Raw genomic sequence first — 56,101 nt, forward strand, 5'->3', positions numbered from 1 at the left:
GGAAACCTCAAAGGCATCTACGCCGTTCATTGGGGAATTGGAATCTGGGGCTGCGTCGAGTACTTCCTGCTGTGCGGCGGCGCCTTCTATTTGGGTTCCGACGCCATCCAGGGCCTGCTCGACTTCATCCCGCCCTTCATCATCGACGGTTGCGGCGTTGCCGCCAACATCCTGCCTGCCATGGGCTTCGCCATGCTCGGCCGCCTGGTGCTCACCAAGCAGCTCGTGCCCTTCTACTTCCTGGGCTTTCTGCTGTGCTCCTACGCCAACGTGCCCGTCCTGGGCGTCGCCCTGATCGCCATCATCATCGGCATCGACAAGTTCGACCTGCTCGGCCTGGGCGGAGCCCAGCCCCAGCTCTCCGCGGAAGGGGATGAGGACGATGACTTCTAGTCCCGAGAACAAGATCACGCGCTCCGACCTCATCAAGAGCGCCGTCAACACCGGCGCCCTGGGCATGGAGTTCTCCTGGACCTACTACAAGCAGATGAACATCGCCTTCTGCCTGATGGTCGCCAACATGCTCAAGAAGATCTACGCCGGCCGCCCCGACGACTACGCCGAGGCCCTGCACCGCCACTGCGCGTTCTTCAACATCACCGTCCAGTTCGCCCCGTTCGTCGGCGGCATCGCGATGGCCATGGAGGAGAAGGTCGCCCGCGGCGAGATCGAGCCCGAGAGCGTCAACGACGTCAAGGCCGCCCTCATGGGCCCGCTGTCGGGCATCGGCGACTCCATCTTCCTGTCGACGCTGCGCGTGGTCGCCGCCGCGGTGGGCATCAGCCTGTGCCAGGCCGGCAACCCCTTCGGCCCCATCGCCTTCCTGCTCATCTACAACGTCCCCGGCTTCGCGCTGCGCATCTGGGGCGCCGTCAAGGGCTACGAGCTGGGCGTGGGCTTCCTGGACGAGGCCCAGAGGACCGGCCTCATGCAGAAGATCATGACCTGCGTGGGAATCGTGGGCGTCATGGTCGTGGGCGCCATGTGCAAGGACATGTTCTGGGCCAGCATCCCGGTGGCCATCGGCTCGGGCGAGGACGCCCAGACCCTCCAGGACATCCTGGACGGCATCATGCCCGGCATGCTCGGCATGCTCGCCTTCTGGCTGTACTACTGGCTGCTGTCCAAGAAGATCAACCCCATGGTGCTGATCGTGGCCACCATGGCCGTGGGCATCGTCGGCGCGTTCTTCGGCGTGCTGGCGTAAGGGCCCAGCTGCATAGATTTTCGTTGCAACCTGGAAAGGGGATGGAGCAGGCCTATGCCCTCCATCCCTTTTTTATGTAAAAGGAGTTCGTATGTTCGCGAAGGATCGCGAAGCAATGCGCCTGAAGCCGGCGGAGGTCAGGCTGATTCTTATTGAGTCCCTGCAGTGGTGCGCCAACAACGCGGTCTACTTTTTGGGGCTTATCGGTGCGGCCACGTATGATCTGGCTGGCACGGCCTTTTTGGTTGCCGCCATTACGCTCGCGCGCAATCTTATGACGTCGGTGGGCAATATGGTGTCGGGTTCGGTCATCGACCGCTTTGGACCGCGCCGGACGTCGTTTGTGACGTGCGTGATTACGGCAGTGCTATCGCTTGGCGTGGGGTTGGCGCCGTTGTCTGTCCCCGGGCTTGTGTTTGCCGCGTGCGTCTTGGGACTTGCGGGCGGCTTTATCAACACCTGCACGCATGCGTTTCCGGGATACCTGGAGTCGACCACCGAGGGCCGTACCCGCGTGAACGGCCTCATGGTGTTCTACAGCAATATCGCCTATACCGCTGGCCCGCTGCTCGGTGGTGCCATCGTGAGCTGTTTTGCCACGCAATCGGTCTATCTGCTTATGGCGGGCATGATGGGTGTGGCGGCCGTGCTTTCCTTGGGCTGTCACGAGTGTGTTGCTCCCGCAAAAGGGGAGAAGCCGAAGGGCGGTATTCTGGGCGGCATGGCCGAGGGCGCGCGACTTACGTTTCGCGACCACGATCTGCGTCTCATCTTTATCTCGGGCTTTTTGGGTTTCTTTGCGTTTGGCGCGTTCGATTCGCTGGAGTCGTTGTTCTACCGCGATGTGCTCAACGTGGATATCGTCTGGCTGGGCTGGCTGTCCTCGGTCGTGGGCCTCACTTCCTCGGTGGGCGCGTTCATCCTGACCAAGCTTTCTGCTCGCCATGTCAACCTGCGATTGTTGCTCGGCGCGCTCATGGCCGTGGGCATTGGGTCCATGGTGTACGTGGGCACCGATATGCTGGGGGTCGCGATTATCGGTCAAGCGATTAACGGTCTGGCCTGGGGATTCCTGGAACCGCTGCAGATGATCTTGATTCAGGAGCGCGCCGACATCAAATACCTGGGGCGCATTACCGGCTTTGTGCGTTTTGGCCTGATGAGCGCCGGCGTGCTGCCGCTGCTGGCGGCTCCGTTTTTGGCGGAGGCTTTGGGCGTCCAGACGGTACTGTTTGGAGCATCGACCATTATTGCGCTGGTAGGAACGCTGTTCTTTGTCACACAAGGGAGGCGCCAGAGGCGTTAGCTATACATTCAATTCTAATTTAATACCACTCACCAGAGAATTTCGACCGTTCACCGATGATTGGAACAGATTGATAAGTGGTATTAAAAACACGTTAGGTGTATGTCTATAATTGGTATCGAAAATAAACGCGATGTATAGAGTTGCGTGCAGGACAGAAAGGAAAAGCCATGAAGGAAACCGAGAAGATCGAGATCATGCATTTCGACCAGGAGGGCTACCTCGAGGACGGCAAGGCGCTCTACGAGACCGGCAAGAAGATGACCGCGCTCGCCGACAAGGTCGCCGACGAGGGCTACGACGCCGTGTTCCTGATGGGCGTCGGCGGCACCTGGGACGAGCTCATGCAGCTCGAGTACCTCATGAACAAGTTCGGCGACCGCGACCTCGAGGTCTACCTGATCCACGCCGCCGAGTGGAACGTCATGGGCCACAAGCGCATGACCGAGAAGTCCGTCGTGCTCACCGCCTCCGAGTCCGGAACCACCCCCGAGGTCCTCGAGGCCGTCAAGAAGATGAAGGGCATGGGCGTGCGCGTCTACGCCATGACCAAGCCCGAGGGCCCCATCGGCCAGGCTGTGGGTGCCGAGAACTGCGTCAAGATGGCTTCCGATCATGGTAACGGCGGCTGCGAGATGGGCTACTACCTCGCCGACTGCTTCGGCCTGCGCCTGCTCAACCGCCGCGGCTGCTTCCCCAAGTTCGACCTGTTCATCGAGCAGACCAAGGACATCTGGAAGGACATGCTCGATATCCGCAAGCGCTTCGAGCCGCGCGCCGAGGAGCTCGCCAAGAAGTACGCCCTGGCCCCCTACACCATGTTCATCGGCTCCGGCGCCCTGTGGGGCGAGACCATCCTCTTCTCGATGTGCATCCTCGAGGAGATGCAGTGGAAGCGCACCCGCTACATCACCTCGGCCGACTTCTTCCACGGCACCCTCGAGCTCGTGGAGCCCGGCGTCCCGGTCTTCCTGTTCATGGGCGAGGACGAGAACCGCAAGCTCGACGAGCGCGTCCGCGCCTTCCTGACCCGCGGCGTGACCGGCGACACCGACATCAACGTCATCGACACCGCCGAGTTCGCGATCCCCGGCCTTGACGACGAGTTCCGCGTCATCGTGTCTCCGTGGATCCTCTCCTCGCTGATCACCGATCGCCTTGCCGCTTACTACGAGACGGTCACCAAGCACAACCTCAACTACCGTCGCTACTATCACCAGTTCGACTACTAAGAGCAAATAACGTTTGTGTAATTGGGCCTCGCTCCTATATGGAACGGGGCCTCGCTTAGGTTGGAGAGTAATTATGAGCTATCCCCAGCTTGCCGCCATGAATATCAGCCATCGTTATTTTGACCTTGAGGAGTTCTTTTCTTCGGCAGCGGCCTCGGGCTACACGTGTTGCGAGCTTTGGACCGGGGCGATGCATCTGTATGTCGATTGCCATGGATACGATTCGCTCGAGCAGGTGCGGGAGCTATCACAGCGGTATGGGGTTCGGATTGTGGGGCTTTGTCCCGAACAGAACAACCCCAAGCCGTGGAATATCGCGGCGCGCGGGAATGAGGCGCGCGCCCGCACGCTCGCGTACTTTAAGAACGTTGTGGATATCGCGACGGAACTTGGAGCCGAGCAGGTCATGGTCTCGAGCGGCTGGGCATTTTTGAACGAGCCGATCGAGGACGCGTGGGGTCGCAGCGCCTCGATGCTGCGTGCGATTGGCGAGCATGCGGGAGAGCGCGGCGTGCGACTGGTGCTCGAGGCCCTACAGCCGGTTGAGTCGATGATCGTGAACTCGGCGGCCGACACGAAGCGCATGATCGAGGCAGTTGATCATCCGGCACTTAAGGCGTGTCTGGATTTGGGCGCTATGGCGGTGGCAGGGGATACCATCGACGATTATTTCGATCTGCTTGGCGATGATGTCGCCCACGTGCATTTTGTCGATGTTGCGGCAGACGGCACGACGCATCTTGCCTGGGGTGACGGCGACCGCGATATGCGCGCCGACCTGGATAGGCTGGTGGCGCGCGGCTATCGCGGAGTTGTTTCGGCCGAGACCTATGACTGGCGCTATTTTGCCGACCCCGCAGCTGCCGATGCGCAGGTAATGGCAGAGTATCGTCGTGCGATTGGCGCCTAAGTGGGACAGGGCGCCGAGCTGGCGTTTGGCGAATTTTAGTTTGGCGCTCTCTGAGAAATGGGACAGACTTTCCGCTTGAAGCCCAACCGGAAAGCCTGTCCCGGAATGAGCCTCCAGAATGGGATGTACTTTCCGTATGCGGTCCTATCCGGAAAGTACATCCCATTCCAAGCCCAAATTCCGGGACGCACTTTCCGCTGAAGACCTCAACCGGAAACCGCATCCCGTTCTGGACTGTAATTTCGGGGCGCAGTTTCCGCCAGAAGTCTCAACCGGAAACCGCATCCCAGTTTTTGGCCGGCGGGCGGGATGTGCCTCCTCCATTGTTTCCAAATGAATACGCTGTGAGCCGAGGGGGACGGTTCTCCCCGCAAGCACTCTAGTATGCTAAAGTACCCAGAAGACCGGCGGAGCTATGCCGGTCTTCTGTTCTATAAGAAACACAGCATGAGGAGGCTCACCAGATGACGGCCACACCGTGGGGATTCCGGGACATATTGCCCGAGGAGGCTCAGGCACGCGAGGAGATCGCGTATACGGTGAAGGGCTGCTTAAGGGAGCATCATTACCTTCCGGTCGAGACGCCGCTGCTCGAGGACAAGGGTTCGCTCGAGGAGGGCGGCCGCATTGCGGACACGCCGTTTAAGCTCTTTGATGACGACGGTCGCCTGCTGGTGGTCCGTCCCGACAACACGCTGCCGATCGTGCGCCTGGTTTCGACCCGCATGCGTGCGGCCGATCTGCCCCTGCGCCTTCGCTACGAGGCGCCGGTGGTTCGCGAGTGCCAGCGCAATGCCGGTGGCTCGCGTCAGTTTACGCAGCTGGGCTTTGAGCTTATCGGTGCGGGCGATACCGCGGGCGATGTAGAGATTGTTTCGCTGGTGGCCGAGGCCGTGCGTAAGCTGGCGCTTCCCGATGCTCGTATTATCGCAGGTAGCGTGCGTCCTTTTAAGGAGCTGCTCGCGGTGTGCGAGGATCGCGAGCTGGCAGCCGAGGCCCTGCGCTGCGTGCATGCCAACGACTTTGTGGGTCTCGATGCCCGCGTGGCTGCCAGCACCGAGTCTGATGCCGTCAAGGCCGCCATTAGCGAGCTGCCGCGCCTGCACGGTGGTGCCGAGGTGCTCGACCGCGTGGACGCGCTGCTGGAGGCCGCCGGTATCGCCGCGCCGCCGACGCGCGAGCTGCGTGCCCTGGTCGAGGGTTTGGCTCCCGAGGACGCCCAGGTGCTGTCGTTCGATTTCTCCATTATGAACTCTTTCGATTACTACACGGGCCTGGTCTTTAAGGCCTATGCCGGTGGCTTGCCCGATCCGGTCGGTTCGGGCGGACGCTACGACTCCATCTTTACCGGTGCATTTGGCGGCGGCATCGAGGTGCCGGCGGCGGGCTTCGCCTTTTCGCTCGAGCGTTTGGAGGCCGCGCGTACCTCGGCAGAGGACGCTGCTTCCGACGGCGATCACGCCGCGGGCCGTGGCGCCGAGGGTCCGCTGCGCATTGCCGTGCCCAAGGGCTCGCTTAAGGCTGACACGCTCGACGTGCTCGAGGCCGCGGGCCTGGACGTCTCTGAGTTGCGTGACCCCGGCCGTCACCTGATTGTGCGCGGTCGCGACACGCGTGCCGGTGAGGGCACGGTCGGCGATATCGAGTTTGTTATCGTGCGACCCAGCGATGCGCCCGCCTTTGTGGGCTGCGGTGGCGCCGATTGCGGCATCTGCGGCTGGGATTCGCTCATCGAGGCCGACCTCAACCTGCTGCAGCTGGTCGACTTGGGCTATGGCCTGTGCACCTTTATCGAGGCGGAGCCCGCGTGGCGCGCCGGTCAGGCCGAGCGCAACTATGCCCGCCGCGGGTCGCTTCGCGTGGCTACCAAATATCCGCGCATCGCGAGTGCCTGGTATGCCGAGCGCGGTGTGAACGCCGATATCGTCTCGCTGCACGGTAACATCGAGCTGGGCCCCATCGTCGGCATGACCGATCGCATCGTGGATATTACCGCTACGGGTGCCACGCTGCGCGACAACGATTTGGTCATCACCGGCCGCATTATGGACTGCACGGCGCGCTTTTTTGTCAACCCGGGTGCCGCTCGCTTGGATCCGCGCGTACGCAATCTGGCAGATCGCTTGGCGGCGGCCGTTAAGGATAAGCATTTTGAGCCTGTTGCGGGCTCGGCACAATAGCGCGAGCACGCACGGGCGCCCCAACGTCTGGGCTGCGGGCCGATGGGCGCCGCCGCCCGGCCTCTCGTTTTTCGAACACAACCTCGACCGATAGGGGATACCGATATGAAGACTATCAAGCTTGCTCCCGGTGAGCGTCTCGTTACCAACCAGCTCAACCGTAAGGGCGTGCTGCCGCAAAACATCGTCGACGCCGCCCGCGATATCGTGGCCAACGTGCGCGCCAACGGCGATGCCGCGGTGCGCGACTACTGCCAGCGTTTTGATGGTGTTGAGCTGCAGAGCTTCCGTCTGCCGCAAGAGCAGATCGATGCCGCGCTCGAGGGCCTCGATCCGGCCTTTGTCGCGGCGCTCGAGAAGGCTGCGCGCCAGATTCGCGAGTTCCACCAGCGCGAGGTCGAGCAGAGCTGGTTTACCACGCGTGCAGATGGCACCATGCTCGGCGTTAAGGTGACCCCGCTTGCGGCGGCCGGCATCTACGTGCCGGGCGGTCGCGCGCAGTATCCCTCCACGGTGCTCATGAATGCCATTCCCGCCAAGGTCGCCGGCGTCGAGCGCGTGGTCATGGTGACCCCGCCGCAAAAAGATGGCCTGATCAGTCCCTACACGCTCGCGGCGGCAAAGCTCGGCGGCGTGGACGAAATCTATATGGTGGGCGGCGCCCAGGCCGTGGCCGCGCTGGCATACGGTACCGAGACCATTCCTCGCGTCGACAAAATCACCGGTCCGGGCAACGCCTTTGTTGCCGCGGCCAAGCAGATTGTCTCGGGCGACGTGGGCATCGACATGGTCGCCGGTCCCTCCGAGGTCTGCGTGCTGGCAGATGCCACGGCCAAGCCCATGGTGGTCGCGGCCGACCTGATGGCCCAGGCCGAGCACGATCCGCTAGCAGCCTGCTATCTGGTGACCTGCGACGAGCAGTTTGCGCGCGAGGTCGAGGCGGGTATCGACATTTTGGTGGCACAGTCCCCGCGTGCCGAGATCACGCGCGCCTCGCTCGACAACGAGGGCACCATCGTGGTGGCCGCCGATATGGCTGCTGCCGTCGAGGCGGTGAACACCGTGGCGCCCGAACACCTGGAGCTGCACTGCAAGGATGCGATGGGCCTGCTCGGCGGCATTCGCAACGCCGGCGCCATCTTTGTGGGCGCTTGGAGCTCCGAGCCGCTTGGCGATTATGTTGCCGGCCCCAACCACACGCTGCCGACCGGCGGCACGGCCATGTTCTCCAACCCGCTTTCGGTCGAAGAATTCGTCAAGCGCTCGAGCGTCATTTGCTATACGCCCGAGGGCCTGCTCTCGGACGCTCCCGCGACGCAGCGCCTGGCCGAGGCCGAGGGCCTGTGGGCGCACGCGCTTTCCGCCGCGCTGCGTCGCCGTGTGCTGGAGCAGGGCGAGGGTGCCGTGAGTGCTGAGTCTCTGGCCGCGGCCGACCTGACCAAGGTCGCCTGGCCGGGCGACGCCGTGGCGACGGTCGCCGAGGGTGTGGACCTAGCGGCTGCAAGCGCGGATGGCGCTGGCGCGACCGGCGAGGAGGCCTAATATGGCCGAGCTGACGTCTCGCATGAAGGAGCTCGTCCAGCCCTACTTGGCTGGCATTGAGCCCTACAACCCCAACTTTACGCCCACGCGCATCAACCTTTCGGCCAACGAGAACACCTATCCCGTGCCGGCTGGCGTGCGCGAGGCGGTCGACGCCGCCCTGGCTGCCACGCCGCTCAACCGCTACCCCGATCCCATGTCGAACGACCTGCGCGACGAGCTTGCCGCTTGGCATGGCGTGGCGCGCGAGAATATCTGCGTGGGCAACGGCGGCGACGAGCTGCTCTATAACTACCTGCTGGCGTTTGGCGGCGCGGGGCGGACCCTGCTCAACTGCCCACCGTGTTTTAGCGAGTATGCGTTCTTTGCGTCGCTCTGCCAGACCGAGGTGCGCGACGTGTGGCGCGACCCGGCGACCTTTGAGCTCGACCAGGCTGCCGTGCTCGCGGCGGTGCCCGAGTGCAACTTGGCCATTGTGACCTCGCCCAATAACCCCACGGGTGATGTGGCGCCGCTCGACTTTGTCGCGGCCCTGTGCGATGCGTGCCCCGGCATGGTGATGGTCGACGAGGCCTACGTGGAGTTTGCCGATGATTCGTTTGGCGCGGCCACCACAGCGCAGGGACTTATCTCCGAGCATCCCAACCTGGTGATCCTGCATACGCTGTCCAAGGCGTTTGGCGCCGCCGGCACGCGTCTGGGCTATGTGATTGCGGCGCCCGAGGTCATCGACGTGTTCGCGGCGATTCGCCAGATCTATTCGGTCAACGTGCTGAGCCAGGCGGCGGCGCTTGCCTGCGTGCGCGCCCGCGATGCGTATGCGCCCGTGGTGGCACAGGTCGCATCCGAGCGCGAGCGCGAACTGTGTGCCCTGCGCGCAATGGCTGCCGGGGGTCTGCCCGTGGAGGCATGGCCGAGTGCAGCGAACTTTGTGCTCGTGCGCACGCCGCATGCTACGCGCGTGCGTGAGCGCCTGCGCGACGAGTATTCGATTTTGGTGCGCGACTTTAGCTACGCGCCGGGGCTTGCGGACTGTCTGCGCATTACCGTGGGCACCCCGCAGGAAAACGATGAGGTGCTGGCTGCGTTTGCCGCGCTGGTGAAGGAGGAGATGTAGATGAGCCGTTATGCCGAGGTGACCCGCAAGACGGGGGAGACCGATATTGTTGTCAAACTCGACCTGGACGGATGCGGCGTGTGCGATATCTCGACCGGAGTGCCGTTTTTCGACCACATGCTCAACGCCTTTGGCCGCCATGGCCTGTTTGATTTGACGGTGCATGCAGTAGGCGACGTGGAGGTCGACGCGCACCATACCGTCGAGGACACGGGCATTGTGCTGGGTGAGGCGTTTTGCCAAGCGCTGGGCGACAAGGCGGGTATTACGCGCTTTGCAGACGCGGCGATTGCCATGGACGAGACGCTCGTGATGGCCGCCGTGGACATTTCGGGTCGCGGCCAGGCCTACTGCGAGCTGCCCGTGCCGACCGAACGTGTGGGCAGCTTCGATACCGAGCTGGCCGTCGAGTTCTTCTATGCCTTTGCGCGCGATGCCAAGCTCACGCTGCACGTGCGCGAGTTCGCAGGCGGCAACTCGCATCACATTATCGAGGCCGCCTTTAAGGCCGTGGGCCGCACGATGCGCCACGCCTGCGAGCTCGATCCCCGCGTGCAGGGCATCCCCAGCACCAAGGGCTCGCTGTAGCCTGCCAAAAAGGGACAGGTTTATTTTGGCAGGTTTTATCTGCGGAAATGTTGTCTCATACGGTGGGTGAACGTTTAACCGACCAAAATAAACCTGTCCCTTTTTGGCAGGTTTTGAATGGGAAAAAGGAGGGTCGCGTGGGCGAACCGAAGATCGTGGTGGTCGACTACCACAAGGGCAACTTGTCGAGCGTCGTGCGCGGGCTTGTGCGCGCCGGTGCCGCCGCCTGCACGTCGGACGACCCGGAGCAGATCCGCCGCGCCGACGGCCTGGTCATCCCGGGCGTGGGTGCGTTCTATGACGCGATCGCCTTTATGCGCCAGAGCGGCGAGGCGGACGCGGTGCTCGACGCCGTTGCCGCCGGAACTCCGCTGCTCGGCATCTGCCTGGGCCTTCAGCTATTTTTTGAGCGCGGCAACGAGGGCGTGCCTGCGGACGAGGGCGCGGTCGCCGACGGCAGCGCCCCCGAGCAGGCTGGCGGTCCCTGGGTCGATGGCCTGGGCATTATGCGCGGTTCGTGCACGCGCTTGGAGTCGAGCCGACTGAAGGTGCCGCACGTGGGCTGGGACCAGGTGCACATGACGCCCGCCGGTGCGGCCGATCCGCTGCTTGCCGGTTTTGCCGAGGGTGCCAACATGTACTTCACCCACAGCTACGCGGTGGCTGACGACGCCGATGCCGCCGATGTGCTGGCGTGCACACACTATACGCGGAGCTTCCCGTGCATCGTGCGCCATGGCAACGTGTGGGGCTGCCAGTTCCATCCCGAGAAATCCTCCGCGCTGGGTCAGCGCATCCTTAAGAACTTTGTGAGCATCGTCGAGGAGGTTGGCCGATGATCCTGTTTCCCGCAATCGATCTGATTGGCGGCAAGGTCGTGCGCCTGGAGCGCGGTGACCGCAGCCGCTGCAAGGTATATTCCGACGATCCCGTGGCCGTTGCCCGCACGTTTGCCGAACAGGGCGCGAGCTGGGTGCACGTCGTCGACCTGTCCGCTGCCTTTGGCGAGGACGAGGGCGCACGCGCTGCCAACTCGGCGGCGATTAAGGCCATCTGCGGCGTCGACGGTCTGTCCGTGGACGTGGGCGGCGGCGTCCGCTCGCTTGCGCGCATCGACGAGTTGGCAGGCTACGGCGCATGCCGTATCGCGCTGGGCACCGTGCTGGTGACCGAGCCGGGTTTTGCCGAAGTGGCAGCCCAAGGCTTTGGCGAGTTGCTGGTGGCAGACATCGCCGCGCGCGACGGTCAGGTCAAGGTGAACGGCTGGCGCGACGGCGCAGGTGTGGCGCTCGACGATGCCGTGGCGCAGCTTTCCGAGCTGGGCTTTAAGCATCTGGTGTATACCGACATCGCGCGCGATGGCATGCAGACGGGTATCGATGTGGCGGCGTATCGCCATGTGGCCGAGGTCGCGGGCTTTCCCGTCGTGGCATCGGGCGGCATCTCGACGCTCGACGACATCCGCGCACTGGCCGCGGTGGGTGAGGGCGCGATTGAAGGCGCCATTACCGGCCGTGCACTCTACGAGGGCAACTTTACGCTGGCCCAGGCGTTGGCCGCCGCCCGAGGGGAGGAGTAGCCCATGCTTACCAAGCGCGTAATTCCCTGCCTGGACGTCAAGGACGGCCGCGTGGTCAAGGGAGTTAACTTTGTGAGCTTGCGCGATGCGGGCGATCCGGTGGAACTGGCGCGTGCCTACGACCGCGAGGGTGCGGACGAGGTCGTCTTCCTGGACATTACTGCCACGAGCGACAACCGCGCGACGACCATCGAGATGGCGGCGCATGCGGCCGAGGAGCTCGCCATTCCCTATACCGTGGGCGGCGGCTTTCGCGACCTGGCGGGCATGCGCACCATGGTTGCCGCCGGTGCCGACAAGGTGTCGCTCAACTCGGCGGCCGTGCGCGATCCGTCGCTGATTAGCCAAGCTGCCGCGGCGTTTGGCAGCCAGGCTGTGGTCGTGGCGATCGATGCCAAGCGCGTCGGCCTGCCCGGCGCATCCGGTGCCGACAAGTGGGAGGTCTTTACCGCAGGAGGTCGCAACGCCACGGGCATCGACGCGGTGGCGTGGGCCGAGGAGGCGGCTCGTCGCGGCGCCGGCGAGATCTTGCTCACCAGCATGGACCGCGACGGCACCAAGGCCGGCTTTGATTTGGCGCTCACCCGCGCCGTGGCCCGCGCGGCGCCAATCCCCGTCATCGCGAGCGGCGGCGTGGGCACGCTCGAGCATTTTGCCGAGGGCGTGATCGAGGGCGAGGCCGACGCCGTGCTGGCGGCGAGCGTCTTTCACTTTGGAACCTTCAGCATTCGCCAGGTGAAGGAGTATATGGCCTCTCAAGGCATCCCTGTCAGGTTGGACTTCTAGCGCTGCGGCTTGCCCAGGCACCCGACCTTCCGGCTCCAACCCTCCTCGCGTACTTAAGTACGCGTCGTCGGGCTTGTCGCTCGGAATCTCGGGCACCTGGACAACCCTCGCCGACCTGCGAAGTTTGAATTTGGGGAGAGAAATGGAAGAGATAACCGATCCTTCAAAGCTTGCGTACGACGCCCGTGGGCTGATTCCTTGTGTGGTTCAGCAGTATGACACCGGCGAGGTGCTCATGGTTGCCTGGATGAACGAGGAGTCGGTGGGGCTGACGCTCGAGACCGGCACCACGTGGTTTTGGAGCCGCAGTCGCCAGGAGCTCTGGAACAAGGGCGCGACGAGCGGCAACATGCAGGAGGTTCGCGAACTCTGGGCCGACTGCGATAGCGATACGCTGCTGGTCAAGGTCGACTCGCCGGGTCCGGCCTGCCATACCGGCAACCGTACCTGCTTCTTTAAGAAACTCGCGTAGGGCGGGCGCTCGACCAGGCGCTTGGCCGACCAGAAAGGATTGAACCATGGGTGTGCGTACCGCAAACGTTCAGGATGGAAATATCGGCGAGACGCTAACGGGGCTGGCCGAGGTGATTCACGGTCGTCGCGATGCGTCGCCGCAGGAAAGCTATACCGCTCGACTGCTGACCGATGTGGAGGATGAGCTGCTCAAGAAGCTTGCCGAGGAGGCGAGCGAGGTGATCATGGCCTGCAAGGATAACGACCATGATCACATTCGCTACGAGGCTGGCGACCTGGTCTACCACCTGCTCGTGACGCTTGAGCGCTACGGCATTACCCTCGACGAGCTGGCCGGCGAACTCAACGCCCGCCGCCACTAGTCGTTAAAGAACGTCCCCGATGACCATAGAAGTTGCGGTGGAACAGTTCTTGTTTGACGGTCTTAGGGCTATAAATAGGAGCTATTTCACCGCAACTTATGAAGGGATGGCTAGGCGAGGGGTGTGGACTCCCATTCGCCGGTGGGGTGGGGGATGTCGAAGGTTCGGTAGCCGCAGTCGTAGGCATGGGCTTGGGCCTCGCGGATATTCCAGCAAATATCACAGGCGCGGTGCGCATCCGAGCCAAAGGTAATGGGCGCCTCAGCATGGGCAAAGCAGCGCAAAAGGCCGGTCGCGGGATAGTAGTCGTCGAGCCCCTTGCGCGGTGCGGCGGTCGAGACCTCAACGCGGCGGCCCGTATCGTGCGCACACTCGGCCATCTGCCGCCAAAACGGTGCGGGGTCAAAATCGGGCGCAAAGCCTTCCTTCGAAAAGCGCATGACCAGGTCGGGGTGAGCCATCACATCAAAGTTGAGCGAGCTTTCGCAGGCGCGGCACCAATCATCGACGTAGCGCTCCCACACGCCGCGCACGCCTAAGTTTTCCCAAACGTGCAGGTTGGTGTCGTCGTCGATCCAGCCACAGCGTGAGTCGGGCGTATCGGGGCGTGCGACGCCCTCTGTCCCCGTCGTGCCCGCAGCGCCTGCCATGATATTGCCCGGGCTACCAATCCAATGCACGCTGCCCAGGCGTACGACGGCGCCCCGGGACCAGCGCTCAACCAAAGGCTCGCAGCCTTCGTACCAATCGCACTCAAAGCCATAGACAAGCTCGAGCTCCGGCGCAATCTGCGCGGCAAGCTTGCGGGCATCCTCAAAAGCCAGACGATGCGCCGGCAGGTCGCCCTCGACAACCTGCACCTCGCAGGTGGCATCCATGCTGGCAGGCAGGGTAAGGTGATCGGTCGAGACCATGGTGCGGCAACCGGCCGCAGCAGCGGCGCGGACGTTGTCTTCAAACGAGGCGTGTCCGTCCGAAAACGAGGTGTGAGTATGGCAATCGACCAGCGGGCAAGCAGGCATGGCGGCTCCTTTACGTCAAGCGAATCTGCTCCATTGTAACGGCGCGGCCCCCAGTGCGATGTGCGCGCCGTGGGCCGAAATCGACTGGAAAGGACGGGCAGCGCATAAGGGCGGGCTCGCGACATCGGCCTTGCTTCGAATCATGTACCTCAGCTTCCAAAACCGACAAAAAATGACATGTTTGGAGGCTGATGTACATGTTTGGCCGAGGCGGTGGAGTGTCGGTTCTTGCAGACAAGGAAAATCGCGCTCATCGCGCGCCGCCACACTTGCGCCGCTCGCGATGTGCTAGCGTTTGGGTGAATAAAACGAGCCCGTGCGGAAAGGAGCCGGACCGTATGCAACGTGGAAGTACATCTCCGCTGTCCCGCGAGACCGATGCGCCCGAAACCATCGTCAAGCTGGAGTGCGACATCGACGACGCGTCGCCCGAGGTGCTCGCCTACGCCGCCGACCGCCTGCGCGAGGCCGGCGCGCGCGAGGTGCACTGGCTGCCCCTCTATTGCAAGAAAGGCCGCCCTGGCTGGCAGTTGCAGGTAATCTGCACCCACGAGGATATCGAGCGCCTGCAGACGATCATCTTTTTGGAAACCACGACCAATGGCATCCGCCGCCAGGTTATGGAGCGCGTTTGCCTGCCGCGCTACTTTGAGCGCGTAACGACGCCGTGGGGCGAGGTGTCCGTCAAGGTGGCCACCTTGCCCGACGGCAGTGAGCGTGCGGCGCCCGAGTACGAAGACTGCGCCCGCCTTGCCCGTGAGCACAATGTGCCGCTCCAACGCGTGATGCAGGCGGCCCAGAGCGCGGCACTGCGATTTGAATAACGCGGCTGGTGGCGACATTCCGCGCCCGGCCACGTCAACCCCACCCCGAAAGGACCTCCATGAAATACCTCATCGCTTCTGACATCCACGGCTCGGCATATTGGACCGAGCGCCTCTGCGCCGCCATCGAAGCCGAGCAGCCCGACCGCATCGTCCTGCTGGGCGACCTGCTTTATCACGGTCCGCGCAACGACCTGCCGCGCGACTACGCTCCCAAGCGCGTGATCCCGCTGCTCAACGCCCTGGCCGACCGCATTATCGCGGTGCGCGGCAACTGCGACGCCGAGGTCGACCAGATGGTTCTCGACTTTCCCGTCATGGCCGACTACGCCACACTGTTCGACGAGGTCGGCCGCGAGCTGTTCCTGACGCACGGCCACGTCTTTGGCGCCGGCATGCACAACAGCGTCGACCACGCGCCCGCGCTGCCCGAGGGCTCCGCGCTCGTCTACGGTCACACGCACGTCAAGGTCAACGAGGAAAGCACCGCACACCCGGGTCTGTGGCTCTTCAATCCCGGCAGCGTGAGCATCCCCAAGGACGGCACGCACAGCTATGGTATCTACGAGGGCGGCGTGTTCCGCCATGTGATCATGGAGGAGGACTAACCATGGCCGAGCACATGGCTCAGCAAAATGCCGAAGGTTCGCGCGACCTGTCCACGCTGGTCGATGCATCGGCCGAGTTACAACATCTGGTACAGACTATCTGGCGCTTGCGTCAGCCCGACGGCTGCCCGTGGGACCGCGAGCAGACGCACCAGAGCATTGGCAAGAACATGATCGAGGAGGCCTACGAGGCGCTCGACTGCATCGAGGCGGATGACGCGGCCCATCTTCGCGAGGAGCTGGGCGATGTGCTCATGCAGGTCGTGTTGCATGCGCAGATCGCGGCGGACGCCGGCGAGTTTACGCTGGCCGACGTGGCGCGCGATATCGACGCCAAGCTCATTCGCCGCCATCCGCACGTGTTTGGCGATGTGGATGCCGACAACTCCGACGAGGTGCTCAAGATTTGGGACGAGGTCAAACTTGCCGAGAAGGCCGCCAAGGACCAGGCCGTGGCGGCGGGCGAGGCTGCGCCCGAGGGCCTGCTCGACGGCGTGCCCACGCATCTGCCGGCGCTGATGCAGGCTCAGAAGGTGTCGCGCAAGGCGGCTGCCGTGGGCTTTGAGTGGGATACGGTCCAGGACGTGTGGGACGAGGTCGCCGAGGAACGTGCCGAGTTTGAGGCCGAGGAACCCGGCTCGCCCGAGCGCGAGATGGAGTTTGGCGACCTGCTCTTTGCCCTGGTCAACGTTGCGCGCAAGGAGGGCATCGACGCCGAGAGCGCCCTTCGTGCCAGCACGGCAAAGTTCCGCCGCCGTTGGGCCGCAATGGAGCAGATGGCGGCCGATGCCCATGTTGATCTTGCCGAGCTTTCGACCCACGGGCTCAACGACCTGTGGGATGCCGCAAAGGCAGAGGAGTAGGACACGGTGTTGGTCGGCGGGGCGTAAGGGCGGCGCCCCGTCGACTTGCCCGTTGGCGACCACGCGCGCTCGAGTAATGGATTTGTCCTACGGCTCGTCCGGCTGGTCCGCCCGCGTGCTATAACTAAAGGACTTAGCGCAAACAAACCTCAACCGCACAAGGCGCACATGGATCAGTTTTACGACAACAGGCACTATTCCGCCGGTTCGCGCGAACCGTCACCTCGCCGTGCGCATTCGGTGCAGCTTGGCGGGTCTGGTTATGCTGGCGCTGATCGCTCCAGGTATAGCTCGCCGGCGACTTCGCATCCTAATGCTCAGCCAAATAGTTCCTCGGACAGTCCGGTGCGCCCATCGCGTTCCAAGCATGCGTCGCGCCCTTCGACCCAGGCGTCCGACAAGCCGCGCCGTCCCTCAAGCCGTCTTTCGGGCTCGGACTTTATGCACTACGCCAACGATAACGCGGTGGTCAAGGCAATCTATGATTTTACCCACGGTCCCCAGCGAGGGCTGTTTGTTGGCATTGTCGTCGCCCTGGCGCTCGTGAGCCTGTACTTCCCGGTGCGCGACCTGTATGTGGCAAAACGCTCGAGCGACATCTTGGCCAAGCAGGTCGAGATTCGCGAGCAATATAATGACGACCTGCAAAAAAGCGTCGACAAGCTGCTCTCGGAGGAGGGCATTAAGGACGCGGCGACCGAGGACCTGGGTCTGGTGATGCCCGGCGAGAAGAGGATTGAAGTGCAGGGCCTGGACGACGATTCCGATACCTCGTCGAGCCAGAAGTCGTCGAACGCCAAGAAGGCCAGCGAAGTTGCCAAGGAAATCGAAGAGGTCGGCAAGGACGCGCCGTGGTACATCCAGACGCTCGACATGCTGTTTGGATTTAACGGCGTCGAGGGCCAGGCAGTCGTGTCCAATGGCGAGTAGCGCCCGGAGGGGGGCCGCAATGACGAATTGCAAACGATATAAGGTGGCGGCGATTGACCTGGGAACGGTGTCGTCGCGACTGGTGCTGGCCCAGGTCGAGGACGGGGCGATCGTGGAATCGTCCAAGCATACCGAGATTACCGACTTGGGCGAGGGCGTGGACGCAACGGGGCGCTTTTGCGAGGCGGCCGTTGGGCGCGTGCTCGCTGCGTGCCGAATGTTTGTGGACGAGGCCCGTGCCTTTGGGGCCGCGTGCATCTGCACCACGTGCACGAGCGCCGCGCGCGATGCGTCCAATGCCGCGCTGCTGCTGGACGGCCTGCGCGAGCTGGGGCTCGAGCCGCAGGTGATTCCGGGCGAGGTCGAGGCGCGCCTGACGTTTTTTGGCGTGGCGCACGACTTTGCCGGCGAGCGCATCATTGTTGCCGATTCGGGTGGCGGATCCACGGAGCTCGCGACGGGCGTCTATGCGCCGGAGCGTGGGATCTTTGCGCTGGAGGGAACGCGCTCGCTGGACATCGGTTGTCGCCGCGTGACGGAGCGGTTTTTCTCGGCGCTGCCGCCAACGGGCAGCGAGCTTGCCGCCGCTGGCGCGTGGGCAAACGAGCAGTTTGCGGGCTACTTTAAGAGCTTGCCGGTCGACTTTGAGCGAGCCGAGCGCCTGGTCGCGGTGGGTGGCACCGTCACCACGCTCGTTGCGCTCGTTCACGAGCTGGAGCCGTATGATTCGAGTTTTGTGCACCTGCGCGAGCTTTCGCTGGACCAGGTTTCGGCCGCTATCGAGCGCATGTCCTCGCTGGATGTCGCGGGCATCGCCGCGTTGCCAGGCGTGCAACCCAAGCGTGCGGGCGTGATCCTGGCTGGTGCTGTGGTGATTCGCGAGCTCATGCGAGCCGGCGGCTACGACGCGCTCACTGTAAGCGAGAACAGCCTGCTCGCCGGAATGGCCGCCACCATCAACGAGGTTCTCGACGGCGCGACCCCCACCATCGCCTGGACCCCCAGCCTCAGCGTCCTTTAACTATCCCCTCATAAGTTGCGGTGAAATAGTTCCTAAATGGGCTGATAAACTGCCAAAACAGGAACTATTCCACCGCAACTTAGAGGCTTGACGGTGTCCAAAAGAAACGAGCCCGCATTCCAAAGGGACACGGGCTCGTAAACAATACGTGGTAGGGGCGGTGGGACTCGAACCCACAATCCTTGCGGCGAGAGATTTTAAGTCTCCTGCGTATGCCAATTCCGCCACGCCCCCGTAAGACTAGAAGTCTAGCACAAGCCGTCCGTTACGCGTTGACGGCCATCGAGTGTTGGCCCGACTTTTCGAGGAACTCTTGGAACTTTGCCTCGTCGCCCTTGTTTTGGTACTGCAGGGCCAGCAGGTACTCCAGTCGGCAGCGCTTGACCGGGTCGTTGCCGACATCCTCGAGCATGCGCTCCAGCTCGGGAATGTCGTTGTGGCGCTTGAGGATCATCGTGTCGTACATCAGCTGGCATTCGTGCGCGACTGCCTCGGCTTGGCCACCCTCAAAGCCCTTGATCTCGTGCAGCAGCTCCTTGGACTTTTTGCGGTCCTCCTGGCCAACGTAGTAGTTAAAGGCCTTGATCACCAGATCGACGCGCTGCATCTTGGGCAGGTTGAGCCCCAGCAGCAGGTCAAACATCTCGTCGGCGCGCTCGTGGTCCTCGCGCAGCAGATAGGAGTTCAGGCGCAGGTAGTCGCGGTTGTAGCGCGGGTACAGCATGCTGGTGAGTTTGCCGTCGAGCAAACGATCGAACTCGTCCCACTGTTTGGCGGCCATGAGCCGCTGCAGGCGTTTAAACGTGGTGCGTTTTTTGATGCTAAAGAGCAGCGACACGGCGATACAGATGACAACGACGACGGTCCAGAGTGTGCGGGAATCGGGCATATTGAGCTCCTCGGTCGCTCGTAAAACAAGCGGTATGACAAAACCTACTAGATGTATTATACGCAGCGTGCAAGCAAACTGGCACAAAAGTGCATCGAGGCCGAGCGCCATCGCTCGCTGCGGTACACTTACCTAAAGTAAACCATGAAGGGAGACATTACCTATGAAGAAGATCGTTTTGGCTTGCGGTGCTGGCGCTGCTACTTCCACGCTCGTTGCCCAGAAGGTCGCCACCATGCTCGACGCCAACGGTTACGCCGGCAAGTATGAGATCGTGCAGTGCGCCATTTCCGAGGCCAAAGACGCTTGCGACGAGGGCGCCGACCTGCTGATCGCCACCACCGTTGCCCCCGAGGGCCTCACCTGCCCGTACGTGAGCGGCGTGCCCTTTATGACCGGCATGAACCGCGTCGCTGCCGAGAAGGCCGTTCTCGACGTCATGGCTCAGTAGACGCTGCCTGTATGAACGAGCAGAACGCCAACCCGGTCGAGCTCTTTGGCATGCGCGTTGCCCATGTGGGCATTAACGCCACCGACCCGGCAGACGCTCTGGAGATCGCGGAGCTGTTCTCGACGATGATGGGCCTGCCCGTCAGCGAGACCCCGATTTCGTACTTTAATGACTCGCTGGTCGAGATCATGAAGCAGAACGGTCGTGGCGCCAAGGGCCACATAGGCTTTGCCGTCAACGACATCGATGCTGCCGAGAAGTGGTTTGCCGAGCACGGGCTCGAGGTCAACGAGGAGTCGCGCGTGCTGCTGCCCGACGGCGGCACCAAGCTTGTGTACTTTAAGCGCGAGTTCGCCGGCTTCGCCGTGCACCTGTGTCGCGAGTAGCGCGCAAGCTGCTATAACGAAAAAAGGGATAGGGCCGCATGGACCTATCCCTTTTTTATGCCGAGGGGGCGACCTTTTGAGGGGACATGAAATCGGGGTCTAATACTTTTCCCGAGAAGTGAACGAGCAGAATTGGACCCCCGAAGGATCGACACTTTGAGGGTACCGTTTCCTGCGGTTTTGATGCTGGAATCCTGCGACTTTCCCGTCGAAAAATGTGGATGCTTCAGGGGTCCAAATACGCTCGTTCACTTCTCTGGAAAAGTATTAGACCTCGATTCACGAGGGGGCTTCCTACCGTGGCAGGCGAATCGTAAAGCGGCTACCGACGCCCTCGACCGAGGTCACGCCAATGGCGCCGCCATGGCTATCGACAATCCACTTAGCAATGGCAAGCCCCAGGCCCGAGCCCTGCGCGCCGGCATCGCGTGCGTTGTCGGCGCGGTAGAACCGTTCAAACGCGTGAGCTGCGGACTCCTGGTTCATACCGATACCTTCGTCCTCAACACTTATGTCGATCGTGCCCGTGCCCGTATCGGGAGTTATGGCAAACGTGACGGTCGTTCCCGCGTTCGAATACTTGGCGGCGTTCTGCACGATCACGCGCAGAGCCTGCTTCACAAGCGCCACGTCGACAGGTGCGTCGCAGCGCGGATCGTTGGCAAATGCAGCGTCAAAAGCCAGCCGATACGTGTGCGCGGCGTCGATCATCTGCGATTCCTCGCACACCTCGCCGGCCAGTGCGGCCAGGTTGGTATGCGCACGCCGCAGGACCGTGCGCCCGGCATCGCCGCGTGCCAAAAACAGCAGCTGCTCCACGAGCTCCTGCATATGCTCGCTTTCGGCCTTGAGGGACGCGATGGATTCCGCCAGCACGTCCGGGTCGTCTTTGCCCCAGCGGTCGAGCATGTTTACGTAGCCCTGAATCACCGCGATGGGCGTGCGCAGCTCGTGGCTTGCATCGTTGACAAAGCGCATCTGCTGCAGCTTGGCCTCTTGCATCTGGCGCAGTAGCCGGTTGAGCGCGACCTCGATGCTTGCCAGGTCGGCGTCGCCGGTGGTGACGCTTGGCGAGTCGACGCTTGCACGCTCGATGGCCTGTTCCAGCGTTTCCATTTTGCCGCCGGAGAGTTGCATGCGGCCGAGTTCGTCCACGCGCAGGGCCAAGTCGTTGAGCGGTGCCATGGTGCGACGCACGTGCCTTGCGCCGCCGAGCATGTTGAGCACGCTGATGACCTGCCAACCCACAACGACAAGGTAGAGAGGCCATAGCGCGACGAGGTCCTGCGCGAGAGGGAAAGTCTTGGTGGTAGCAAGTTCGACGGTATAGGTGAGCGTTGTCAGGTCCCAGCCGCGCGCGGGCTTCAGCGACATGCCGTGAACGGCGGCGCTGGGGATCCATCCTGCGGTAAACGCACCGTCGGGCAGCGTCTGGTTGTATCCATAGACGAGGATCGCCGCCGCAATCACCATCAGCAGCAGATCGAGCCAGACGTAGCTCATCAGGCGGCGCCATATATAGCTCCAGTTGATGGCGCGGGCGATGGAGGTGACACGCTTGGCCTCGGCGTTACGCACGGCAGACATAGCCCACCCCGCGCACGGTCTGGATGATGCGGGCGCCGCCGGCGTCCTCGATCTTGGCACGCAGGTGCGCGATGTGCACGTCGACGTTGTTGGTGTCGCCCACGTATTCGTAGCCCAGCGCCTCGTGCGCGATGCGCTCGCGTGTGAGCACGGTTTCGGCATGTGCCATAAGCAGGGCGAGAACGTCGAACTCGCGGGCCGTGAGCGCGATGGGCGAGCCGCCGACCGTGACTTCGCGGCGGTCGGGGTCGAGCACGACCGAGCCCACGGTGAGCGCGGCGGGGGAGGGCGCGACGGAAGCCTTGGTCGACTCACTGACCGGGGACACCGCAGCGGCGTCGCCGCCCGCGCCGCCCGCCATGCCCGCCCCAGCGCCGGCGCCGCCAACACCCGAAGCCGCCCGCACGGCCTCCGCGCGCTTCAGCGCCACGCGAATCCGTGCGAACAGCTCCTCAATCGCAAACGGCTTGGTCAGGTAATCGTCGGCACCGGCATCGAGGCCGGCCACCTTGTCCATCACGGCATCGCGCGCGGTGACCATAATCACCGGCACATCCTTGTGCTTGCGGACACGCCGCAAGACCTCCATGCCGTTGAGCTGCGGCAACAGCACATCGAGCAGAATCAGATCGTAGTCGTGCTCCAGCGCCAGGTCCACGGCGGTGCGGCCGTCGGCGGCGTGCTCCACCTGGTAGCCCTCGTGCTCCAGCTCGAGCGTCACAAAGCGGGCGATTTTCTCCTCGTCCTCTACAATCAGGATCTGTGTCATGCGTGTCCCCGTCTGCGATTACTTGTCGTCGTTCAGGTTTTGCTTGATGTCGTCCGCGGCGTCAGCGGCGTGATTCATAAGGTTGTTGATGCTGCCGGGCACGTCGCCGTCGCTATCGATGCGGTAGCGCATGCCAAAGAACAGGCCAATCAGCATGAGCCATATCGTGGCGCCCCAGGCAAACAGGGCGACGATGGGGATCAGGATGGGGATGTTGAGGATGATGGCGTCGCGGCGCGTGGCGATAAACTTGGTGTCCAGGCTCAGGCGGAAGAGCTTTTTGAGGTACTCCCACACGCTGTCCATCTTCTTGGAAAAGTCAGTCTTTTCGCTCGACTTCTCGTAGGCTGCCTGCGCGGCGACCATCTCGGCCGAGGGTTCATCGGCCGGCTCGGATTCGGTGGCGGCGTGCGCCGATGTGGTCTGGGTCTTGCCTTGCGACTCGAGCCAAATGATGGCATCCAGAACGTTGCCGTCGGTGGCGTCGAGCGCGGCCTTGGCATCGGTGTAGCTCACGTTGCACTTGGTGCGGATGGTTTCAACTTTTTCGAGGTCGTCCATGACCTGTCCTTTCGTTCGATGGGCGCGACGTCGGGCGATCTGCCCGGGCGCGAGCGTTGCGCGGCGCCGCCCCGCCCTTGGTCGAACTTTATAGTGCAGGTTATAGATTAAGCGATTCTTGAGCCAAGATTAATGTTGGATGAGTTTTTGGGTGCTGTGGGGAAGGAAGAGGTGCCCTTCTGGGTAGCTAGCAGCGAGGTCTAATACTTTTCCCGAGAAGTGAACGAGCTAAAACGGACCCCCGAAGCATCGACACTTTAGAGGTGCCGTTTCCTGCGGTTTCGATGCTGAAATCCTGCGATTTTGCCGACGAAAAATGTGGATGCTTCAGGGGTCCAAAAACAGACGTTCACTTCGCGGAAAAGTATTAGACCTCGATAGCGGGGGATGGAGTGCCGGTGCAAAACGGCGTTAAGGGTTGGTCGAGCAGGCGGTTTCTCCATTGATGTCCGCACGGCATGTGACACTTACTCTGCCGCCCTGCTCTGCCGCGGCGGCATGTGCCCAAACAACGGCCCTCTAAGGAGTCCGATATTGATGAGTGATAACACCAAGCATCTCGCAAAGAAGTGCGTCAAGGACGCGGGGCCGTGCCTCGCGCTGTGCGTGGTCGGCGCAGCGGTCGCGCTGTTGGCTGTTCTGGGACCATTCGACGTGCTCCGAAGTGCCGGTTCTCTGCGCGTTTGCATGGCCCTTGCCGGCGCTATGATGACCGGCGGCGTGCTCGATCTGATTTTTTGGGTGCTTGATCCGTTTGGATGGAAGAACGAGGGGTAAGCCCTAAGGGATGGAAGGGCTGGAACGGTTGGCTTAGTGATCGTGCAGAATGCGGTCTAGCGACTTACAGAGAAGTGGTAATCCGATGACGGTCTATGTGACGGGCGATATTCACGGCGGCGTCGACATGCAAAAGCTGCGCGACTGGGATCTCGGGGATAGTCTGACGAGCGATGACTATCTGATTGTCGCGGGCGACTTTGGCTTTCCGTGGGATTTCTCTGCCGAGGAATGCATCGATATCGCCTGGCTGGAATCGCGTCCCTATACCGTGCTGTTCGTCGACGGCAATCACGAGCGTTTCGATCACTGGGCGGAGCGTCCCATGGAGCTGTGGCACGGTGGGCTAACGCAACGCCTGTCGGATACCTCTCCCATACGGCGCCTGACGCGCGGCGAGGTTTTTGAGCTCGACGGCTCAACGATCTTTACCATGGGCGGCGCCACGAGCGTGGATAAGGAATACCGCATTCCCTATTCCAGCTGGTGGCCACAGGAGCTGCCGGACGAGCGCAACTTTGAGGAGGCGCGGACAAAGCTCGACAGCGTGGGCTGGAAGGTTGACTACGTGGTCACCCATACCTGCTCTACGCGCATGCTTTCGCCCACGCTCTATCCTGCGCCCGGCTGGAATTACCCCGCCGTTGATCGGCTTACGGCATTTTTCGATGAGCTGGAAGACCGCTTGGATTACAAGCGTTGGTACTACGGGCATTTTCATCGGGATGCCAACCCTGCCGAGCGCCATACCGTGCTCTACGACTGCATCGTTCGCTTGGGCGACGAACTCCAGCCCTGGGACGTTGCGTAGGGGCGAGGTATTTGGCTACTCGGCCGTTACAGCGATGTTCTCGCGGTGCGCGCGGATGACATTCCAGCTAAAGTGCTCGACCAGCTGCTCGGCAGAGCGCGGCGTGGTGTCCGGCGCGATGCCCGTTTGCCCGGCGAGCCAGCCCAGCAGTGCCTCGGGCGTGCCAAAGCGGGCGCGTAGCTCGCCCAGGTCCAGGTCGCGGTCGCGCTTGGATAGACGGCGGCCGTCCGGCGACATGAGCAGCGGAATGTGCGCGTAGTGCGGCGTGGGAAGTCCCAGCAGATGTTGCAGGTAGATTTGGCGGGGCGTGGAGCCCAGCAGGTCGCATCCGCGCACGACCTCGGTGACGCCCATGGCAGCGTCGTCGACCACCACGGCTAGCTGGTAGGCAAAAACGCCGTCGCTGCGGCGCACCAAAAAGTCGCCGCACTCGGTGGCGAGTGCCTCGCATTGGGCGCCGTACGTACGGTCCACGAATTCGATCACGTCGCCGGCGAGGTCATCGACGGCGGGCACGCGCAGGCGCGTGGCGGGAGCGCGCAGGGCACTGCGGCGGGCAACCTCCTCGGCAGAAAGGCCTCGGCAGGCGCCGCGGTAGATGGGCGTGCCGTCGCTGGCATGCGGCGCGCTCGCGGCGTGGAGTTCGGCACGCGTGCAAAAGCAGGGATAGGTGAGGTCGGCGTCATTCAGCCGGCGCAAGGCGTCCTCGTACAAGTCCAGGCGATCGTGCTGGTAGTAGGGGCCTTCGTCCCACTCAAGCCCCAGCCAGGCCAGGTCGTCAATCAATTGGGCGGCAAGTTCCGGGCGCTTGCAGCGATCGTCCAGATCCTCAATGCGTAACACGATGCTGCCGCCTTGGCTGCGGGCCGAAAGCCACGAGCACAGGCAGCTGAACACGTTGCCCAGGTGCATGCGGCCCGAGGGCGACGGGGCAAAACGGCCTACGACAGGTACGGGAACGGAGGCGGGCGGCGTTGTTGGCGCGTTCGCGGCGGGCGTTGCTATGTTGCGTGCGTTGATATCCATGCGGACGAGTATAGCGCGGGGCGCGATGGGGAGGCGTCACTGTGGTCCGCAAGTTGTCGAGGCCCCGCATTGCGTATGGTGGGCCGCAGGCTCGGTGCTTTGATTCCTGTCGATCAACTCAGTACCTTAGACAACAGAAACCCCGGCAGCTCTTCGCAACTGCCGGGGTTTCCGCGGAAAAGGGGGACATGATCCTCGAGCGAACGGCAAAGGGGCAAACCAGTTTCGCTCAACTGCTTTATGCCCCTCGGCTGGCGGCTCAATCAGCGCGTGCCGCGCCCACACAAAGCTGCTACACCTGTGACGGAGCTGTGAAGTGGTATCTATTGCTGGCGCGGGCCATGCCAAGGGTGTCCCTCATGACTAGTCATTTAAGAACGTCCACAATGACTACCCAATGATTAGCTGCTGGCGGCAGGCATGACTTTCATCCCGTTTGGCGCTCCGGTCGCCTAGATGTTCGTCATGTGTACCCGCAAACGTGGGACAATGGCGCTGTTGGTTTTACAGACAAAGGATGTGCCTATGAACGCCCCCGTTGCCAATGCTTGTCGGCAGCGCTGCCTGCTTGCGCGATTTGCTTCCATTTGCGCACTCGTCGCGTGCGTGCTGCTGCTGTTGCCCGCCGTTGCACGTGCCGACGGGTATTCCATGACCCAAACCTATATCGGTGCCACGGTTGAGGCCGATGGATCGCTGACCGTTGTCGAGGGGCGCCAGTTTGATTTCGACGACGACATCAACGGCGTGTATTGGGATATCAATACGGGCACCAACCAGCAGGGTGGTACGGCGGGTGTCGACGTGCTGAGCGTCGAGGAAGATGATGCCGCGTTTAGCAGGGTTGACTATGCAAACAAAGGCGACAACGGCGTCTATACGGTTGAGCAGTCCGACGGCGGCGTAAAGATCAAGGTGTTCAGCCCCCACGAGAGTGGCGACAGCGCGATCTATTACGTGAGCTACACCATGACCGGTGCGGTTATGAACTGGTCCGATACCGCCGAGCTCTACTGGAAGTTTGTGGGCGACGGCTGGTCTGCGGACTCCGATGACGTCGAGATGGAAGTTTACTTCGCAAATGCCGCTGCCGGAACGGCGGCCGTCAAGGGCGATAACTTCCGTGCATGGGGCCACGGTCCGCTCACGGGCGACGTGTCGCTCGACGCGGACGAGCCCATGGTTACCTATACCATACCCTGCGTGCATCAGGGCGAATTCGCCGAGGCGCGCATCGCCTTCCCCAGCGATTGGGTGCCGCAGCTCGCCGCCTCGGGCAAGGAACGCATGTCGACAATTCTGAGCGAGGAGAAGGCGTGGGCCGAGGAGGCCAACGCCCGCCGCGCTCACGCCCGCATGATCGCCAATGCACTTGCCGTGGTTAGCGTTGTCGCGGCGGTGGCCTTTACCGGCACAATCGTCGTGCTCAAGTTGCGCAAGCGCAAGCCCAAACCGCTGTTCCAGGACGAATACTTCCGCGACGTGCCCTCGGCCGACCATCCCGCCGTGCTTTCGGCCCTCATGAGCTGGAACGAGGTGCCCGATCAGGCATATATCGCCACGCTCATGAAGCTCACCGACGATTGCGTGATCAAGTTAGAGGAGGCAATCGCGACCAAGGGCAAGAAGGGCCTGCTCCGTCGCGAAAAAGAGGAGCAGACGTATCGTGTGACGGTGAGCGATGCGGGCTGGAAGTCGGCCAAGGGCATTGACCGCATGGTGCTCAAGGTTTTCTTTGCCGGTGCTAAGCCCGACGAGAACGGCGATCGCTCGCGCACGTTTGACGAGCTGCAACACTATGTTAAGCAGCACGCTACGCCCGTGGGCGACAAGCTCAAGGACTATCAGAGCACCGTTAAGGGCAAACTGGCCGATAGCGAGTACGTTGCCTCGGACGGCATTGTCGCAATGGTGTTTTGCCTGGTTCTTGGTACTCTGATCGCCTTTGTTCCCGTGGGATCCATCTTCTTTACCGACGGCGCACAGGTGAACATTGTCGCCGCGGTTATCTCGGTGCCGATTGTGCTGGTGGGTATTGGCGTGGGCCTTACGTTCCGCCGCCTTACGCCGGAGGGCGCCGAGGTGGCGGCTCGCTGCAAGGCGCTCAAGCATTGGCTCGAGGACTTCACGCGTCTAAAGGAAGCCGTCCCCGGCGATCTGGTGCTGTGGAATAAACTTCTGGTGATGGGTGCGGCGCTGGGCGTTTCCAAGGAAGTTCTGCGTCAGCTTGCCGAGGCCGTGCCGCCCGAGGTGCGCGAGGCCGACGGCTTCTACGACAATTACCCCTGCTACTGGTGGTACTACCATCACTACGGAAACCAGTCTCCGCTCGATTCGTTCGATGGCGTGTATCACGAGAGCATCCGTGAGCTGGCTTCGAGTTCCGATAGCTCGAGCGGCGGCGGCGGTGGTGGCTTCTCGGGCGGCGGGGGCGGCGGCGTCGGCGGAGGCGGCGGCGGAACGTTCTAGCGGTCCTAAATTATGGGATGGGCTTTTCTCGGCAGCCGTCGGGGAAAGCCCATCCCCTTTTTATGCGCCAAAATGCGCCGATCTTTTACTTTTGCCCACCGCTATTTGCAGAATCCTCTATAGGGTGATGCCAGCGAGGGTTTCGGTGACTCTTTTGTTCAAGACTGTCCCCGGCGACTAGTCATTTAAGAACGTCCCCAACGACTAGGTGTGGTTGCTGCCAAGGAGTGTCCCGGGGTGCCGGCACAAAGGGGACGTCCCTAACTGCCGGTTTTAGGCTGTTAGGTCGAGTTCGTAGAGGAAGCTTTCGCGCGGCATGTCGTGGCGGCGCTCTTCGCGGCTGGCGTGGTGCGTGGCCGTGCGCTTAAAGCCGTGCAGCTCGTAGAACTTCCACGAGCAGTTGGAGTCGGTATACAGGTGCGCTCTCGACGCTCCGCGCGAGGACAGGTGCGAGACCGCGGCATCGAGCAGAACCGAGCCAACGCCCAGGCCGTGGACATCGCGATCCACGGCAAGCAACGTGACCTCGTTGTCATGCGGCAGCGGGCTGCTCTCGAGCAGGCGGTTGTTGGTCCGAATGGTGGCGCGCACAAACGAGAGATACTCGGCACAGGCATCGGGCTCCAGCTCACGCATCTGCGACAGCAATGCGCGTTCGGTATCCATCCAATGCTCCTTAACGGTGGCGCCGCTGCTTTGCCCCGCACGTGCGAGTGCAATGCCGCGCGCCTGGCCGTCGATTACGGCGACCTGCGAAAACGTCGAGGAAGAAAGGCAATAGGCGAGGTCGCACGCGGCCTCAAGGCGGTTGTACTCTTCGTTATCCGAATTGTTATGCCAAAGCTGCTGCAAGATCAGCGCGATGGCGTCGAAGTCTTCGGTATCAAACGGTCGGTAGAGAACCCGCGAGACCATAGTGCCTCTTTCTATTGCGGATGCATGTCGAGCACAGTTCTACCATGCCATTGGCATCTAATTATGGTGCCCCTGTGTTCCATCAACTCACCGTGCCCAGTGGCGCTCCTGCAACCCCCGCTCGCAAGCTTTTTCTGCACATGCGCCCGTTACGGGGTGCATCGATGCGCTCGATGCGCTACATTGAATCAGTATTTTCAATGCCGCTGCGCGAGCGCTGCAGATCGACGTATCACCGACTCACAGAGCACGGCGGCGTACCAGACAGGAGGACTGCATGGGATCTGATGTGAAGATCGCACGCGCGTTGATCTCGGTTACCGATAAGACGGGCGTCGTCGATTTCGCACGGACGCTGGTTGACGACTTTGGCGTCGAGATCATCTCTACGGGCGGCACGGCTCGTGCCATCGAGGACGCGGGCGTTCCCGTAACCCCCATCGAGGAGTTTACGGGCTATCCCGAGATGATGGACGGCCGCGTCAAGACGCTGCACCCCAAGGTTCACGGCGCGCTGCTGGCTCGCCGCGATTCCGAGCAGCACATGCAGGAGGCAGCTCAGCACGGCATTAAGCTGATCGACCTGGTCGTCGTCAACCTGTACGAGTTCGAGAAGACCGTCGCCAACCCCGAGGTCACCTTCGCGGATGCCATCGAGCACATCGATATCGGTGGCCCCTCCATGCTTCGCTCTGCCGCCAAGAACGCCGCGAGCGTTACCGTCATCTCCGACCCGGCCGACTATGATGCCGTCCTGGCCGAGATGCGCGAGACTGGTGGCTGCACCACGCTTTCCACCCGTCGTCGCCTGCAGGTGAAGGTCTACCAGACCACCGCCGCCTACGACACGGCTATCTCCCGTTGGCTTGCTGCCCAGGCAAGCGACGTGGCGGACACCTCTGCCAAACTCGAGGTCTCGCTGGAGAAGGTCGACGACCTGCGCTATGGCGAGAATCCTCAGCAGAAGGCTACGGTCTACCGCTTTGCCGATGGCTGCGAGAACTCCGCGAGCTCGCAGTTCCCGCTCGTGGGCTCCGAGCAGATTCAGGGCAAGCCGCTCAGCTACAACAACTATTTGGACGCCGATGCCGCTTGGAACCTGGTTCGCGAGTTCGACGAGCCTGCCTGCGTGATCCTCAAGCATCAGAACCCCTGCGGCTCCGCCGTTGCCGAGGACATCACGGCTGCCTACGACCGCGCCTTTGCCTGCGATCCCAAGAGCGCTTTCGGCGGCATCATCGCCTGCAACCGCGAGGTTCCCTTTGAGCTGGTTGAGCACTTTGCCGATCAGAACAAGCAGTTCGTCGAGGTCATCATCGCCCCGAGCTACACCGCCGAGGCGCTCGAGCGCATGGCCAAGCGCCCCAACCTGCGCGTGCTGGCTACCGGCGGCGTGGACCACGGCGCCAAGGTGGAGCTGCGCTCCATCGACGGCGGCATGCTGGTGCAGGAGGTCGACCACGTGATCGAGGATCCCGCGACCTTTACGTTCCCCACCGACCGCAAGCCCACCGATGCCGAGATGGCCGAGCTTGAGTTTGCCTGGAAGGTCTGCAAGGGCGTCAAGTCCAACGCCATCCTGGTCTCCAAGGGTAAGGCCGGCATTGGCATGGGCCCGGGCCAGCCCAACCGCGTTGACTCCGCACTGCTTGCCTGCGAGCGCGCCGAGGACTTCTGCGAGCGCGAGGGCGTGGAGAAGGGCGGCTTTGCCTGCGCAAGCGACGCGTTCTTCCCGTTCCGCGACAACGTCGACGTGCTTGCTGAGCACGGCGTGACCTGCATCATCCAGCCCGGCGGCTCCAAGCGCGACGACGAGAGCATCCAGGCCTGCAACGAGCATGGCATCGCAATGGTCTTCACGGGCGCCCGCCACTTCCGCCACTAATGATCGTTACGCGGTTTTACCAAACCGCGTAACTGCTCGACGCTGTGCCGGCCCCAAGCACCTCATCTCGCCGCTCAAACCGTCGCTCGCGTACAGAAGTACGCGTCGCTCCTCTTTCGCGGCGACCTGAGGCACTTGGGTCCGGCTCGCTGGCTTATGCTCCACCAGCGGTATTGGCTCGCCCCGAACTAAAGCTATCTATTGCCGCCTGTGCCGGTTGGTGCAGGCGGCTTTTTTGGGTATAACGGTGCGGTGTATGTTTTTGAGAAAGGTTGGATATGGCCGTTGTGGATGATGCCGAGCTGTTTGGCAATGCCGAGGACCAGCGTGCGTACGAGGACTTTTGCGCCAATCAGGAGGCGGTCGAGAAGTTTACGCTCGACAAGCCCGCGCTTGTCTGCCGTTGGCGCATGTCCAACAAAAAGGTGCCCATGCTCAACCGTCACATTCGTGCGCTGTCCGAGCGCCTGGTGCAGGGCGAGCCGCTCACCCATAACATGCTCAGCTGGGCCAAGCAGCACGTTGAGTGGTCGCTTGCCGAGGGCGATTACACCGCGCGCGACGGCGTGCTCATGCTGGTGATCGACGTTAACGGCAATGCCGCCATGACGGTGGGGGAGTACGAGCCGCTGGCCGATACTTCGGCCAAGGCGCTTCGTGCCCGCTCCGCCGAGGCCCGCTCCGAGGCCGACGAAACCGGCGTGGCACCCGAGCTGCTCGCCGCCGTCAACAACGGCGAGCTGGCCTTTGTGGCACCGGCGGACGAGTGCCTGTGTGGCACGGCGACGCTTATCGAGCAGCTGGCCCAGACCAAGGGCATCCCGGTCACGCGCGTGGACATTCCCGCGCAGCTCAAGGGCGCGCTGTTCCTGGTGAGTGACGAGCACGGCGTGGTCCCTGCCGCCGAGACGGACGCCGTCGAGTCCGACGCCGCTACGGTTGCCTTCTTTGCCGAAGGCTACGAAAAGCTCCGTGCCCACCGCTAAATGATTTTCCTGGGACGGGGATTTAATAATCATTTGATCCTCGCTCCCGTTGCGAGCGAGGGGCGAGCCAAACGCTTTCGTTCGCGAACAGTTCTGTCACCTTGGTGCCTCGCGAGGCACGCACCTGCGGCTCCGCGGTCATAATGGGGCAAGACAACCAAGAGGGGAGCGGAATCCATGGCGCTGATCTATGTCGTTGAGGACGACGAGCGCATTCGTCGTGAGCTTGTCGACATCCTTGCCCGCGCCGGGTTTGAAATCGAGGCCTGCGAATCGTTTGAGCATGTCTCGCGCGATATCCTTGCCGCCGCGCCCGACCTGGTGTTGCTCGACCTCACGCTTCCCGTCAAGGACGGCCAACATATCTGCCACGAGGTTCGCCGCGAATCCGAGGTTCCTATCATCGTCCTCACGTCGCGCACGACCGAGATCGACGAGGTCATGGCCATGACGCTTGGCGCGGACGACTTTGTTCCCAAGCCTTACAGCGCCCGTGTGCTCGTGGCGCACATCAATGCGTTGCTGCGCCGCACCGCGGTGGCGGGCGATCGCAGCACGCTCGTCCACAAGGGGCTGGAGCTCGACCTCGCCCGCTCCATGGTCACCAATACGGCAACCGGCGACAGTACCGAGCTCACCAAAAACGAGCTGCGTATCCTCTCGCTGCTCTTGGGCCGCGCGGGCAAGATTGTCTCGCGCTCGGCTATCATGCAGGACCTGTGGGACTCCGACGCCTTCGTGGACGACAATACGCTCACCGTCAATATCAACCGCCTGCGCACCACGCTTGAAAAAATCGGCATCAAGGGGTATTTGACGACGCATCGCGGCCAAGGCTATTCGGTCTAGGGGCCGGTTATGTCGTTTGCCAAGTTCTTTAAAGATGCACTGCTTCCCGTTGCCGTGTGGACCTGCGGCGTGCTGCTGAGCTGTTTTGTACTGACGGTCGCCGGCGCCCCGGCATCCATCGTGGTCGTGGCGGTCGGTGTGTCCTTTATCTTTGGCATGCTGGGCATCGTGATCGAGTACGTGCGCCGTCGTCGTTTTCTGTGCCAGCTGGAGCGCGCGGCAGAGGAGCTGGGGAGCCCCGCATGGGTGCAGGAGATGGTGCAATGCCCGACCTATGCCGAGGGCGAGCTCGAATATGAGGTCTTGCGCCGGGTGGGCAAAGCCGCTTGCGACGAGGTGGCGGAAGGCCGGCGCCAGACCGATGACTACCGCGACTATATCGAGAGCTGGGTCCACGAGGCCAAGCTGCCCCTGGCGGCGGCTCATCTGATTTTGGAAAACCTGCACGGCAGCGAAGACGACCTGTCGCGCGTGGATGACCTGGGTCGCGAGCTGGCTCGCGTGGAGCGCTATATCGATCAGGCGCTGTACTATGCGCGCTCGGAAGTCGTAGAGCGCGACTACCTAATTCGCCGCTGGGGTCTCAAGAGCTTGGTGACGGGCGCGATTAAAGCCAACGCGCGCGAGCTCATTGCGGCGCACGTGGCTCCGGTGTGCGAGAACCTCGACTTTGAGGTGTTCACCGACGAGAAATGGCTCGAGTTTATTCTGGGCCAGCTCATTCAGAACAGCATTAAATATGCGCGTGAGGACGGCGCGAAGATTGTGTTTTCGGGTGCGTTGCTGGACGAGGGCCTGGCAAGCGAGCGCATCGAGCTTACCGTCGCGGACAACGGCTGCGGCGTGAGCGCGGCTGACCTGCCGCGCGTGTTCGAGAAGGGCTTTACCGGCGATAACGGCCGCACCACCAAGCGCGCAACGGGCATCGGCCTCTACCTGGTGGCGCGCCTGTGTTCCAAGATGGGCATCGACGTTGCCGCGGCATCGGAGCCGGGCGAAGGCTTTGTCGTAACATTCGCTTTCTCGACCAACAAGTTTCAATACTTCGAGTAACGCACGCGGCAGACGTCCGCCCAAACAAAAACGTGCCACCCCGAACAAAACGTGCCGCCCCGTTTGGGGCGGCACGCCATTTTTCCATCAGCCAACTCGTTGAAGTAAGGCTGCGAAGGCCGCGGGGCCGGGAGGGGTTTCCTAAGGGCACATCCCGCAGCCGCAACGCGGCGAGGACGTGCCCTTAGGAAACCCCGCAGGTCCCGCGGCCGGTGGGAGCAACGCTACTTCACGACCAGAATGTCGCAGTCGGTGTTGCGCAGCAGGAATGTCGAAATCGAACCCAGGAGCGCATACTTGATCGAGGAAAGGCCACGAGCGCCGCAGAGCACCAGATCGGGCTTGACCACGTCGAGCATCTCGTCCTTGAGCGTCTCGCGAATACGGCCGGCGCGAATCATGACTTCGACCTCGGGAATGTTGGGATTAGCCTTGGCCTCTTCGAGCTGCTTGGCAATGGAGTTCTTAAAGGCCTCCTCCAGGCCGTTGACCAGATCGACCGGATAGGAACCGGCGCTCTCGAGCGCCGTGGAATCGATGACGTGACCGATGATCAGCTTGGCGCCATTGTTTGCGGCGACCTTGATAGCGCGTGTGAGCACAAAATCCTGCTGCTCAGTACCGTCGAGTGAAACAAATACCTTGGTATAGCCCTCGTTCATGGTTTCCTCCTTGGTCTATCGCACGGGCGCGGGGCTCGTGCATCGGACGACGTGTTGGCCGCCGGACACTTTAGCTTGTTGCAGTTATACCCAAGGATTTCGGTTTGACCGCTCGCAATTCTGTGAACGGGCGAGATTTTTGGTAAGGGTGGGCGCGGCCGCGGCCGAACGGTTGATAATGGGACATCGCCCGCAACCGTCCGCAGAACAACTATCGGCGGGTGACAAACGAGGGGGTCCCTTTGGATATCATCGAGCTTCTAAAATCTGCCTTCATGGGCCTGGTCGAGGGCATCACCGAATGGCTGCCCGTTTCGTCGACGGGCCACATGATCTTGGTGGACGAGTTCGTCAAGATGAATGTGAGCGAGACATTCTGGAATATGTTCCTGGTCGTGATTCAGCTTGGCGCCATTTTGGCCGTTTGCGTTCTGTTCTTCTACGACTTAAATCCGTTCTCGCCCAGCAAGGGCAAGGAGGGTCGTCGCGACACCTGGGTGCTGTGGGGCAAGATTGTGCTTGGCTGTATTCCCGCCGCGGCGATCGGTCTGCCGCTCAACGACTGGATGGAGGAGCATTTCTATAACGCTCCCGTCGTGGCGCTGGCGCTCATCGTGTACGGCGTGTTGTTTATCGTGATTGAGAACTGGCGTGCAAGTAAGCGCGAGAACGCCGCTCTTGCCGATTCGTTTGGTTCGCGTGCTGTGGTGGCGGGCGGGCGTCCCGCCGGTGCACACTTCGCGGCGCCTGCGGCGGATATTGCCGAAGACAATGACAATGACGAGGATTTGGATTTTGGATCCATCGCCACGCTCGAGGACCTGAGCTGGAAGACCGCATTGGGTATCGGTTGCTTCCAGGTGCTTTCGTTGATTCCGGGCACATCACGTTCCGGCTCCACCATCATCGGCGGCCTGCTGCTGGGCTGCACGCGCTCGGTGGCGTCCAAGTTCACGTTTTTCCTGGCCATTCCCGTTATGTTTGGCGCGAGCGCGCTCAAGCTGGTCAAGTACTTCGTTAAGGGCGGTACGTTTGGCACCAACGAGATTGCCATTCTGGGCGTGGGCTGCGTCGTGGCCTTTGTGGTTTCGCTTATTGCCATCAAGTGGCTCATGGGCTTCGTTCGCCGTCACGACTTTAAGTGCTTTGGCGTCTACCGCATTATTCTGGGCATCGTGGTGCTCGCGTACTTCTTTGTTCTGGAGCCTATGCTCGGTCTGTAACTTGGTTGACGCTGCGCGGCGGCCAGAGCGCGGCGCACGGAGTCGTGGTGTGATTTGCATCGGTGTCCGTGCGGCTCGGTATACTGGTACGGCTCAAACTATGGCGTCGCCCGCAGGCGCGCCGTCCGTCAGATGAGGAGTCGCCCATGACCCAGCCCTTGCCCTGGGAAAAGAACGCCGCGGTACCCGTGCCGCCCGCGCCGGAACCCGTGCCGCTCGATGCATATATCGCCCCCGCTGCGCCGGAGCCCGAGCTCGTTCCGCTCGACATCTACGACGCTCCCGCGCCGGCACCCAAGCCCGTCAAGCCGCTCGTCGACATTGACAGCCTTAATCCTGCCCAGCGCGAGGCCGTCCTGACCACCGAGGGCCCGTTGCTGGTCCTCGCCGGCGCAGGCTCGGGCAAGACCCGCGTCCTGACCTTCCGCATCGCGCATATGCTCGGCGACCTGGGTGTTAAGCCTTGGCAGGTTCTTGCCATCACGTTTACCAACAAAGCCGCGGCCGAGATGCGCGAGCGTCTGACGGCGCTCATTCCCAGTGGTACCCGCGGCATGTGGGTGTGCACCTTCCACGCCATGTGCGTGCGCATGCTGCGCGAGGACGCCGACCTGCTGGGTTACACCGGTCAGTTCACCATCTACGATGACGATGACTCAAAGCGCATGGTGCGTGACATTATGCAGGCGCTCGGCATCGAGCAAAAGCAGTTCCCCATCAACATGATTCGCAGCAAGATCAGTTCGGCCAAAAATGCCATGATCGGCCCCGAGGACATGCTCAAATCCGCCGATAGCCCCAACGACAAAAAGGCCGCGCAGGTCTACCTGGAGCTGGAGCGCCGCCTGCGTGCCGCCAACGCGATGGACTTCGACGATTTGCTCGTGCGCACACTCGAACTGCTGCGCACCCGCCCCGAGGTGCTCGACAAGTACCAGGAGCGCTTCCGCTACATTAGCGTCGACGAGTATCAGGACACCAACCACGTCCAGTACGAAATCGCCAACCTTCTGGCCGCCAAGTACCAAAACCTCATGGTTGTGGGCGACGATGACCAGTCCATTTACAGCTGGCGTGGCGCCGACATCACCAACATCTTGGACTTTGAGCAGGACTTTAAAAACTGCAAGACCGTTAAGCTCGAGCAGAACTACCGCTCTACGGGCCATATCCTAAACGCCGCCAACGCCGTGGTACGCCACAACTCGCAGCGCAAGGACAAGCGCCTGTTTACGGCCGAGGGCGATGGCGAGAAGATTCAGGCCTTCCAGGCGAGCGACGAGCGCGACGAGGGCCGCTGGATTGCCGGTGAGATCGAGAAACTGCATGCCAAAGGCACGAGTTACGACGACATCGCCGTGTTTTATCGCACCAACGCCCAGTCGCGTATTCTCGAAGATATGTTTCTGCGCGCGGGCGTGCCCTACAAGATCGTGGGCGGCACTCGATTCTTCGACCGTGCCGAGATTCGCGACGTCATGGCCTACCTCAAGATGATCGTGAACCCGGCCGACGAGATGAGCGTCAAGCGCGTCATCAACACACCGCGCCGCGGCATTGGCTCCACCTCAATCCAAAAGATCGAGCAGCTGGCACGCGACAACCGTTGCTCGTTCTTCCAGGCTTGCGAGATCGCGTGCGCCGAAACCGGCATGTTTAGTGCCAAGGTGCGCAACGGCCTGTCGAGCTTTGTCTCACTGGTGCGCGAGGGCCGCCGCATGGACGGCGAGCTCAAGGACGTTGTCGAGATGATCGTCGATAAGACGGGCCTGCTGCAGGCGTTTCGCGCCGAGGGCACCATGGAATCTGAGAGCCGCGCCGAGAACATCCAGGAATTTCTGGGCGTTGCGGCGGAATTTGAGGAGACGCACGAGGATATCGAGGGTACGCTCGAGAGCCTAGAAGAGCTGCGGGCAGCCGGTGTTGCCGATGTGCCTGCCGGCGCCGAGCCCGAGCCCGTCGTGGTGAGCGTGTCTGCGCCCGAACCGGGGCCATCTGCCCCGGCATCCTCGTTTGAGGCGCTCGTCGGCGCCCGTGACGCCGCGGGCTCCAATCCGCTCGATGGCTTGGCCGCTCCGGCGCTGTCTCCGCAGGATGCCCTGGCCGCCGCCATCGCAGGCAACGCGTATGCCGCGCCGACGGAGCTGCCGGCGGGTGCCGTGCATGCCGGCGAGATCGAGCGTACCTACGGTCCGCTCACCTGTAAGGCGCTGCCGGCACTCATGGAATGGCTGGCCTTGCGCTCCGACTTGGATTCCCTGGCCGGCGAGACGCATGCCATTACCATGATGACCATCCACTCCGCCAAGGGCCTGGAGTTTCCGGCGGTGTTCGTGGCCGGCATGGAGGAGGGTATCTTTCCGCACGTGCACGACTTTGGCGGCAGCGATGATCCGGGCAAGCTCGAGGAGGAGCGTCGCCTGGCCTACGTCGCCATCACGCGTGCCCGCAAGCGCCTGTTCTTGACCTATGCGGCCACGCGTCGCACCTACGGTTCGACCTCCGCCAACCCGCGTTCGCGCTTTCTCAACGAGATTCCGTTTGAGGATATCGAGTTTAGCGGTATCGGTTCTGCCGGTTTTGAGGGCACGGGCTGGGAGAAGCGCGGCGACCGTCGCGGCACCTTTGGCTCGGGCATGGGTTCGGATATGTATGGCGGCAAGGTGTTTGGTTCGCATACGCGCTCGTCCGGCGGTTCCGGTTCGCGCGGCGGATCGAGCTTCGACGATTTCTTTGGCGGCAGCAGCTACGGGACCGAGCGCCATCGTGGGGTCTCGCCCGACGCCGGTCGCGTTGCCTCGACCTTTGGCTCGGGCGCACCGCGAGCCAAAAAGCCGTCGTCCAAGGTGTCCCCAACAGTGGAGCGCAAGGTCGATCGCGCCAGCGCGTCGCAGGACTTTGCCGCGGGCGATACCGTGAGTCATAAGACCTTTGGCACGGGTACCGTGATCTCGGTCGCTGGAGACATGATCGAGGTCCAATTCGAAAAGACCGGCCAGACCAAAAAGCTGATGAAGGGCTTTGCTCCGATCGTCAAGCTGTCGTAATCCCGGCGGACCCGGGCGGGCGTATGGGGCAACATCGCCTGCTCGGGCAGTCCTGCGCAAGACGGAGGCCACATTAAGTGGCCTCCTTTGCGTGCGGAACTCGCGATCGATGTTGCCCCATACGCCCGCCCAGGTCCTCGGGTAACGTTGCTGGACGAGCGTTGCTCTGCTCGTTCGCTTTTTGATCTGGAGAGCCGGGTGGGCTGATAGATAGATACGAGTAGGGGCTCTTCCGTACATGGTCGGGAGAGCCCCTTATTACGTTTCGGATTGTTTCTTATGACTTTGGGGATTGAGCGTTTTATACGATTCAGTATAATTTTAGATAGATACTAAAATGTAACTGAAATGAAAATGGTGAGTGGACATGCTGCTAAATTGTCTCCCTAAAAGACTCTTCTCTTTAGAGCTCGCCATCGATTCAGAGCCAGTTGAGATGCAGATTCCTCGCATGTATCTTGAGCGGTATTCGCTTCGCTTGGCACGGCTTGGCATGTCTGAGCAGGGCCGTTTTATTGTTGCGGAACCAAAAGAACCGCCCAGTGTCATTTCGGCGCGAAATCTCGTCAATGCAGTGCGCAAGATAGATGCTCGTCCGGTAGCAATTTGCTGGGATGCTATGGATTTAGGTTTTATGCACGCGCTTTCTTCGGAGGGGATCGCATATATCCGAGATGAGCGAAATGCGTTTCTGCCGTTTATCGGAGCCGTTATTTCCGGTGAGGTGCTGGGTGCTTCTCCCGCTGCTCCGCTTTCGCCCCAATCTCAACGAATCGTCCTAAATCTCATAGCGGGACGATGGGTTGACTGCTCCGCCGGCGACCTGGCGCGTCTGTGTGGCAAAAGCGCGGCAAGCGTCAGCGGCTATCTTTCGGAAATCGCCGCTATAGCTCCTGGGTTGATTATGCGGGACGGCAAAAAGCGTATATTGTGCGATGCCGGGTTGTCGACCGAGACGCTGCTGGATGGGTTTGAGGACTATCTTCGCACACCAGTTTTAGAGCGAATCCGGCTCAAGAAGGTCATCGAGAGAACAGAGCTACGTGCCGTTGATGCGCTGCTTTCCGGTGTGTCTGCCCTTAGCTATATGTCCGACCTTGCTCATAAAGACTCTGCTCCAACCATTGCTCTCGAAAAGAATCAGCTAGAGGACCTAAAAGAGCACATGGGTGACAGATGGCTGGAGGCCCAGTGGTACGAACCGGCTGCTGCCGAGATTGAGGTCTGGTCGTATCCCGTGGACGAGCCGTCCGATGTTAGTTTTGACACGACAGGTTTGCAATGTGTCGACCCGTTTTCCCTATACGTTGCTTGCGCAAGAGCAGATTACAAAGAAGATCGTCTGCTCGATGCGGTCGAACAGCTCAGGAGGACGATATGTCAAAAGTGAGGGGAATAGAGCGATTTGCCGATGCCATGAGCGGCTGCAAAGGTGGTTACGTCCTTATTGGTGGAGGGGCCTGCAGCGTTCTATTTGACAGCGAAGGTGATTCATTCAGGGCTACCGAAGACTTGGATGTCGTCGTAATTGCTGATGGGGAAGGCGTTGAATTTGCCACTGCATTGTGGGCATTTATCAAAGCAGCTGGATACGAGATTGGAAAGGTCGGCGATGGAAAGTGCACTTACTATCGGTTCTGCTTGCCCAAAGGATCGAAGCGGGCCCTAGACTATCCCGGTCAAATTGAGCTATTTGCCCGACATCCTGATTTTGTGCTCGAAGATGAAACGGGCGAAGTGGCACCTCTTTCCTTTGACGGGGCCGTAGCAAGTCTCTCGGCAATTATCCTCGACGATGGCTACTACGAATTTATTCGCGACAACGCAACGAGCGTAGAAGGCATTACGTTGCTCGATGCACTCCATATCATTCCCCTCAAGATGCGTGCGCACATTGATATCAACAGAAGTTATGAAGAGGGACGTCGTTGCAACAACATTGATCGGCGGAAGCACCGTTCGGATGTTGCTCGACTTGCTGACTTGTTGTCGCCTTCGGCGCGTTTGGAGCTAACGGGGCAAATGAGGGTTGATGCGGAGGATTTTCTTACGGACTTTGCTTCGTATGTAAATCGGCAGACCAACCGTAAGGAAAGGGCGCGGCTTCAGGACACGTTATCGTTTCTCGAAAAGGTCTACCTATAGGCACCTTGAGTCGTTATGTATAGCAGGGGCTCCTCCGTTGATGAACGGAAGAGCCCCTTGTTGCTTTTTGATTGTCGTTACTAGCCAGAGGCTCGCCGGGATGGGGCGCGGGATTTGGTCGATCGCGAGTTCCGCACGAGCCGGAGAGCACTTAATGTGCTCTCCGTGCGAGCAGGACTGTCCGAGCAGGCGACCAAACCCCGCGCCCCATCCCGGCGAGCGCTCGGGGACCGGTAACTTACAGGTGCGAGACGATCAGTTCCATCTGGCCTTCGAGGTCAATGGAGCTGACGGTGCTGGGTGCCAGCAGATGGCTTCCCTTGTGGACGGGGTCGCCGCAGACGGTGCCTTCGCCGTCGATGACCGACAGGCACATGAAGGGCCAGCGCTGCTCCAAGGTCTTGCTGCCGTCGACGCGCACGCGATCGACGGTGTAGCAGGAGTTAGACTCGAGCTCGGTCACGCCGTTCACCTCGGGTGCGGCCACCGTGCCGTCGGTCGGAGCCTGAGCATCAAAGTCGATGCAGTCGAGGCTCTGCTCAATGTGCAGCGGACGCAGCTTGCCGTCGGTGCCGGGACGGTCGTAGTCGTACAGGCGATATGTCACGTCGCTTGACTGCTGCGTCTCCAAAATGAGCGTGCCGGTCTTGATGGCATGCACGGTACCGGAATCAATCTGGAAAAAGTCGCCCTTGTGGATCGGCAGCGCGTTGAGCATGTCGTCCCAGCGGCCGTCCTCGATCATCTGCGCGGCCTCGGCGCGGTCATGCGCGCGCTGGCCGACGATGATTGTGGCGCCGGGCTCGCAGTCCAGCACATACCAGCACTCGGTTTTGCCCAGGCTGCCGTTCTCGTGCTTGGCAGCGTACTCGTCGTTGGGATGAATCTGGATCGAAAGGTCGTCCTTGGCGTCCAGAATCTTAATGAGCAGCGGGAACTCCTTGCCCTCGCACCTGCCAAAGAGCTCGCGGTGCTCGGCCCACAGCCACGACAGCGTGTGGCCGGCATACGGGCCCTCCACAATCTGGCAGTCGCCGTTGGGGTGGGCCGAGATGGCCCAACACTCACCGATGGGTCCATCGGGAATGTCGTAGCCAAATACGGTTTCGAGCTGGCGGCCGCCCCAGATTTTCTCGTGGAAGATCGGCGTCAGTTTAATCAAATCGGACATATTCATACCCCATTGTGTTGCGCGGGCGTTGCACAAACAGCTCAAAACGAGCGCCCGCATGACTACAAAAACCTATGCCAACGTTACGTTGTGCAACTCAAAGCGGTCGCCAACGTTGCGCGAGACCGAATACTCAAAGGCCGCGCCGCTGTCCAAAAAGCCAATCTGGTTGAGCTCGAGCAGGGGAGAGCCAGGTTTGGTGTCCAGGCGCTCGGCTTCTTCCTCGGTTGCTGCCACGGCGCGAATGGTACGGTGGAAGCTCGAGATCTTCAGCCCACATTGCTCGCGGATAAAGCGGTAGACCGATCCGTACAGGTCCTTCTTTTTAAGGCCCGGAATCAGCTCGAGGGGCATGTAGGTGTACTCGATAACGATGGGCTTCTCATCGGCCTGACGCACGCGCACGATGTGATAGGCAAAGTCATCCTCGGCAATTCCCAGCTGGGCTGCGATGTCCGCTGGTGGATTAACAATCGAGAAATCGTAGACCACCGAGGTCACCTTCTCCCCGCGGTGCTCATACGAAAAGCCCTGGGCACGGTCGTTTTTGCCCTGGAAAAACGCCTGGCCGGGAAGCCCCGCCGTGTCCTTAACGTAGGTACCCGATCCACGACGGCTGGTAACAAGACCTTCCTCGGTGATTTGCTCGATAGCTCGTTTGACGGTGATTTTGGAAACGCTATAGAGCTCGCAGAACTCAACGACGGTGGGAAGCTTGTCGCCTGGTTTAAGAGCGCCATCCTCAATACTTCGACGAATATCTGCAGCTATCGCCTCGTATTTGGGAATCATGGGACCTCCTTTCCAACTTTATTGAGTATAAAAGAAAGTATACTCAACACCTAAGTATCCCTATTGAGTCATTGAAAAGTTCGATAGATATATTACTAAAAGTCGCTTTGCGCTAAAAATAAAAGCGCTCTAAATAAATATACATTCGAATAATGTCGTGTTGAGAAATCTAATCGGTCCGAGGACGGGGCCGAACCGATTTAGCACCCAGCGAACCGAATCCTGTATTCTGCATTTCCCCAGATAAAACCTACCAAAACAAACCTGTCCCTTTTTGGTAGGTTTTTGCCTTGGGAGCGGTACCATACAGACAATGTTTAAACGAGAAAGGCGGGCCCCTATGGAACCTAAGCAGTACTACATCGGCATCGACGTCGGCGGCACTTCGGTTAAGGAGGGCCTGTTCGACGGGGATGGCAACCTGCTTGCCAAGGTCAGCGTGCCCACGCCTCCCATCGTTGACGCTGCGGGCTTTGCCGCGGTGACCGAGGCTATCGACCAGGTGGTCGCCAAGGCACAGATTCCGCGCGCCTTTGTGGCGGGCATTGGCCTTGCTGTTCCGTGCCCCATTCCGGCAGCGGGCGATGCCAAGGTCAAGGCCAACATTGCCATTAACCTGCCCGAGTTGAAGATCGCCATTCAGGAGCACTGCCCCGATGCGGTCGTTAAGTACGAGAACGATGCCAACGCCGCTGCCATGGGCGAGGCTTGGCTCGGTTCTGCCAAGGACGTGCAGAATGTGGTGATGGTCACCATCGGTACCGGCGTGGGCGGCGGCGTTATCGTCAACGGCGATGTGGTGTCGGGTGTTGTGGGCGCCGGCGGCGAGATTGGCCATATGTGCCTGAATCCGGCTGAGGAGCGTACTTGCGGCTGCGGCGGCCATGGCCACCTGGAGCAGTATTCCAGCGCCACCGGCGTGGTGAGCAACTACCTTGCCGAGTGCAAGAAGGCGGGCGTCGAGCCCATCGAGCTCACCGGCCCCTCCGATTCCAAGGACGTGTTCCAAGCCTGCCGCGAGGGTGATAAGCTCGCGCTGGCCGCGGCCGATACCATGGCCGACTATCTCGGCCGCGCCCTGGCGCTTATTGCCAACGTGGTCGATCCCGAGATGTTCCTGATCGGCGGCGGCGCCTCCGCCTCGGCCGATGTCTACCTCGATAAGGTTTGCGAGTACTTCCAGCGCTACGCGCTTTCCGCCTCGCGCGAGACGCCCATTAAGGTTGCCTCGCTCGGAAACGACGCCGGCATCATCGGTTCTGCCTACGTAGCCCTGCGCGCTGCCGGTAAATAGCTGGTGCAAGGGGGCCAGGTTACTTTGCACCAACATGGTGCAAAAGGGACAGCCTTGGCCCCCATACCTGCCACAAAATATGCCGTGGCCCTTCCGTCCCCAAAGGCCAGCTGCCAGCGTGCTACCATAGCTACGTCTAAGTACACATACCAAGTGGAGGATACCCATGGCAAACGTTCTTGTCTTTGGTCACCAGAACCCCGATAACGACGCCATCATGAGCGCCGTCGTTCTGTCTCAGCTGCTCAACCAGGTTGAGTATGCCGGCAACACCTATGAGGTCTGCGCTCTTGGTCAGCTTCCGGCAGAGTCCGCCAAGCTGCTCGCAGACGCCGGCATTGCCGAGCCCCGCGTGATTGAGTCCGTCGAGGCCGGCCAGCTTGTCGTTCTCACCGACCATAACGAGTCCGCCCAGTCCGTCGCCGGCCTTAAGGACGCCACGGTCTTTGGCGTCGTTGACCATCACCGCATCGGCGACTTTGAGACCGCCGGCCCGCTGCACTACATCTGCCTGCCCTGGGGTTCCAGCTGCACCATCGTCACTAAGCTCGCCGGCGTGCTCGGCGTTGAGCTTTCCGACGTTCAGGCCAAGCTGCTGCTCTCGGCCATGATGACCGACACGCTCATGCTCAAGAGCCCCACCACCACCGATGTCGACCGCGCCGTCGCCGCCAAGCTCGGCGAGCAGGTGGGTGTCGACCCGGTCAAGTTTGGCATGGAGGTCTTCCTCACCCGTCCGTCCGGCTCCTTCACCGCAGCCGAGATGGTCGGCAACGACATCAAGATGTTCGAGCCCGCCGGCAAGAAGCTGCTCATCGGCCAGTACGAGACCGTCGACAAGAGCCGTGCGCTCGGCATGATCGACGAGATCCGCGAGGCCATGCGCGCCTACGCCGCCGAGAAGGGTGCCGACGGTATCGTCCTGTGCATCACCGACATCATGGAGGAGGGCTCGCAGGTCCTGCTCGAGGGCGAGACCGAGGCCGCTCAGAAGGGCCTGGGCATTGCCGACGAGCACGACGGCGTCTGGATGCCGGGCGTCCTCTCCCGTAAGAAGCAGGTCGCTGCCCCCATCATGGCCGCCTGCTAGGTTTTGTAACCTGCTACGACCGGACCGCGGACGCCCCGCGCTCCGGTCGTTTTTTGTGCGCGGGACCGCGTCCTCTATTGGACAGGGGCGCCCGTACCGTTGGGCAAATAATGTTCAACCTGTGGTTCCGCTTTTCGGCCACGCCTGCGTGCTTGTCGTGCAGGGTAGGCTAGATGCAAGCGTAATACGTTGGAGCGCGGTGCCGCCACTTGGGCGGGCCGTGCTTTTTTAAGACGGGAGCTTTCCCGTGAAAGGAGCCGCCCATGGCAGCAACTGAGCAGCTGTTCAACGTTCGTGAGCGCAAGCGCTTTGAACGTCATGACATCTGGGAGCGCATCGCCGAGAACGGCACGATTTCCGCCGCCGTCATGGTCATCGCCGCCATCGCCGCCGTTATCTGCGCCAACACCGATGTCTACGAGGCTATCCATCACTTTTTGGAGACCCCGCTGTATGTGGGCCTGGGCAACCTTACGGCTGGCCTCACCGTCGAGCTTTTCGTCAACGACTTTCTCATGGCGATCTTCTTTTTGTTGGTGGGCATTGAGCTTAAGTACGAGATGACGGTCGGCGAGCTCAAGAATCCGCGTCAGGCCATGCTTCCCATGCTGGCAGCCGTGGGCGGCGTCGTCGTTCCCGCCTGCATCTACCTGATCTTTAACCATGCCGGCGCCCGCAACGGTTGGGCCATCCCCATGGCAACCGATATTGCCTTTGCGCTGGGCGTGCTGTCGCTTTTGGGCAATCGCGTGCCCAACGGCGTGCGCGTGTTCTTCTCGACGCTCGCCATCGCCGACGACCTCATCTCCATCGCCGCCATCGCCATTTTCTACGGCCAGAGCCCCAGTCCGTTTTGGCTGGGTGCCGCTGCAGTTGTGACCTGCGCACTTGTGTGGCTCAACAAGACTCAGCATTATCGCCTTGCCCCGTACTCGGTGCTTGGTCTGCTGCTGTGGTTTTGCATGTTTAAGAGCGGCGTGCACGCCACGCTTGCCGGTGTCATCCTGGCCTTCACCATCCCGGCCAAGTGCGGTGTTAAGCTCGATAGCCTTACCGATTGGCTAGGCGAGTACCTGCCGTTGCTCGACGACCGTTACGACGACGAGGCGCACATCCTGGGCCAGCACGACTTTACCCTTTCGACCACCAAGGTCGAGCGTGTCATGCACCGTGTGACCCCGCCGCTCATCCGCATGGAGCGCCTGATCTCCACGCCGGTCAACTTTGTGATCCTGCCGATCTTTGCGTTTGTCAACGCGCAGGTTCGCCTTGTGGGCGTGGACATGAGCGTGCTGCTTACCGACCCGGTGACCCTCGGCGTGTACTTTGGCATGCTGCTGGGTAAGCCGATCGGTATCTTTGGCGTGACGTTTGCCCTGGTCAAGCTTAAGGCTTGCGAGCTGCCTCATAACGTTAACTGGCATATGATCGCCGGCGTGGGCATTTTGGGTGGCATCGGCTTTACCATGTCGATCCTCATCAGCGGCCTCGCCTTCCCGACGGCCCAGTTCGAGGTTCTGGCCGCCAAGGCCGCCATTCTTGCCGGTTCTGTTACCGCGGCCGTGCTGGGCATGATCTACATGAGCGTGGTCTGCAAGCATCCTTCGCCCAAGGACGAGTAGGAGCGCGAAAACCGGGGCCGGACATGCCCCGGATGCCCTCGTGTGAAAAAATGCCGTTTGTGAGCACTGTCACAAACGGCATTTCATTTATTTGCCATTTTTATTCCACGGTGCCGTAGACGGCGCCCCAGCCGTGGGCGGCAAGGGCCGAGTTAAGCTGGTCGCAAAGCGATTGGCGGTCGTAGTGGCCGGGCGGCAAAAGATTCACGATTTCCATGAGATCGGGCGCCAGGTCCAAGATCTCCGCCTGAACGATTAGATCCAGGCGGTCAATGGCCTTACGGTCATAAAACAAGCCGTCGACCAGACGCTGCAGGTCTCCGAACTCCTCGGCTTGAAAAGAGCCGTATTCCATACTGCCTCCTTGGATGTGCCATGCGGCTATACGGGTCATACGGTGGATATCGTAATTCATTGCGATGGACTTAATCTATCACGGCTTCATACCGTTGCGGCGGTAGCGGTCTATACTTAGACAAACTGCAACGTCCCGCTTTGCGAAAGGTCGCACCCATGCAGACGATCTACCAGAAGATGGAAACCACCGAACTCGATGCCGCCATCGAGGCGCTCAAAGCCGAGGTTGCCGAGGTCAAGGCCAAGGGCCTGGCGCTCGACATGGCGCGCGGCAAGCCGTCGCCCTCCCAGGTGGACATCTCGCGCCCCATGCTCGATATCCTCAATGCCGACGCCGATCTGCACGACGGTAACGTCGACTGCTCCAACTACGGCTGCTTTGAGGGCATCCCCTCGGCACGCAAGCTGGCGGGGGAGTTCCTGGGTTGCCCCGCCGATCAGACGCTCGTACTGGGTTCGTCGAGCCTTTTGATCGAGCACGATATCGCCGGTATGTTCTGGCGCTGCGGCTCGTGCGGCAGCGAGCCTTGGGAGGCTTATGAGGCCGCGCACGACGGTAAGAAGGTCAAGTTCCTGTGCCCGGTTCCCGGCTACGACCGTCATTTTGGCATCACCGCCGACCTGGGTATCGAGAACGTCCCCGTCGCGATGACCGGCAGCGGCCCCGACATGGACGAGGTAGAGCGCCTGGTTGCCGCCGACGACTCCATCAAGGGCATCTGGTGCGTGCCCAAGTATTCCAACCCCACGGGCATCACCTTTAGCGAGGACACCGTGCGCCGCTTGGTCCAGATGCCCACGGCCGCGCCCGATTTTCGCATCTTTTGGGACAACGCCTACTGCGTGCACGACCTGTACGACGAGACCGACGAGCTCGCCAACATCTTCGATCTTGCCCGCGCGGCGGGTACCGAGGACCGCGTGGTGGCATTCGCCTCGACGTCCAAGATCACCTTCCCGGGCGCGGGCATCGGCTTTATCGGTGCGAGTCCCGCGGTCATCGCGGAGTTCTCCAAGCGCCTGAAGGCCGGTCTTATCAGCGCCGACAAGCTCAACCAGCTACGCCACGTGCGCTTCCTTCCCACCATCGAGGCGGTCAAGGAGCACATGAAAAAGCATGCCGAGTTCTTGCGTCCGCGCTTTGAGGCCGTCGAGCGCAAGCTCACTGAGGGCCTGGGCGATACGGGTTGCGCTACTTGGACGCATCCCCGCGGCGGCTACTTTGTGAGCTTTGATGGCCCCGAGGGCTCGGCCCAAAAGGTCGCCGCGCTTTGCGCCGACCTGGGTGTCAAGCTCACGCCGGCAGGTGCCACCTGGCCTTATGGCAAGGATCCGCGCGACACCAACATCCGCATCGCGCCGAGTTATCCCACGGTCGAGGACCTGGAGGCCGCACTCGACGTGCTGGTGCTGGCCGTCAAGCTCGTCGCTGCCGAGCTTGCTCGTGCCGAGCGCGCCTAACGCGTAGGGCCCCGCAAATCCGCGTCCAGTACTATCCGCACTCTCGATACGCAAAGGAGCGTATACATGGATTTGGGTATTTCCACCAACCCCACGCCGGAGCTCTACACCATTAGGGTGACCGGTGAGATTGATATCTCTAACGCCGACAGCCTGCGTAACGCCATCGACTTGGCGCTCGAGCAGCCCACCGAGGCCGTTGAGCTCGACTTTGCCCAGGTGAGCTATATCGACTCGACAGGTATTGGCGTACTTGTGGGCGCCGCGCACCACGCAGCCGATCACGACAAGCGGTTTGGCTGCGTCAACGTGCAGCCCCCGGTGATGCGCGTGGTTCAGTTGCTGGGTGTCGACCAGGAGATTTCAATTACGGCGGCATAAGCCCTGCCCCAAAAAGGGCGTGCCGTTTGGTATATGTTTGTGATGCGCTCGGATGTTTTGACGTCCGGGCGCTATACTTGACCGAATGAATAGACGAGTTCCGGCCGAATGGCGCGGTGCGGGCTCGACTCACATCGAGCCTTGGAGGTATGTGTGTTTGGTATTGGAGAGGGTGAGCTCGCGATCATCGTGGTCTTCGGCTTTTTGCTGTTTGGCCCGGATAAGCTCCCGCAGATGGGCCGCACGATCGGCCGTGCCATCCGTCAGTTCCGCGAGACGCAGGAAAAGATGACGGCTGTTGTTCAGTCCGAGATTATCGATCCGGTAAGCGAGGCCGCTTCGGCTCCGGTCAAGCCCAAGAAGGCTGCCGTCGACGACGATTCCGATGCGGACGAGGATGCCGTCGAGACGGCCGCGCCCGCAAAGAAGGAGACCTTTGCCGAGCGCCGTGCCCGCCTTGCCGCCGAGAAGGCCGCGAGTGAGGGTGCTGCCGAGGACGAAGGTGCTGCTGGTGAGGCTGAGGGCGCCGAGTCTGCCGCTGCCGCCGTCGAGCCCGAGCCTGCTGCAGAGCCGGAGCCCGAGCCCGAGCCGGCAGAGCCCACGACGGCTGACCTCTACGCCCGTCGTCCCCGCAAGCGCAAGGCCGTCGTCGACCAGCTCGCTCGCGAGCTCGAGGCCGAGGACGACGCCGCTGCCGCCCATGCCCCGAAGGGAGGCGATGAGTAATGCCTATCGGACCTGCGCGCATGCCGCTCTTCGATCATCTGGGTGAGCTCCGTCGTCGCCTGACCATCGTGGTCGTGTCAGTCTTTGCCGCCGCCATCGTGCTGTATTTCGCCACGCCCGTGGTGCTCGACATCCTGGAAGACCCCATCCGCTCCTTTGTGCCGGACGGTAAGTTCTACATCACCACCACGCTCGGCGGCTTTGGTCTGCGCTTTTCGCTGGCCCTCAAGATGGCCGTTGTCATGTGCACGCCTATGATCATTTGGCAGATTCTGGCGTTTTTCCTGCCGGCGCTTCGCCCCAACGAGCGCAAGTGGGTTGTGCCCACGGTGCTCGCCTCGACGGTGCTGTTCTTCCTGGGCGCAATCTTTTGCTACTTCATCATCATCCCTGCGGGCTTTGAGTGGCTCATCGGCGAAACCTCGGCCGTCGCTACGGCGCTGCCCGATCTGGAGAACTACGTCAACATGGAGCTACTCTTTATGATCGGCTTTGGTGTGGCGTTTGAGCTGCCGCTCATCATCTTCTACCTGTCTGTCTTCCATATCGTGTCCTATGCGGCCTTCCGCGGTGCCTGGCGTTACGTATACGTTGGCCTGCTTGCGGGCTCGGCTGTGATTACGCCCGACGGCTCGCCCGTTACACTGGGTCTCATGTATGGCGCCCTGCTCTCGCTCTACGAGATTTCGCTCGCCATCGCCCGCGTGGTCATTACCGCGCGCGATGGCAAGGAAGGCTTGTTTGTGAGCCGTCTGGATCTGTTCTCGAACGACGACGAGGACGACGAGGAGTAAATCCGTATGCACGAGGTTGGCATTGTCAACGGCATACTCGATACAGTGATTCGCGCGGCGCGTGGGGCGGGGGCCTCGCGCGCTGTTTTGGTAACGCTGCGCATTGGGGATATGACCGAAGTTGTGCGTGAGGCGCTCGACTTTGCGTGGGAGACGTTTCGCGACGAGGACATGCTCACGCGCGGCTGCGAGCTTGCCGTGGAGGAAGTCCATCCACAAAGCGAGTGCCTGGACTGCCGCGAGGTCTTTGAGCACGACCGCTTCCATTGCCGCTGTCCTCAGTGTGGCGGCACCAACGTGCGCCTGCTGCACGGCCGCGAGCTCGACATCGCCAGCATCGAGATCGAAACCCCCGACAATTAACCAGCCTGCCATTTGGGGACGGGGTATAAATGGTAGAAGTAAGGAGTGCCGAGTATGGCCGAGAAAACTATTGATATCGCATCGCCGATTCTGTCGCGCAATGAGCGCCTGGCAGATCAGCTGCGTCAGCGATTCAAAGAGACAGGCACCTATGTGATCAATGTGCTGTCGAGTCCCGGCTCTGGTAAGACCACCACGATTCTGGGCACCAACGAGCGTCTGCGCGACAAAGCCGGCCTGCGCTGTGCCGTCATCGAGGGCGATATCGCCTCGGATGTCGACGCCATCACCATGAAGGAAGCCGGCATGCCCGCCATTCAGATCAACACGGGCGGTCTGTGCCACCTCGAGGGCAACATGATCATGGAGGCCGTTGATGCGTTCGACCAGGCAGTGGGCCTTCAAAACATCGATGTTATCTTTATCGAAAACGTGGGCAATCTGGTCTGTCCGGTCGACTTTGACCTGGGCGAGAACCTGTCCATCATGATTCTCTCGGTGCCCGAGGGCGACGACAAGCCCATTAAGTACCCGGGCATCTTCCAGCACGCTGGCGCACAGCTGCTCAACAAGGTCGATGTGGCCCCGGCTTTCGATTTTGACATGGATAGGTATACTAAGACACTCGATGACCTCAATCCGCAGGCGCCGCGGTTTGCCGTGAGCGCACACAAGGGCGAGGGCATGGATGCCTGGTGCGATTGGCTCATCGGGCAGATCGAACAAACAAGGGCGTAAGTCGGCCGTCGTACGTGCGGGCGCAGCCGCAGACACACGAGATAGGAGCCTCTTTTGAAGCTCATCATCGCCGAGAAAAACGACGCCGCGCGTCAGATTGCCGAGCGTCTTTCCACGGGCAAGCCCAAAAAGGACAAGGTGTATAACACCGCCATCTATCGTTTTGAGTGGAAAGGCGAGGAGTGCGTGACAATCGGCCTTGCCGGTCACATCCTTGCGCCCGATTTTTGCGACAGCGTGCTGTTCGATAAAAAGCTGGGTTGGTACTCGGTCACCGAGGACGGCGAGATGCTGCCGGCCGACATACCCGATGGCCTGGCGCGTCCGCCCTATGACACCAAGCGCAAACCGTTCCTTGCCGACGGTATCTCCATCAAAGGCTGGAAGCTCGAGAGCCTGCCCTACCTTACCTGGGCGCCCGTTATCAAGCTGCCGGCCGAGAAAGAACTCATTCGCTCGCTCAAGAACCTTGCCAAGAAGTCCGACAGCGTCATCATCGCCACGGACTTCGATCGCGAGGGCGAGCTGATTGGTTCGGACGCCCTCAACAAGGTGCGCGAGGTTGCGCCCGACTTGCCGGTTGCCCGCGCCCAGTATTCTTCGTTTACCAAGGCCGAGATCACGCAGGCCTTTGATAACCTCGTCTCGCTCGACCAGAACCTGGCCGATGCCGGCGAGAGTCGTCAGCACATCGACCTCATTTGGGGTGCGGTGCTCACGCGCTACCTGACGCTCGCCAAGTTTGGCGGCTTTGGCAACGTGCGTTCTGCCGGCCGCGTGCAGACCCCGACGCTTGCCTTGGTGGTCGAGCGCGAGCGCGAGCGCATGGCGTTTGTGCCCGAGGACTACTGGCAGATTCGCGGCATGGCTGCCGCGCAGGCTGCTGCCGAGGAGGACCGCTTTAAGATCGCGCACAAGACGGCGCGCTTTACCGACAAGGATGCTGCCGAGATGGCGTACGGCCATGTCGACGGCGTTGCGACGGCAACCGTTGCCGCGGTGACCAAGCGCTCGCGCAAGCAGCAGCCGCCCACGCCGTTTGCGACCACCTCGCTGCAGGCTGCCGCTGCGGCCGAGGGCATCTCGCCCGCACGCACCATGCGCATCGCCGAGTCCCTCTACATGGCCGGTCTTATCAGCTATCCGCGTGTCGACAACACCGTGTACCCCGCGACGCTCGATCTGGGCGCCGTGGTGAGCGATCTGGCAAAGATCAACCCGGCGCTGGCGCCCGTATGCAAAAAGGTGCTCGCCGGTCCTATGAAGCCCACGCGCGGCAAGGTCGAGACCACCGACCACCCGCCTATCTACCCCACGGGCGAGGGCGATCCGTCCATGCTCGACGGTGGCCAGCGCAAGCTCTACGACCTCATCGCTCGCCGCTTCCTGGCGACGCTTATGGGCCCCGCCACCATCGAGAACACCAAGCTCGAGCTCGACGTGAACGGCGAGCCGTTCGTGGCTTCGGGCGATGTGCTCGTGACCCCGGGTTTCCGCGAGGCATACCCGTACGGACTCAAGCGCGACGAGCAGATGCCGCCGCTGGAGCAGGGCGACACGGTCGACGTATTCGACATTAAGCTCGAGGCCAAGCAGACCGAGCCGCCCGCACGCTACAGCCAGGGCAAGCTCGTGCAGGAGATGGAAAAGCGCGGCCTGGGCACCAAGTCCACGCGCGCGAGCATCATCGAGCGCCTGTACGCCGTGCGCTACCTCAAAAACGATCCCGTGGAGCCGAGTCAGCTGGGTATCGCCATCATCGATGCACTGTCGCAGTTTGCCCCGCGCATCACGAGCCCCGATATGACCAGCGAGCTCGACGGCGACATGACCCGCGTGGAGCGCGGCGAAGATACCGAAGAGCATGTCGTGACGCACTCGCGCGCGCTGCTGGCCGGCGTGCTCGATGAGCTGCTCAAGCATACGCAGGAGCTGGGCGACGCCATCAGCGATGCCGTCACGGCCGATGCGCGCGTGGGCGCCTGCCCCAAGTGCGGCAAGGATCTGGTTATGAAGACGAGCGCCAAGACCCGCGGCAGCTTTATCGGCTGCATGGGCTGGCCCGACTGCGACGTGACCTATCCGGTGCCGAGCGGTGTCAAGGTGAGCCCGCTCGAGGGCGAGGCCGCCGTGTGCTCCGAATGCGGCGCGCCGCGCATTAAGTGCCAGCCGTTCCGCCAGAAGGCCTTCGAGATCTGCGTGAACCCGACGTGCCCCACCAACTACGAGCCCGACCTTAAGGTGGGCGAGTGCAAGGTGTGCGCCGAGGCCGGACGCCATGGCGACCTGATCGCGCACAAGAGCGAGAAGAGCGGCAAGCGCTTTATCCGCTGCACCAACTACGATGACTGCGGCGTGAGCTATCCTCTGCCGGCGCGCGGTAAGCTCGAGGCGACGGGTGAGACCTGCCCCGAGTGCGGCGCCCCCATCGTGGTGGTCAACACGGCGCGCGGTCCGTGGCGCATCTGCGTCAACATGGACTGCCCGACCAAGGAGAAGAAGCCCGCCCGCGGCCGCAAGACGACGACCAAGGCGAGTACGGCGAAGAAGACCACGGCGAAAAAGAAGACCACGGCGAAAAAGACGACTGCCAAGAAGGCTGCCGCGAAAAAGACGACCACAAAGAAGGCGGCCGCCAGCAAGTAGCGGCGCAGCCGAAACATTGCCCAAAACAAAAACGGGCGAGGGTCCCATGATCCTCGCCCGTTTTTTGTTCGGCAGTTAGGGACGTTCCTTTTCTACCGGCAGTTTAGGAACGTCCCTAACTGCCAGCTCGGGAACGACAAAACGCTAGTTCACCTCGACGGGTTTGGCGCTGGGATAGCGGTCCTCAAAGTCCAAGCGATACTTGTTGCTGCTGGTTCCCGGCTCGTTGTCGCGTGCCAGCGGCGCCACGATTTCGTCCTTATGGTCCGAGGGCTTTGCGTACTTTAGGCTGATCTCCCAGGCATCGCAGATCGCGTCGATGCGGTGATCAAGGTCGTCATACAGGGCAATGATGTCTTTCCAGGAGTTGTAGTTCTTGGAGCTCATGGGGACGTTCAGGTCCTCGACGATATCGTAATACTGCTCGATGGTCTCCTCCGTGCGCTCGGCGACGTCGGCGAGATTTTGGCGGGTGGTGCGATCTTCTTCCAGATAGCTACCATTGAAGGCCTGCGCGCAGGCGCGGACCTGGCTATCGAGGTCCTCGAGCAGGTCGTAGTATTCGCTCAGGCGACGGTAGAGGTTCTGCTCGGAGAGGGTTGCTTCGCCGCCAGCCTCGTCCTCGTCGTCATCGTCATCGTCGTAAAGGCTATTGGGGTCGCCGAGGGGCTTGAGGTCATCATCGTCAACATCGTGGTGCAGCTTGGTAACCTCGGCAGTCGTCTGCGTGGCGGAGTTGTCGAACGGTTTGATCACAAAGAAGATGACCAGGGCGATGATGATTGCCACCAGCGCAACGATAACGGCGACAAGCGCCCCGGTGCCGCTCTTTTTGGGAGCGGGGGTCTGTGGCGAAGCAGGCGCGTATGCGGGAGCCGGCTGCTGTTGGGGCGAGCCGCTCGCGGCGGGTATGCACTGCGTGGTCTCGACGGCCGCGGGGCTTGCGGCGGGGTCGGGGCGATAAGCGAGGGGATCGTCCGCCTTGGCTTGCGGCGTATCAAGGGGCCCGGTTTGGTCAAAAGCGGGCTGGCTATCGCTCGCGGCTGTTTGCTCAACGGGTGCACCGCACGAGGTGCAGAACTTGGCATTATCTGCAAGAAGCTTGCCGCACGAGGCGCAATACCGAGACATTGCCACTCCTTTCGCCACATTTCAATGCCATACGACGATTATACCCAGCATCCAAAATTCCCCATCATAAGTTGCGGTGAAATAGGGACTGTTTGGCGGTCTTAGAGCTTCAATCAGTCCCTATTTCACCGCAACTTTGGAAAGGCACCTTTAGTCATTGGGAGTCATTGGGGTGCGCCTGTCCCTGGGGTATCATGATTTGGTTGATATATCTGCATTTACGCGCCTTGTAGGAAGGGACTGCGCCCATGGCTTTTGAGCCCGCTCAACATAGCTTTATCACGCTCGAGGGCGTCGATGGTGCCGGTAAGTCCACGCAGGCGCGCCTGCTGGCCCGTGCGCTCGAGCTCGCTGGCTACCAGGTCGTGACCCTGCGTGAGCCGGGTGGTACCGCCATTAGTGAAAAGATCCGTGCCCTGCTGCTCGACCCCGCCAATACGGCGATGGGGGATACCTGCGAGCTGCTGCTCTACGAGGCCGCACGCGCCCAGCT

General features: G+C 61.5%; 55 protein-coding genes and 1 tRNA gene (2 of these 56 only partly in view). 43 read left to right on the top strand and 13 right to left on the bottom strand.

Annotated elements, in window-relative coordinates:
• The 14 genes from ACTQX9_RS00260 to hisE form a co-directional block, all read left to right on the top strand.
• Window positions 1–393: the 3' portion of a PTS mannose/fructose/sorbose/N-acetylgalactosamine transporter subunit IIC gene (locus ACTQX9_RS00260; protein WP_035137735.1), read on the top strand. Its footprint begins 381 nt before the window's first position; the window shows 393 of its 774 coding nt (coding positions 382–774); the start codon falls outside the window, past its left edge; the stop codon is at window positions 391–393.
• Window positions 374–1,207 carry a PTS system mannose/fructose/sorbose family transporter subunit IID gene (locus tag ACTQX9_RS00265; RefSeq protein WP_427719852.1) on the top strand — a complete coding sequence of 278 codons (834 nt, stop codon included), beginning with the start codon at window positions 374–376 and terminating at the stop codon, window positions 1,205–1,207. The genes ACTQX9_RS00260 and ACTQX9_RS00265 overlap by 20 nt, the downstream gene beginning before the upstream one ends.
• Before the next feature lie 91 nt (window positions 1,208–1,298).
• Window positions 1,299–2,513 carry an MFS transporter gene (locus ACTQX9_RS00270; protein WP_441540180.1) on the top strand — a complete coding sequence of 405 codons (1,215 nt, stop codon included), beginning with the start codon at window positions 1,299–1,301 and terminating at the stop codon, window positions 2,511–2,513.
• Window positions 2,514–2,683: 170 nt separating this feature from the next.
• Window positions 2,684–3,745, top strand: a complete 1,062-nt coding sequence (locus ACTQX9_RS00275) for an SIS domain-containing protein (RefSeq protein ID WP_441540181.1) — start codon at window positions 2,684–2,686, stop codon at window positions 3,743–3,745.
• Between the two features lie 73 nt (window positions 3,746–3,818).
• A complete protein-coding gene (locus ACTQX9_RS00280; RefSeq protein ID WP_441062947.1) occupies window positions 3,819–4,655 on the top strand; it encodes a sugar phosphate isomerase/epimerase family protein in 837 nt (278 codons plus the stop codon).
• Between the two features lie 464 nt (window positions 4,656–5,119).
• A complete protein-coding gene (gene hisG, locus ACTQX9_RS00285) occupies window positions 5,120–6,835 on the top strand; it encodes an ATP phosphoribosyltransferase (protein WP_441540182.1) in 1,716 nt (571 codons plus the stop codon).
• 105 nt (window positions 6,836–6,940) lie between these two features.
• The gene (gene hisD, locus ACTQX9_RS00290; RefSeq protein WP_152067999.1) at window positions 6,941–8,377 is read left to right on the top strand and encodes a histidinol dehydrogenase; all 1,437 of its coding nucleotides are present in this window, start codon (window positions 6,941–6,943) and stop codon (window positions 8,375–8,377) included.
• Between the two features lies 1 nt (window position 8,378).
• Complete coding sequence (gene hisC, locus ACTQX9_RS00295) at window positions 8,379–9,494, top strand: histidinol-phosphate transaminase (protein ID WP_441540183.1); 1,116 nt, start codon at window positions 8,379–8,381, stop codon at window positions 9,492–9,494.
• A complete protein-coding gene (gene hisB, locus ACTQX9_RS00300) occupies window positions 9,495–10,082 on the top strand; it encodes an imidazoleglycerol-phosphate dehydratase HisB (RefSeq protein WP_441540184.1) in 588 nt (195 codons plus the stop codon).
• Between the two features lie 137 nt (window positions 10,083–10,219).
• Window positions 10,220–10,921, top strand: a complete 702-nt coding sequence (locus ACTQX9_RS00305; protein ID WP_427728478.1) for an imidazole glycerol phosphate synthase subunit HisH — start codon at window positions 10,220–10,222, stop codon at window positions 10,919–10,921.
• A complete protein-coding gene (locus tag ACTQX9_RS00310) occupies window positions 10,918–11,661 on the top strand; it encodes a HisA/HisF-related TIM barrel protein (protein ID WP_427718862.1) in 744 nt (247 codons plus the stop codon). The genes ACTQX9_RS00305 and ACTQX9_RS00310 overlap by 4 nt, the downstream gene beginning before the upstream one ends.
• A 3-nt stretch (window positions 11,662–11,664) precedes the next feature.
• Complete coding sequence (hisF, locus tag ACTQX9_RS00315) at window positions 11,665–12,447, top strand: imidazole glycerol phosphate synthase subunit HisF (RefSeq protein WP_441540185.1); 783 nt, start codon at window positions 11,665–11,667, stop codon at window positions 12,445–12,447.
• Between the two features lie 142 nt (window positions 12,448–12,589).
• A complete protein-coding gene (gene hisI, locus ACTQX9_RS00320) occupies window positions 12,590–12,919 on the top strand; it encodes a phosphoribosyl-AMP cyclohydrolase (protein WP_427728483.1) in 330 nt (109 codons plus the stop codon).
• A 46-nt stretch (window positions 12,920–12,965) separates the two neighbouring features.
• Window positions 12,966–13,283 (top strand): phosphoribosyl-ATP diphosphatase, encoded by a 318-nt coding sequence (gene hisE, locus ACTQX9_RS00325; RefSeq protein ID WP_006235893.1) that lies wholly within the window; start codon window positions 12,966–12,968, stop codon window positions 13,281–13,283.
• 110 nt (window positions 13,284–13,393) lie between these two features.
• Here the strand turns inward: hisE and ACTQX9_RS00330 are convergent, their stop codons facing one another.
• A complete protein-coding gene (locus ACTQX9_RS00330; protein ID WP_441540186.1) occupies window positions 13,394–14,305 on the bottom strand; it encodes a PHP domain-containing protein in 912 nt (303 codons plus the stop codon).
• 338 nt (window positions 14,306–14,643) lie between these two features.
• Between ACTQX9_RS00330 and larC the strand changes: the two genes are divergently transcribed.
• The 5 genes from larC to ACTQX9_RS00355 all read left to right on the top strand — a co-directional run bounded on the left by larC (window position 14,644) and on the right by ACTQX9_RS00355 (window position 18,551).
• Window positions 14,644–15,129 (top strand): nickel insertion protein, encoded by a 486-nt coding sequence (gene larC, locus ACTQX9_RS00335; RefSeq protein WP_441540187.1) that lies wholly within the window; start codon window positions 14,644–14,646, stop codon window positions 15,127–15,129.
• 59 nt (window positions 15,130–15,188) lie between these two features.
• Entirely contained in the window at window positions 15,189–15,737 is a 549-nt protein-coding gene (yfcE, locus tag ACTQX9_RS00340) for a phosphodiesterase (RefSeq protein ID WP_441540188.1), read from the top strand.
• Window positions 15,738–15,739: 2 nt separating this feature from the next.
• Window positions 15,740–16,600: a nucleoside triphosphate pyrophosphohydrolase gene (gene mazG, locus ACTQX9_RS00345; RefSeq protein ID WP_441540189.1), complete on the top strand. Its 861-nt coding sequence runs from the start codon at window positions 15,740–15,742 to the stop codon at window positions 16,598–16,600.
• A 168-nt stretch (window positions 16,601–16,768) separates the two neighbouring features.
• Entirely contained in the window at window positions 16,769–17,530 is a 762-nt protein-coding gene (locus ACTQX9_RS00350) for a hypothetical protein (RefSeq protein WP_441540190.1), read from the top strand.
• Window positions 17,531–17,549: 19 nt separating this feature from the next.
• Entirely contained in the window at window positions 17,550–18,551 is a 1,002-nt protein-coding gene (locus tag ACTQX9_RS00355; RefSeq protein ID WP_441540191.1) for a Ppx/GppA phosphatase family protein, read from the top strand.
• Between the two features lie 149 nt (window positions 18,552–18,700).
• Here the strand turns inward: ACTQX9_RS00355 and ACTQX9_RS00360 are convergent.
• A tRNA-Leu gene (locus tag ACTQX9_RS00360) sits at window positions 18,701–18,785 on the bottom strand.
• Between the two features lie 31 nt (window positions 18,786–18,816).
• Complete coding sequence (locus ACTQX9_RS00365) at window positions 18,817–19,440, bottom strand: hypothetical protein (protein WP_427718884.1); 624 nt, start codon at window positions 19,438–19,440, stop codon at window positions 18,817–18,819.
• A gap of 163 nt (window positions 19,441–19,603) precedes the next feature.
• Between ACTQX9_RS00365 and ACTQX9_RS00370 the strand changes: the two genes are divergently transcribed.
• Together ACTQX9_RS00370 and ACTQX9_RS00375 are read left to right on the top strand one after the other, a co-directional pair.
• Window positions 19,604–19,891, top strand: a complete 288-nt coding sequence (locus tag ACTQX9_RS00370) for a PTS sugar transporter subunit IIB (RefSeq protein ID WP_055252380.1) — start codon at window positions 19,604–19,606, stop codon at window positions 19,889–19,891.
• An 11-nt stretch (window positions 19,892–19,902) separates the two neighbouring features.
• Window positions 19,903–20,277, top strand: a complete 375-nt coding sequence (locus ACTQX9_RS00375) for a VOC family protein (RefSeq protein WP_427718886.1) — start codon at window positions 19,903–19,905, stop codon at window positions 20,275–20,277.
• A 294-nt stretch (window positions 20,278–20,571) separates the two neighbouring features.
• Here ACTQX9_RS00375 and ACTQX9_RS00380 read toward each other — a convergent pair whose 3' ends face one another.
• The 3 genes from ACTQX9_RS00380 to ACTQX9_RS00390 are packed head-to-tail and all read right to left on the bottom strand — an operon-like array spanning window position 20,572 to window position 23,194.
• Complete coding sequence (locus tag ACTQX9_RS00380; protein ID WP_441540192.1) at window positions 20,572–21,864, bottom strand: sensor histidine kinase; 1,293 nt, start codon at window positions 21,862–21,864, stop codon at window positions 20,572–20,574.
• Complete coding sequence (locus ACTQX9_RS00385) at window positions 21,848–22,633, bottom strand: response regulator transcription factor (protein ID WP_441540193.1); 786 nt, start codon at window positions 22,631–22,633, stop codon at window positions 21,848–21,850. Before ACTQX9_RS00385 ends, ACTQX9_RS00380 begins: the two co-directional genes overlap by 17 nt.
• 18 nt (window positions 22,634–22,651) lie before the next feature.
• Window positions 22,652–23,194, bottom strand: a complete 543-nt coding sequence (locus tag ACTQX9_RS00390) for a DUF4342 domain-containing protein (RefSeq protein ID WP_441540194.1) — start codon at window positions 23,192–23,194, stop codon at window positions 22,652–22,654.
• A gap of 537 nt (window positions 23,195–23,731) precedes the next feature.
• Here ACTQX9_RS00390 and ACTQX9_RS00395 point away from each other — a divergent pair.
• The gene (locus tag ACTQX9_RS00395; RefSeq protein WP_427748078.1) at window positions 23,732–23,971 is read left to right on the top strand and encodes a hypothetical protein; all 240 of its coding nucleotides are present in this window, start codon (window positions 23,732–23,734) and stop codon (window positions 23,969–23,971) included.
• Between the two features lie 85 nt (window positions 23,972–24,056).
• Window positions 24,057–24,782: a metallophosphoesterase gene (locus ACTQX9_RS00400; protein WP_441540195.1), complete on the top strand. Its 726-nt coding sequence runs from the start codon at window positions 24,057–24,059 to the stop codon at window positions 24,780–24,782.
• A 15-nt stretch (window positions 24,783–24,797) separates the two neighbouring features.
• On the opposite strand, the gene gluQRS is transcribed toward ACTQX9_RS00400, so the two are convergent.
• Complete coding sequence (gluQRS, locus tag ACTQX9_RS00405) at window positions 24,798–25,808, bottom strand: tRNA glutamyl-Q(34) synthetase GluQRS (protein WP_441540196.1); 1,011 nt, start codon at window positions 25,806–25,808, stop codon at window positions 24,798–24,800.
• A gap of 525 nt (window positions 25,809–26,333) precedes the next feature.
• Between gluQRS and ACTQX9_RS00410 the strand changes: the two genes are divergently transcribed.
• Window positions 26,334–28,277 (top strand): DUF2207 family protein, encoded by a 1,944-nt coding sequence (locus ACTQX9_RS00410; protein ID WP_441540197.1) that lies wholly within the window; start codon window positions 26,334–26,336, stop codon window positions 28,275–28,277.
• Window positions 28,278–28,550: 273 nt separating this feature from the next.
• On the opposite strand, the gene ACTQX9_RS00415 is transcribed toward ACTQX9_RS00410, so the two are convergent.
• On the bottom strand, window positions 28,551–29,192 hold the full coding sequence (locus ACTQX9_RS00415) for a GNAT family N-acetyltransferase (RefSeq protein ID WP_441016056.1): 642 nt from the start codon (window positions 29,190–29,192) through the stop codon (window positions 28,551–28,553).
• A gap of 277 nt (window positions 29,193–29,469) precedes the next feature.
• Between ACTQX9_RS00415 and purH the strand changes: the two genes are divergently transcribed.
• The 4 genes from purH (at window position 29,470) to ACTQX9_RS00435 (ending at window position 33,965) form a co-directional block, all read left to right on the top strand.
• Entirely contained in the window at window positions 29,470–31,077 is a 1,608-nt protein-coding gene (gene purH, locus ACTQX9_RS00420; protein WP_427794233.1) for a bifunctional phosphoribosylaminoimidazolecarboxamide formyltransferase/IMP cyclohydrolase, read from the top strand.
• Window positions 31,078–31,355: 278 nt separating this feature from the next.
• Complete coding sequence (locus ACTQX9_RS00425; protein ID WP_441537190.1) at window positions 31,356–32,063, top strand: hypothetical protein; 708 nt, start codon at window positions 31,356–31,358, stop codon at window positions 32,061–32,063.
• Window positions 32,064–32,240: 177 nt separating this feature from the next.
• Window positions 32,241–32,912, top strand: coding sequence for a response regulator transcription factor (locus tag ACTQX9_RS00430; protein ID WP_441540198.1), 672 nt, complete (start codon window positions 32,241–32,243; stop codon window positions 32,910–32,912).
• A gap of 9 nt (window positions 32,913–32,921) precedes the next feature.
• Window positions 32,922–33,965: a sensor histidine kinase gene (locus tag ACTQX9_RS00435; protein WP_441540199.1), complete on the top strand. Its 1,044-nt coding sequence runs from the start codon at window positions 32,922–32,924 to the stop codon at window positions 33,963–33,965.
• A 224-nt stretch (window positions 33,966–34,189) separates the two neighbouring features.
• Here the strand turns inward: ACTQX9_RS00435 and ACTQX9_RS00440 are convergent, their stop codons facing one another.
• Window positions 34,190–34,627, bottom strand: coding sequence for a universal stress protein (locus ACTQX9_RS00440; RefSeq protein ID WP_154515052.1), 438 nt, complete (start codon window positions 34,625–34,627; stop codon window positions 34,190–34,192).
• 242 nt (window positions 34,628–34,869) lie between these two features.
• Here ACTQX9_RS00440 and ACTQX9_RS00445 point away from each other — a divergent pair, with 242 nt between their 5' ends.
• The 4 genes from ACTQX9_RS00445 to ACTQX9_RS00460 all read left to right on the top strand — a co-directional run bounded on the left by ACTQX9_RS00445 (window position 34,870) and on the right by ACTQX9_RS00460 (window position 41,042).
• Window positions 34,870–35,850 (top strand): undecaprenyl-diphosphate phosphatase, encoded by a 981-nt coding sequence (locus tag ACTQX9_RS00445; RefSeq protein ID WP_441016070.1) that lies wholly within the window; start codon window positions 34,870–34,872, stop codon window positions 35,848–35,850.
• Between the two features lie 146 nt (window positions 35,851–35,996).
• A complete protein-coding gene (locus tag ACTQX9_RS00450; protein WP_441540200.1) occupies window positions 35,997–38,897 on the top strand; it encodes an ATP-dependent helicase in 2,901 nt (966 codons plus the stop codon).
• Between the two features lie 361 nt (window positions 38,898–39,258).
• Complete coding sequence (locus ACTQX9_RS00455) at window positions 39,259–40,287, top strand: hypothetical protein (protein WP_441540201.1); 1,029 nt, start codon at window positions 39,259–39,261, stop codon at window positions 40,285–40,287.
• The gene (locus ACTQX9_RS00460; protein WP_441540202.1) at window positions 40,275–41,042 is read left to right on the top strand and encodes a hypothetical protein; all 768 of its coding nucleotides are present in this window, start codon (window positions 40,275–40,277) and stop codon (window positions 41,040–41,042) included. The genes ACTQX9_RS00455 and ACTQX9_RS00460 overlap by 13 nt, the downstream gene beginning before the upstream one ends.
• Before the next feature lie 238 nt (window positions 41,043–41,280).
• Here ACTQX9_RS00460 and ACTQX9_RS00465 read toward each other — a convergent pair whose 3' ends face one another.
• Together ACTQX9_RS00465 and ACTQX9_RS00470 are read right to left on the bottom strand one after the other, a co-directional pair.
• Window positions 41,281–42,213, bottom strand: a complete 933-nt coding sequence (locus ACTQX9_RS00465) for a type I phosphomannose isomerase catalytic subunit (RefSeq protein ID WP_441540203.1) — start codon at window positions 42,211–42,213, stop codon at window positions 41,281–41,283.
• A gap of 72 nt (window positions 42,214–42,285) precedes the next feature.
• The gene (locus ACTQX9_RS00470; RefSeq protein WP_441016079.1) at window positions 42,286–43,005 is read right to left on the bottom strand and encodes a GntR family transcriptional regulator; all 720 of its coding nucleotides are present in this window, start codon (window positions 43,003–43,005) and stop codon (window positions 42,286–42,288) included.
• Between the two features lie 340 nt (window positions 43,006–43,345).
• Between ACTQX9_RS00470 and ACTQX9_RS00475 the strand changes: the two genes are divergently transcribed.
• The 3 genes from ACTQX9_RS00475 to nhaA all read left to right on the top strand — a co-directional run bounded on the left by ACTQX9_RS00475 (window position 43,346) and on the right by nhaA (window position 47,011).
• Entirely contained in the window at window positions 43,346–44,299 is a 954-nt protein-coding gene (locus tag ACTQX9_RS00475) for an ROK family protein (protein WP_441540204.1), read from the top strand.
• A gap of 166 nt (window positions 44,300–44,465) precedes the next feature.
• Entirely contained in the window at window positions 44,466–45,389 is a 924-nt protein-coding gene (locus ACTQX9_RS00480) for a manganese-dependent inorganic pyrophosphatase (RefSeq protein WP_427718922.1), read from the top strand.
• 263 nt (window positions 45,390–45,652) lie between these two features.
• On the top strand, window positions 45,653–47,011 hold the full coding sequence (gene nhaA / locus ACTQX9_RS00485; protein WP_154515038.1) for a Na+/H+ antiporter NhaA: 1,359 nt from the start codon (window positions 45,653–45,655) through the stop codon (window positions 47,009–47,011).
• 100 nt (window positions 47,012–47,111) lie between these two features.
• Here the strand turns inward: nhaA and ACTQX9_RS00490 are convergent, their stop codons facing one another.
• A complete protein-coding gene (locus ACTQX9_RS00490; RefSeq protein WP_154515036.1) occupies window positions 47,112–47,366 on the bottom strand; it encodes a hypothetical protein in 255 nt (84 codons plus the stop codon).
• A 158-nt stretch (window positions 47,367–47,524) separates the two neighbouring features.
• On the opposite strand from ACTQX9_RS00490, the gene ACTQX9_RS00495 reads away from it, so the two are divergent.
• The 7 genes from ACTQX9_RS00495 (at window position 47,525) to ACTQX9_RS00525 (ending at window position 54,477) form a co-directional block, all read left to right on the top strand.
• Entirely contained in the window at window positions 47,525–48,829 is a 1,305-nt protein-coding gene (locus ACTQX9_RS00495) for an aminotransferase class I/II-fold pyridoxal phosphate-dependent enzyme (protein WP_441540205.1), read from the top strand.
• Window positions 48,830–48,895: 66 nt separating this feature from the next.
• Window positions 48,896–49,210, top strand: a complete 315-nt coding sequence (locus ACTQX9_RS00500; protein ID WP_154515032.1) for an STAS domain-containing protein — start codon at window positions 48,896–48,898, stop codon at window positions 49,208–49,210.
• Window positions 49,211–49,363: 153 nt separating this feature from the next.
• Entirely contained in the window at window positions 49,364–49,936 is a 573-nt protein-coding gene (locus ACTQX9_RS00505) for a twin-arginine translocase TatA/TatE family subunit (protein ID WP_193221503.1), read from the top strand.
• Entirely contained in the window at window positions 49,936–50,730 is a 795-nt protein-coding gene (tatC, locus tag ACTQX9_RS00510) for a twin-arginine translocase subunit TatC (RefSeq protein ID WP_193221504.1), read from the top strand. Before ACTQX9_RS00505 ends, tatC begins: the two co-directional genes overlap by 1 nt.
• 6 nt (window positions 50,731–50,736) lie before the next feature.
• Window positions 50,737–51,093 (top strand): hydrogenase maturation nickel metallochaperone HypA, encoded by a 357-nt coding sequence (hypA, locus tag ACTQX9_RS00515; protein WP_152068469.1) that lies wholly within the window; start codon window positions 50,737–50,739, stop codon window positions 51,091–51,093.
• A 54-nt stretch (window positions 51,094–51,147) separates the two neighbouring features.
• Window positions 51,148–51,831, top strand: coding sequence for a hydrogenase nickel incorporation protein HypB (hypB, locus tag ACTQX9_RS00520; protein WP_441540206.1), 684 nt, complete (start codon window positions 51,148–51,150; stop codon window positions 51,829–51,831).
• Between the two features lie 54 nt (window positions 51,832–51,885).
• A complete protein-coding gene (locus tag ACTQX9_RS00525) occupies window positions 51,886–54,477 on the top strand; it encodes a DNA topoisomerase I (protein WP_441540207.1) in 2,592 nt (863 codons plus the stop codon).
• A gap of 144 nt (window positions 54,478–54,621) precedes the next feature.
• Here ACTQX9_RS00525 and ACTQX9_RS00530 read toward each other — a convergent pair whose 3' ends face one another.
• Complete coding sequence (locus ACTQX9_RS00530; protein ID WP_441540208.1) at window positions 54,622–55,608, bottom strand: zinc-ribbon domain-containing protein; 987 nt, start codon at window positions 55,606–55,608, stop codon at window positions 54,622–54,624.
• Between the two features lie 248 nt (window positions 55,609–55,856).
• Between ACTQX9_RS00530 and tmk the strand changes: the two genes are divergently transcribed.
• A protein-coding gene (gene tmk, locus ACTQX9_RS00535) for a dTMP kinase (protein WP_427747986.1) crosses the window boundary here: on the top strand, window positions 55,857–56,101 show its beginning. 439 nt of this gene lie beyond the right edge of the window; 245 of the gene's 684 nt are visible here — the first part of the coding sequence; the start codon lies at window positions 55,857–55,859; its stop codon lies off the right edge, out of view.

Source organism: Collinsella sp. LCP19S3_F2 (assembly GCF_052121015.1).
Classification (GTDB): domain Bacteria; phylum Actinomycetota; class Coriobacteriia; order Coriobacteriales; family Coriobacteriaceae; genus Collinsella.

Coding starts and splice junctions, on each gene's coding strand:
- ACTQX9_RS00265 (WP_427719852.1), top strand. CDS start 374: ATGAGGACGATGACTTCTAGTCCCGAGAACAAGATCACGCGCTCCGAC.
- ACTQX9_RS00270 (WP_441540180.1), top strand. CDS start 1,299: ATGTTCGCGAAGGATCGCGAAGCAATGCGCCTGAAGCCGGCGGAGGTC.
- ACTQX9_RS00275 (WP_441540181.1), top strand. CDS start 2,684: ATGAAGGAAACCGAGAAGATCGAGATCATGCATTTCGACCAGGAGGGC.
- ACTQX9_RS00280 (WP_441062947.1), top strand. CDS start 3,819: ATGAGCTATCCCCAGCTTGCCGCCATGAATATCAGCCATCGTTATTTT.
- hisG (WP_441540182.1), top strand. CDS start 5,120: ATGACGGCCACACCGTGGGGATTCCGGGACATATTGCCCGAGGAGGCT.
- hisD (WP_152067999.1), top strand. CDS start 6,941: ATGAAGACTATCAAGCTTGCTCCCGGTGAGCGTCTCGTTACCAACCAG.
- hisC (WP_441540183.1), top strand. CDS start 8,379: ATGGCCGAGCTGACGTCTCGCATGAAGGAGCTCGTCCAGCCCTACTTG.
- hisB (WP_441540184.1), top strand. CDS start 9,495: ATGAGCCGTTATGCCGAGGTGACCCGCAAGACGGGGGAGACCGATATT.
- ACTQX9_RS00310 (WP_427718862.1), top strand. CDS start 10,918: ATGATCCTGTTTCCCGCAATCGATCTGATTGGCGGCAAGGTCGTGCGC.
- hisF (WP_441540185.1), top strand. CDS start 11,665: ATGCTTACCAAGCGCGTAATTCCCTGCCTGGACGTCAAGGACGGCCGC.
- hisI (WP_427728483.1), top strand. CDS start 12,590: ATGGAAGAGATAACCGATCCTTCAAAGCTTGCGTACGACGCCCGTGGG.
- hisE (WP_006235893.1), top strand. CDS start 12,966: ATGGGTGTGCGTACCGCAAACGTTCAGGATGGAAATATCGGCGAGACG.
- ACTQX9_RS00330 (WP_441540186.1), bottom strand. CDS start 14,305: ATGCCTGCTTGCCCGCTGGTCGATTGCCATACTCACACCTCGTTTTCG.
- larC (WP_441540187.1), top strand. CDS start 14,644: ATGCAACGTGGAAGTACATCTCCGCTGTCCCGCGAGACCGATGCGCCC.
- yfcE (WP_441540188.1), top strand. CDS start 15,189: ATGAAATACCTCATCGCTTCTGACATCCACGGCTCGGCATATTGGACC.
- mazG (WP_441540189.1), top strand. CDS start 15,740: ATGGCCGAGCACATGGCTCAGCAAAATGCCGAAGGTTCGCGCGACCTG.
- ACTQX9_RS00350 (WP_441540190.1), top strand. CDS start 16,769: ATGGATCAGTTTTACGACAACAGGCACTATTCCGCCGGTTCGCGCGAA.
- ACTQX9_RS00355 (WP_441540191.1), top strand. CDS start 17,550: ATGACGAATTGCAAACGATATAAGGTGGCGGCGATTGACCTGGGAACG.
- ACTQX9_RS00365 (WP_427718884.1), bottom strand. CDS start 19,440: ATGCCCGATTCCCGCACACTCTGGACCGTCGTCGTTGTCATCTGTATC.
- ACTQX9_RS00370 (WP_055252380.1), top strand. CDS start 19,604: ATGAAGAAGATCGTTTTGGCTTGCGGTGCTGGCGCTGCTACTTCCACG.
- ACTQX9_RS00375 (WP_427718886.1), top strand. CDS start 19,903: ATGAACGAGCAGAACGCCAACCCGGTCGAGCTCTTTGGCATGCGCGTT.
- ACTQX9_RS00380 (WP_441540192.1), bottom strand. CDS start 21,864: ATGTCTGCCGTGCGTAACGCCGAGGCCAAGCGTGTCACCTCCATCGCC.
- ACTQX9_RS00385 (WP_441540193.1), bottom strand. CDS start 22,633: ATGACACAGATCCTGATTGTAGAGGACGAGGAGAAAATCGCCCGCTTT.
- ACTQX9_RS00390 (WP_441540194.1), bottom strand. CDS start 23,194: ATGGACGACCTCGAAAAAGTTGAAACCATCCGCACCAAGTGCAACGTG.
- ACTQX9_RS00395 (WP_427748078.1), top strand. CDS start 23,732: ATGAGTGATAACACCAAGCATCTCGCAAAGAAGTGCGTCAAGGACGCG.
- ACTQX9_RS00400 (WP_441540195.1), top strand. CDS start 24,057: ATGACGGTCTATGTGACGGGCGATATTCACGGCGGCGTCGACATGCAA.
- gluQRS (WP_441540196.1), bottom strand. CDS start 25,808: ATGGATATCAACGCACGCAACATAGCAACGCCCGCCGCGAACGCGCCA.
- ACTQX9_RS00410 (WP_441540197.1), top strand. CDS start 26,334: ATGAACGCCCCCGTTGCCAATGCTTGTCGGCAGCGCTGCCTGCTTGCG.
- ACTQX9_RS00415 (WP_441016056.1), bottom strand. CDS start 29,192: ATGGTCTCGCGGGTTCTCTACCGACCGTTTGATACCGAAGACTTCGAC.
- purH (WP_427794233.1), top strand. CDS start 29,470: ATGGGATCTGATGTGAAGATCGCACGCGCGTTGATCTCGGTTACCGAT.
- ACTQX9_RS00425 (WP_441537190.1), top strand. CDS start 31,356: ATGGCCGTTGTGGATGATGCCGAGCTGTTTGGCAATGCCGAGGACCAG.
- ACTQX9_RS00430 (WP_441540198.1), top strand. CDS start 32,241: ATGGCGCTGATCTATGTCGTTGAGGACGACGAGCGCATTCGTCGTGAG.
- ACTQX9_RS00435 (WP_441540199.1), top strand. CDS start 32,922: ATGTCGTTTGCCAAGTTCTTTAAAGATGCACTGCTTCCCGTTGCCGTG.
- ACTQX9_RS00440 (WP_154515052.1), bottom strand. CDS start 34,627: ATGAACGAGGGCTATACCAAGGTATTTGTTTCACTCGACGGTACTGAG.
- ACTQX9_RS00450 (WP_441540200.1), top strand. CDS start 35,997: ATGACCCAGCCCTTGCCCTGGGAAAAGAACGCCGCGGTACCCGTGCCG.
- ACTQX9_RS00460 (WP_441540202.1), top strand. CDS start 40,275: ATGTCAAAAGTGAGGGGAATAGAGCGATTTGCCGATGCCATGAGCGGC.
- ACTQX9_RS00465 (WP_441540203.1), bottom strand. CDS start 42,213: ATGTCCGATTTGATTAAACTGACGCCGATCTTCCACGAGAAAATCTGG.
- ACTQX9_RS00470 (WP_441016079.1), bottom strand. CDS start 43,005: ATGATTCCCAAATACGAGGCGATAGCTGCAGATATTCGTCGAAGTATT.
- ACTQX9_RS00475 (WP_441540204.1), top strand. CDS start 43,346: ATGGAACCTAAGCAGTACTACATCGGCATCGACGTCGGCGGCACTTCG.
- ACTQX9_RS00480 (WP_427718922.1), top strand. CDS start 44,466: ATGGCAAACGTTCTTGTCTTTGGTCACCAGAACCCCGATAACGACGCC.
- nhaA (WP_154515038.1), top strand. CDS start 45,653: ATGGCAGCAACTGAGCAGCTGTTCAACGTTCGTGAGCGCAAGCGCTTT.
- ACTQX9_RS00490 (WP_154515036.1), bottom strand. CDS start 47,366: ATGGAATACGGCTCTTTTCAAGCCGAGGAGTTCGGAGACCTGCAGCGT.
- ACTQX9_RS00495 (WP_441540205.1), top strand. CDS start 47,525: ATGCAGACGATCTACCAGAAGATGGAAACCACCGAACTCGATGCCGCC.
- ACTQX9_RS00500 (WP_154515032.1), top strand. CDS start 48,896: ATGGATTTGGGTATTTCCACCAACCCCACGCCGGAGCTCTACACCATT.
- tatC (WP_193221504.1), top strand. CDS start 49,936: ATGCCTATCGGACCTGCGCGCATGCCGCTCTTCGATCATCTGGGTGAG.
- hypA (WP_152068469.1), top strand. CDS start 50,737: ATGCACGAGGTTGGCATTGTCAACGGCATACTCGATACAGTGATTCGC.
- hypB (WP_441540206.1), top strand. CDS start 51,148: ATGGCCGAGAAAACTATTGATATCGCATCGCCGATTCTGTCGCGCAAT.
- ACTQX9_RS00530 (WP_441540208.1), bottom strand. CDS start 55,608: ATGTCTCGGTATTGCGCCTCGTGCGGCAAGCTTCTTGCAGATAATGCC.